The 57671-nt window shown below is 33.3% G+C and carries 53 protein-coding genes and 1 pseudogene (2 of these 54 cut by a window edge); 21 read left to right on the top strand and 33 right to left on the bottom strand.

What is annotated here, in order from left to right; genetic code table 11:
* The 3 genes from spoIIP to ACWATA_RS26740 form a co-directional block, all read right to left on the bottom strand.
* Nucleotides 1-1035, bottom strand: the 5' portion of a protein-coding gene (gene spoIIP, locus ACWATA_RS26750) for a stage II sporulation protein P (RefSeq protein ID WP_473050396.1). The gene continues 144 nt to the left of window position 1, outside the view; only the first 1035 of its 1179 coding nucleotides appear in the window; it begins with the start codon at nucleotides 1033-1035; its stop codon lies off the left edge, out of view.
* 219 nt (nucleotides 1036-1254) lie between these two features.
* Nucleotides 1255-1935 (bottom strand): response regulator transcription factor, encoded by a 681-nt coding sequence (locus tag ACWATA_RS26745; RefSeq protein WP_473050394.1) that lies wholly within the window; start codon nucleotides 1933-1935, stop codon nucleotides 1255-1257.
* Between the two features lies 1 nt (nucleotide 1936).
* A complete protein-coding gene (locus ACWATA_RS26740) occupies nucleotides 1937-3313 on the bottom strand; it encodes a sensor histidine kinase (protein WP_473050393.1) in 1377 nt (458 codons plus the stop codon).
* A gap of 194 nt (nucleotides 3314-3507) precedes the next feature.
* On the opposite strand from ACWATA_RS26740, the gene ACWATA_RS26735 reads away from it, so the two are divergent.
* The gene (locus ACWATA_RS26735) at nucleotides 3508-5127 is read left to right on the top strand and encodes a multicopper oxidase family protein (RefSeq protein WP_062687350.1); all 1620 of its coding nucleotides are present in this window, start codon (nucleotides 3508-3510) and stop codon (nucleotides 5125-5127) included.
* Nucleotides 5128-5253: 126 nt separating this feature from the next.
* Here ACWATA_RS26735 and ACWATA_RS26730 read toward each other — a convergent pair whose 3' ends face one another.
* The 4 genes from ACWATA_RS26730 to ACWATA_RS26715 all read right to left on the bottom strand — a co-directional run bounded on the left by ACWATA_RS26730 (nucleotide 5254) and on the right by ACWATA_RS26715 (nucleotide 10277).
* Nucleotides 5254-7110 carry a copper-translocating P-type ATPase gene (locus tag ACWATA_RS26730; RefSeq protein WP_373688714.1) on the bottom strand — a complete coding sequence of 619 codons (1857 nt, stop codon included), beginning with the start codon at nucleotides 7108-7110 and terminating at the stop codon, nucleotides 5254-5256.
* A gap of 426 nt (nucleotides 7111-7536) precedes the next feature.
* Entirely contained in the window at nucleotides 7537-8370 is an 834-nt protein-coding gene (gene lgt, locus ACWATA_RS26725) for a prolipoprotein diacylglyceryl transferase (RefSeq protein WP_094913000.1), read from the bottom strand.
* Nucleotides 8371-9031: 661 nt separating this feature from the next.
* Entirely contained in the window at nucleotides 9032-9760 is a 729-nt protein-coding gene (locus ACWATA_RS26720; protein WP_221815827.1) for a YwmB family TATA-box binding protein, read from the bottom strand.
* 277 nt (nucleotides 9761-10037) lie between these two features.
* Nucleotides 10038-10277, bottom strand: a complete 240-nt coding sequence (locus ACWATA_RS26715) for a hypothetical protein (protein WP_473050392.1) — start codon at nucleotides 10275-10277, stop codon at nucleotides 10038-10040.
* A gap of 552 nt (nucleotides 10278-10829) precedes the next feature.
* Between ACWATA_RS26715 and ACWATA_RS26710 the strand changes: the two genes are divergently transcribed.
* Genes ACWATA_RS26710 through sbnA form a run of 3 tightly spaced genes read left to right on the top strand, consistent with a single transcriptional unit; the run spans nucleotide 10830 to nucleotide 13832 of the window.
* Nucleotides 10830-12020 (top strand): MFS transporter, encoded by a 1191-nt coding sequence (locus tag ACWATA_RS26710; RefSeq protein ID WP_221815825.1) that lies wholly within the window; start codon nucleotides 10830-10832, stop codon nucleotides 12018-12020.
* 21 nt (nucleotides 12021-12041) lie between these two features.
* On the top strand, nucleotides 12042-12812 hold the full coding sequence (locus ACWATA_RS26705; RefSeq protein ID WP_221815824.1) for a ParB N-terminal domain-containing protein: 771 nt from the start codon (nucleotides 12042-12044) through the stop codon (nucleotides 12810-12812).
* A 27-nt stretch (nucleotides 12813-12839) separates the two neighbouring features.
* A complete protein-coding gene (sbnA, locus tag ACWATA_RS26700; RefSeq protein ID WP_473050391.1) occupies nucleotides 12840-13832 on the top strand; it encodes a 2,3-diaminopropionate biosynthesis protein SbnA in 993 nt (330 codons plus the stop codon).
* Nucleotides 13833-13990: 158 nt separating this feature from the next.
* Here the strand turns inward: sbnA and ACWATA_RS26695 are convergent.
* Nucleotides 13991-14652 (bottom strand): annotated as a pseudogene (locus tag ACWATA_RS26695) (Tn3 family transposase).
* A gap of 226 nt (nucleotides 14653-14878) precedes the next feature.
* Entirely contained in the window at nucleotides 14879-15847 is a 969-nt protein-coding gene (locus tag ACWATA_RS26690; protein ID WP_473050389.1) for an arsenic resistance protein, read from the bottom strand.
* A gap of 267 nt (nucleotides 15848-16114) precedes the next feature.
* Here ACWATA_RS26690 and merR1 point away from each other — a divergent pair, with 267 nt between their 5' ends.
* From merR1 to merA, 5 genes are read left to right on the top strand one after another with little or no spacing between them, the layout of a single operon-like run.
* Nucleotides 16115-16513, top strand: coding sequence for a mercury resistance transcriptional regulator MerR1 (gene merR1, locus ACWATA_RS26685; protein WP_473050388.1), 399 nt, complete (start codon nucleotides 16115-16117; stop codon nucleotides 16511-16513).
* A gap of 13 nt (nucleotides 16514-16526) precedes the next feature.
* Entirely contained in the window at nucleotides 16527-16796 is a 270-nt protein-coding gene (locus ACWATA_RS26680; protein ID WP_473050387.1) for a hypothetical protein, read from the top strand.
* Nucleotides 16793-17095 carry a mercuric transport protein MerT gene (gene merT, locus ACWATA_RS26675; RefSeq protein ID WP_473050386.1) on the top strand — a complete coding sequence of 101 codons (303 nt, stop codon included), beginning with the start codon at nucleotides 16793-16795 and terminating at the stop codon, nucleotides 17093-17095. Before ACWATA_RS26680 ends, merT begins: the two co-directional genes overlap by 4 nt.
* Before the next feature lie 17 nt (nucleotides 17096-17112).
* Nucleotides 17113-17451, top strand: a complete 339-nt coding sequence (gene merP, locus ACWATA_RS26670) for a mercury resistance system substrate-binding protein MerP (protein ID WP_473050385.1) — start codon at nucleotides 17113-17115, stop codon at nucleotides 17449-17451.
* Nucleotides 17452-17466: 15 nt separating this feature from the next.
* Nucleotides 17467-19107 (top strand): mercury(II) reductase, encoded by a 1641-nt coding sequence (gene merA / locus ACWATA_RS26665; protein ID WP_473050384.1) that lies wholly within the window; start codon nucleotides 17467-17469, stop codon nucleotides 19105-19107.
* 187 nt (nucleotides 19108-19294) lie between these two features.
* Here the strand turns inward: merA and ACWATA_RS26660 are convergent, their stop codons facing one another.
* From ACWATA_RS26660 to prsW, 3 genes are all read right to left on the bottom strand, one after another.
* On the bottom strand, nucleotides 19295-19597 hold the full coding sequence (locus tag ACWATA_RS26660) for a PCYCGC motif-containing (lipo)protein (RefSeq protein ID WP_473050457.1): 303 nt from the start codon (nucleotides 19595-19597) through the stop codon (nucleotides 19295-19297).
* Nucleotides 19598-19665: 68 nt separating this feature from the next.
* On the bottom strand, nucleotides 19666-19851 hold the full coding sequence (locus ACWATA_RS26655) for a hypothetical protein (RefSeq protein ID WP_473050383.1): 186 nt from the start codon (nucleotides 19849-19851) through the stop codon (nucleotides 19666-19668).
* 79 nt (nucleotides 19852-19930) lie between these two features.
* Nucleotides 19931-20608, bottom strand: coding sequence for a glutamic-type intramembrane protease PrsW (prsW, locus tag ACWATA_RS26650; protein ID WP_473050382.1), 678 nt, complete (start codon nucleotides 20606-20608; stop codon nucleotides 19931-19933).
* A gap of 576 nt (nucleotides 20609-21184) precedes the next feature.
* On the opposite strand from prsW, the gene resA reads away from it, so the two are divergent.
* Nucleotides 21185-21709: a thiol-disulfide oxidoreductase ResA gene (gene resA, locus ACWATA_RS26645; RefSeq protein WP_221815819.1), complete on the top strand. Its 525-nt coding sequence runs from the start codon at nucleotides 21185-21187 to the stop codon at nucleotides 21707-21709.
* 356 nt (nucleotides 21710-22065) lie between these two features.
* On the opposite strand, the gene ACWATA_RS26640 is transcribed toward resA, so the two are convergent.
* Complete coding sequence (locus ACWATA_RS26640; protein ID WP_473050381.1) at nucleotides 22066-22314, bottom strand: hypothetical protein; 249 nt, start codon at nucleotides 22312-22314, stop codon at nucleotides 22066-22068.
* A gap of 827 nt (nucleotides 22315-23141) precedes the next feature.
* Here ACWATA_RS26640 and ACWATA_RS26635 point away from each other — a divergent pair.
* From ACWATA_RS26635 to ACWATA_RS26620, 4 genes are all read left to right on the top strand, one after another.
* Nucleotides 23142-23351, top strand: a complete 210-nt coding sequence (locus tag ACWATA_RS26635; protein WP_473050380.1) for a hypothetical protein — start codon at nucleotides 23142-23144, stop codon at nucleotides 23349-23351.
* Between the two features lie 128 nt (nucleotides 23352-23479).
* Entirely contained in the window at nucleotides 23480-25027 is a 1548-nt protein-coding gene (gene istA, locus ACWATA_RS26630) for an IS21 family transposase (protein WP_205663309.1), read from the top strand.
* Nucleotides 25024-25782: an IS21-like element helper ATPase IstB gene (gene istB, locus ACWATA_RS26625; RefSeq protein WP_205663157.1), complete on the top strand. Its 759-nt coding sequence runs from the start codon at nucleotides 25024-25026 to the stop codon at nucleotides 25780-25782. Before istA ends, istB begins: the two co-directional genes overlap by 4 nt.
* 45 nt (nucleotides 25783-25827) lie before the next feature.
* Nucleotides 25828-26751, top strand: coding sequence for a M42 family metallopeptidase (locus ACWATA_RS26620; protein ID WP_473050379.1), 924 nt, complete (start codon nucleotides 25828-25830; stop codon nucleotides 26749-26751).
* Between the two features lie 107 nt (nucleotides 26752-26858).
* On the opposite strand, the gene ACWATA_RS26615 is transcribed toward ACWATA_RS26620, so the two are convergent.
* The 7 genes from ACWATA_RS26615 to qoxA all read right to left on the bottom strand — a co-directional run bounded on the left by ACWATA_RS26615 (nucleotide 26859) and on the right by qoxA (nucleotide 33489).
* Nucleotides 26859-27770 carry a COX15/CtaA family protein gene (locus ACWATA_RS26615; RefSeq protein ID WP_473050378.1) on the bottom strand — a complete coding sequence of 304 codons (912 nt, stop codon included), beginning with the start codon at nucleotides 27768-27770 and terminating at the stop codon, nucleotides 26859-26861.
* Between the two features lie 202 nt (nucleotides 27771-27972).
* The gene (locus ACWATA_RS26610; protein ID WP_473050377.1) at nucleotides 27973-28152 is read right to left on the bottom strand and encodes a hypothetical protein; all 180 of its coding nucleotides are present in this window, start codon (nucleotides 28150-28152) and stop codon (nucleotides 27973-27975) included.
* A gap of 391 nt (nucleotides 28153-28543) precedes the next feature.
* Complete coding sequence (locus ACWATA_RS26605; protein ID WP_473050376.1) at nucleotides 28544-28771, bottom strand: hypothetical protein; 228 nt, start codon at nucleotides 28769-28771, stop codon at nucleotides 28544-28546.
* Between the two features lie 826 nt (nucleotides 28772-29597).
* A complete protein-coding gene (gene qoxD, locus ACWATA_RS26600) occupies nucleotides 29598-29897 on the bottom strand; it encodes a cytochrome aa3 quinol oxidase subunit IV (RefSeq protein WP_221815868.1) in 300 nt (99 codons plus the stop codon).
* Complete coding sequence (qoxC, locus tag ACWATA_RS26595) at nucleotides 29890-30519, bottom strand: cytochrome aa3 quinol oxidase subunit III (protein WP_221815869.1); 630 nt, start codon at nucleotides 30517-30519, stop codon at nucleotides 29890-29892. Before qoxC ends, qoxD begins: the two co-directional genes overlap by 8 nt.
* 13 nt (nucleotides 30520-30532) lie before the next feature.
* Complete coding sequence (qoxB, locus tag ACWATA_RS26590) at nucleotides 30533-32488, bottom strand: cytochrome aa3 quinol oxidase subunit I (RefSeq protein WP_473050374.1); 1956 nt, start codon at nucleotides 32486-32488, stop codon at nucleotides 30533-30535.
* Nucleotides 32489-32505: 17 nt separating this feature from the next.
* Entirely contained in the window at nucleotides 32506-33489 is a 984-nt protein-coding gene (gene qoxA / locus ACWATA_RS26585; RefSeq protein ID WP_473050373.1) for a cytochrome aa3 quinol oxidase subunit II, read from the bottom strand.
* 374 nt (nucleotides 33490-33863) lie between these two features.
* Here qoxA and ACWATA_RS26580 point away from each other — a divergent pair, with 374 nt between their 5' ends.
* The gene (locus tag ACWATA_RS26580; RefSeq protein WP_473050372.1) at nucleotides 33864-34721 is read left to right on the top strand and encodes a polysaccharide deacetylase family protein; all 858 of its coding nucleotides are present in this window, start codon (nucleotides 33864-33866) and stop codon (nucleotides 34719-34721) included.
* A 69-nt stretch (nucleotides 34722-34790) separates the two neighbouring features.
* Here the strand turns inward: ACWATA_RS26580 and ACWATA_RS26575 are convergent, their stop codons facing one another.
* Complete coding sequence (locus ACWATA_RS26575) at nucleotides 34791-36047, bottom strand: alkaline phosphatase (protein ID WP_473050371.1); 1257 nt, start codon at nucleotides 36045-36047, stop codon at nucleotides 34791-34793.
* A 551-nt stretch (nucleotides 36048-36598) separates the two neighbouring features.
* Here ACWATA_RS26575 and ACWATA_RS26570 point away from each other — a divergent pair.
* Nucleotides 36599-37528 (top strand): cation diffusion facilitator family transporter, encoded by a 930-nt coding sequence (locus tag ACWATA_RS26570; protein WP_473050370.1) that lies wholly within the window; start codon nucleotides 36599-36601, stop codon nucleotides 37526-37528.
* 215 nt (nucleotides 37529-37743) lie between these two features.
* On the opposite strand, the gene ACWATA_RS26565 is transcribed toward ACWATA_RS26570, so the two are convergent.
* The gene (locus ACWATA_RS26565; protein ID WP_473050368.1) at nucleotides 37744-39066 is read right to left on the bottom strand and encodes a sensor histidine kinase; all 1323 of its coding nucleotides are present in this window, start codon (nucleotides 39064-39066) and stop codon (nucleotides 37744-37746) included.
* A gap of 633 nt (nucleotides 39067-39699) precedes the next feature.
* On the opposite strand from ACWATA_RS26565, the gene ACWATA_RS26560 reads away from it, so the two are divergent.
* Nucleotides 39700-39861, top strand: coding sequence for a hypothetical protein (locus tag ACWATA_RS26560; protein WP_221815878.1), 162 nt, complete (start codon nucleotides 39700-39702; stop codon nucleotides 39859-39861).
* A 109-nt stretch (nucleotides 39862-39970) separates the two neighbouring features.
* On the opposite strand, the gene ACWATA_RS26555 is transcribed toward ACWATA_RS26560, so the two are convergent.
* From ACWATA_RS26555 to ACWATA_RS26545, 3 genes are all read right to left on the bottom strand, one after another.
* Entirely contained in the window at nucleotides 39971-40339 is a 369-nt protein-coding gene (locus tag ACWATA_RS26555) for a DUF423 domain-containing protein (RefSeq protein WP_221815879.1), read from the bottom strand.
* A gap of 375 nt (nucleotides 40340-40714) precedes the next feature.
* Nucleotides 40715-42130 carry a sensor histidine kinase gene (locus ACWATA_RS26550; RefSeq protein ID WP_473050367.1) on the bottom strand — a complete coding sequence of 472 codons (1416 nt, stop codon included), beginning with the start codon at nucleotides 42128-42130 and terminating at the stop codon, nucleotides 40715-40717.
* The gene (locus ACWATA_RS26545; protein WP_473050366.1) at nucleotides 42130-42828 is read right to left on the bottom strand and encodes a response regulator transcription factor; all 699 of its coding nucleotides are present in this window, start codon (nucleotides 42826-42828) and stop codon (nucleotides 42130-42132) included. Before ACWATA_RS26545 ends, ACWATA_RS26550 begins: the two co-directional genes overlap by 1 nt.
* A gap of 570 nt (nucleotides 42829-43398) precedes the next feature.
* Here ACWATA_RS26545 and ACWATA_RS26540 point away from each other — a divergent pair.
* Nucleotides 43399-44661: a SulP family inorganic anion transporter gene (locus tag ACWATA_RS26540; protein ID WP_473050365.1), complete on the top strand. Its 1263-nt coding sequence runs from the start codon at nucleotides 43399-43401 to the stop codon at nucleotides 44659-44661.
* Nucleotides 44662-45248: 587 nt separating this feature from the next.
* Here the strand turns inward: ACWATA_RS26540 and ACWATA_RS26535 are convergent.
* Both ACWATA_RS26535 and ACWATA_RS26530 read right to left on the bottom strand, forming a co-directional pair.
* The gene (locus tag ACWATA_RS26535) at nucleotides 45249-47630 is read right to left on the bottom strand and encodes a heavy metal translocating P-type ATPase (protein ID WP_473050453.1); all 2382 of its coding nucleotides are present in this window, start codon (nucleotides 47628-47630) and stop codon (nucleotides 45249-45251) included.
* Nucleotides 47631-47643: 13 nt separating this feature from the next.
* Entirely contained in the window at nucleotides 47644-48045 is a 402-nt protein-coding gene (locus ACWATA_RS26530) for an ArsR/SmtB family transcription factor (protein WP_221815884.1), read from the bottom strand.
* 425 nt (nucleotides 48046-48470) lie between these two features.
* On the opposite strand from ACWATA_RS26530, the gene ACWATA_RS26525 reads away from it, so the two are divergent.
* On the top strand, nucleotides 48471-49451 hold the full coding sequence (locus tag ACWATA_RS26525; protein ID WP_221815885.1) for a cation diffusion facilitator family transporter: 981 nt from the start codon (nucleotides 48471-48473) through the stop codon (nucleotides 49449-49451).
* A gap of 279 nt (nucleotides 49452-49730) precedes the next feature.
* Here ACWATA_RS26525 and ACWATA_RS26520 read toward each other — a convergent pair whose 3' ends face one another.
* The 6 genes from ACWATA_RS26520 to ACWATA_RS26495 all read right to left on the bottom strand — a co-directional run bounded on the left by ACWATA_RS26520 (nucleotide 49731) and on the right by ACWATA_RS26495 (nucleotide 54255).
* A complete protein-coding gene (locus ACWATA_RS26520) occupies nucleotides 49731-49892 on the bottom strand; it encodes a double zinc ribbon domain-containing protein (protein ID WP_473050456.1) in 162 nt (53 codons plus the stop codon).
* Nucleotides 49856-50029 carry a hypothetical protein gene (locus ACWATA_RS26515; RefSeq protein WP_473050458.1) on the bottom strand — a complete coding sequence of 58 codons (174 nt, stop codon included), beginning with the start codon at nucleotides 50027-50029 and terminating at the stop codon, nucleotides 49856-49858. The genes ACWATA_RS26520 and ACWATA_RS26515 overlap by 37 nt, the downstream gene beginning before the upstream one ends.
* Nucleotides 50030-50804: 775 nt before the next feature.
* Nucleotides 50805-51293 (bottom strand): PCYCGC motif-containing (lipo)protein, encoded by a 489-nt coding sequence (locus ACWATA_RS26510; protein ID WP_260620990.1) that lies wholly within the window; start codon nucleotides 51291-51293, stop codon nucleotides 50805-50807.
* A gap of 410 nt (nucleotides 51294-51703) precedes the next feature.
* The gene (locus ACWATA_RS26505; protein ID WP_221815888.1) at nucleotides 51704-52231 is read right to left on the bottom strand and encodes a PCYCGC motif-containing (lipo)protein; all 528 of its coding nucleotides are present in this window, start codon (nucleotides 52229-52231) and stop codon (nucleotides 51704-51706) included.
* 113 nt (nucleotides 52232-52344) lie between these two features.
* A complete protein-coding gene (locus tag ACWATA_RS26500) occupies nucleotides 52345-53070 on the bottom strand; it encodes a ZIP family metal transporter (RefSeq protein WP_221815889.1) in 726 nt (241 codons plus the stop codon).
* A 933-nt stretch (nucleotides 53071-54003) separates the two neighbouring features.
* On the bottom strand, nucleotides 54004-54255 hold the full coding sequence (locus ACWATA_RS26495; protein WP_473050451.1) for a hypothetical protein: 252 nt from the start codon (nucleotides 54253-54255) through the stop codon (nucleotides 54004-54006).
* A 187-nt stretch (nucleotides 54256-54442) separates the two neighbouring features.
* Between ACWATA_RS26495 and ACWATA_RS26490 the strand changes: the two genes are divergently transcribed.
* A complete protein-coding gene (locus tag ACWATA_RS26490; RefSeq protein ID WP_473050450.1) occupies nucleotides 54443-54802 on the top strand; it encodes an ArsR/SmtB family transcription factor in 360 nt (119 codons plus the stop codon).
* 31 nt (nucleotides 54803-54833) lie between these two features.
* Nucleotides 54834-57671, top strand: partial view of a heavy metal translocating P-type ATPase gene (locus tag ACWATA_RS26485; protein ID WP_473050449.1) — the 5' portion only. Its footprint extends 30 nt past the window's final position; the window shows 2838 of its 2868 coding nt (coding positions 1-2838); its start codon is at nucleotides 54834-54836; its stop codon lies off the right edge, out of view.

Raw genomic sequence — 57671 nt, 5'->3', positions numbered from 1 at the left:
GTATACGCCATTTCCTTGACTTTTATTTTTTTTAAATATACCTCTTGATATACCAGGATATTTCTGCTCTAAGAGTGTATTTAATCCCTTAGCAAACTGTAAGTTCTTTTTATAATTATTGTACTCTGTTCCAATAATAAAAAATAATCGTGCATAATCTTTACCTTGAATTTTTTTTGTGGTTACTGCTCTTCTTTGAGAATCTCGATGTAAGTCAAAAAAGAAAGTTAAATCTCTATTTTGATTAGTAGATGTTTGTAAAATTTCTCTGGTCATCTTATATGAGCTACGATAATCTAACCCTTTTGATTCTAACTCTTTTACTATATCGGTAGTATTTACTTCAGTTCCAATCCCTTTTTGTTCTAAGTGTTCCCCTAATTTTTTCCCCACTAACATAATATTCATTTTAGAGTCATGAGCATTATCCGGATTATCTTCTCCTTTTAGATAAGGTAAAAAGGATTCTCTGCTATGTGTGTGATAAATGAAGGCTACTTTCTTACCTTCTGTACTCTTTGAAGGCTCTTCGTGTTTATGTTCGGTACTTTGGTTAGTTTTTTCTATTTCTTTTAAATTTCCCTCTGATAATTCTCTTTCTTTTAACAACACATCCATAGGTGGAGAAGATTCAATAGGGAGGTTGCTGTAATTCGTTCCTTCTCCTGCAACAATGATTTTTGTGTCAAAAGTTTTAAATCCAGGTATTTCATCTAGAAGGAGGCTAGCAGTTCGTTGTGATTGTATATCTGTAAGCAGTTCAATAATAACTGATAAGGTATTAGGTGGCTTACTATCACTTGGAAGCACTTGTCTAAAATATTTATTTTCAGTTCCTATGATATACATCATGGATTCTCCAGGAGAATTTCGCATCCATTGATTTAGTGTATGACTATATACATAATTTTTTGAAACTGGATTCAAAATTAATACAGCTATAAGAGATGAACAAATAATAATAAAAGTAAATATTGATCGCTTTGTATATCGCTCAGGCTTCTCTGTAGGCCTTCTTCCTTTAATATGTTTCATGAACATCCTCCAGTACAGTAGGGGTGTTCTGTTAATCTAAGAGGAAAAAACACATACTTATAAAAGTGAAATTTTCACTTTATAACATGCAGCAGTGAAAGCCATAATAATTTTAAAAAGTACCTTTCATGAATTTTTATGTAATTTTTCTAATGAAACATTGTATTTTATTTCGTTTTCCATTGATACATCTATCTTGTTAATGACTGTATAAATTTTTTAATTCTTATCCACCCACTTATATCCTAATCCCCATACAGTCTGCAAGTGGTTATCTATTGGGAATCCTGCTTTGCGCAGTTTATCTCTTACATTACGTACATGTGAATCAATTGTACGCCCCTCAATTTCAGCATCATATCCCCATACTAAAGTTAGTAAGTCTTCACGATTAAATACTCTATTTGGATGCTGTAATAGTAGGCCTACTAATTTAAACTCTTTTGGAGTAACCTGTATTTCTTCATTTTTATATTTTAATAAGTGGTATTCTCGACTCCATAATAATCCTTTATAATTAATTTCTTCTTTTTCGGTTGAAGACCTACGTAAAACAGCTCTAATACGAGCGATTAATTCTCCTTCACTAAAAGGTTTGACAATATAATCATCAGCTCCGGTATTAAGCCCCTTTATAATATCTCCGGTTTGATTACGTGCTGTTAACATTACAACTGGAATATTAGAAGTATTTCTAACTTCTTGACATATTTCCCATCCATCTTTCTCTGGCATCATAATATCCAAAAGTATTAAATCTAACTTGTTTCCTTTCTCCAGAAAGTTTAATGCTTCTACTCCAGAATCAAATTTAATGCATGTAAATCCATTAGGAGTAAGGTAAAGTTCAAGTAAATCTAACATTCTTACTTCATCATCAACTAATAAAATAGTTGGCATCCTAAACATCCTCTCGAAGTGAAATTTTAACGGTTGTTCCCTGTCTTAATTTACTTTCTATTGTTACTTCTCCACCATGTGCTTCTACAATTTCTTTTACAATAGATAATCCTAATCCATGGCCCCCGCTTTTTCTTGATCTAGATTTCTCTACTCTATACAATTTATCAAAAACATAAGGCAAGTCAGTTGATGGAATTCCTATTCCTTGATCTTTAAAAGTAATATTAACTCTTTTTGGTAACTTTTCTACACTCAATGAAATCTCTGTTTCATCGTCAGAATACTTTAATGCATTGTCTAATAAATTGACAACGACTTGTTGGAACCTTTCAGGATCAATATTAAATTCAATTCCTTTTGGACAATTGAATTCTAACCTAATATCTTTTTCTTTTAAGGCTAAATCAAAGTGCTCAACTATATTTTTCAAGTAAGTGTAGAGCTCAATCTTTTGTTTTTGAATTAAAAACGTATGTTGATCAAGTTGAGCAAGTTGAAATAGATCTTTCAGCAATTGAGACAGCCTTTGGGCTTCCTCTTGGATTATGTTAAGATACTTATTTCTTTCATCTTCACTATTCGATTGACGTTTAGCTACATCAGCATAACCTTTTAAGTACGTGAGAGGCGTTTGTAGCTCATGGGATATACTACTTAAAAACTCATTACGCTCTTGCTTTAAGCGTTGCAATTCGTTAGCTAAGGTTTGAATTGATGTGCCTAATTGACCCAATTCATCTCTTGAATGGGCGCCCAATCTTACAGAAAAGTCCCCTTGGCTAAGTTTTTGAGTTGCTTGTTTCATCCTTATAAGAGGAATGGTTATAAATTTAGAGAGCGCAAAAATAGTGATAATTGAAAACACTACTGAAATAGCTCCAACTACATAAAAATGATGTTGAAGCCTCGCAATCATTTCTTGAATATCTTTTGTATCCTTAAACATATAGACAGTTCCATAGCTTTGTTTATTTACTTTGATTGGAGAAGCTGTAGCGATATAGGGCTGACTTTTCCAGTCACCTTGCATGATTTCTCCTTGATATGCCAAAGAAGACCCCTTCCATTGCTCTACAGCTTCTTTAGCCCCTTTGAGTAGGGGAGCAGAGGTACGTATAATTTCTCCTTTTTCATTCGCAATAATTACATCTGTCTCTGCTTCTGATTCCATTAGAGCAACATGACTTAGAGTAGCTGGGTCGTGGTGCTTTTCCAGGACGTCACGATGACTGTTTCCTCTTAAACGTAAACCCTCTAATTCTTCTGAAATTCTAGTATTAGCCAGTCCATTATATAGATAAAAAAATAGGCCTGCTTCAATGACTAAAATGAAAGCTAAAAACAGTAAGCCAAGTTTTATTGAAATTTTATTCATGTTTTCACGTCCTTTAACTTAGCCTTAAGCAAATTTTAGAAAAAATATGTGAAGAAAGTGTGCAGATAGGATAATAAATCCAAATTAATTTTAGACAAATTTCTTAAAAAATTAATTATTTACAGTATCTGCAAACATTCTGCACAATTATAAATTAAATTATAGATACATCAAATTATTATGGAGGTGCCGTAGTGAAAAAATTATGGCTTACTTTAATTTTAGTATTACTCGCTATTGTTGGGGTTGCTTGCTCCAACAGTGAAGGAAGTATGAAAGGGCATGACATGTCTAAAATGAATGAAGAGGATATGTCAGATCAAGATATGTCCAATATGAATGCAAGTAAGGGAAAGGAAAACAGTACAGAAAACCTTCCCTCTACTCAAACTACAAAAGTGAAAACAGGAAAAGAATTTACTCTTACAGCTAAAGAAGCTACACATGATTTTGGAAATGGAACAAAATTACCTGTTTGGACATACGATGGTTCTGTACCTGGATCCCAAATTCGAGTTAAACAGGGGGATAAAGTTAAAGTCAATTTAAAAAATGAATTATCTGAACCTGTTACAATTCACTGGCATGGGCTTCCTGTACCAAACAGTCAAGATGGTATTCCAGGGGTCACTATGAATGCTGTACAGCCTGGCAAAACATTCACTTATGAATTTACAGCTTCTGTTCCGGGAACATATTGGTACCACTCTCATCAAGATAGTGTAAACCAGATAGATAAAGGCTTATACGGAACGTTGATTGTAGAAGGAAAAGATGAAGAAAAAGTGGATAAAGATTACACACTTGTATTAGATGAATGGATTTCATCTGGTGAGAGCAGTATGGAAGGTATGGATCATGGTTCCATGACAAGTGATAAAGATACCAAAGATACAGATGACTCAACTGAAAGCATGGATGGGATGAACATGGACATGGAAGAAGACATGAGCATGTATGATCTTTATACCATTAATGGAAAAAGTGCAAAAAATATGGAAACCCTGAAAGTTACAGAGGGAGACACTGTGAAACTTCGTTTAGTAAATGCAGGATATATCTCTCATAAAATACATGTACATGGATATGACTTTAAAATTGTCTCAACAGATGGGCAACCAATTAATGACCCGGCTATTATAAAAGATCAAACGGTGACAGTCGCTCCAGGTGAACGATATGATTTAGTATTTAAAGCTAACAACTCAGGAACATCGTATATTGAATCTCATGATGATACGGATGCTGCTAAAAATATGGTTGCTAAAATTGTTTATGATAACTCAAAGAAAGCAAATGATAAATTAAATCCAAAAGAGTCTTTACCAAATGTAGATATCACTAAATATGGTAAAACTACAAAAAGTGAATTCTCTCTTGATACTAAATTTGACGTTGATTATAAAATGAATCTTGGTACAGCTATGAAAGACAATAGCATGGTTTATACAATCAACAATAGAACCTATCCTAATACTGAACCATTAGATGTAAAAGAGGGCGATTTAGTTAAAGTAACGTTGAAAAACACATCTAAATCAGCTGATCATCCAATGCATTTACATGGACATTTCTTTCAAGTACTAAGTAAAAACGGAAAGCCTATAGAAGGTTCACCACTGATGAAAGATACGCTTAATGTTAAACCAGGTGAAGAATATGTTGTAGCATTTAAAGCTGACAATCCTGGAAACTGGATGTTCCATTGTCATGATTTACATCATGCTTCTGCTGGAATGGTCACTGAAGTAAAATATAAAGGCTATAAAGCATCTTTTACACCAGATTCAAAGGCAAATAATAAGCCTGAATAAAATAATCCCTAGGCAATAGTTGTTGCCTAGGGGTTATTTTAATTTAATTCATAATTAAGTTTTTATTCTATTTAGATTTAATATTTCCCCTATGAATATGCATTGTTATAACAAGCTTGCTTTTAGCTATGCTTTTAGCAACTTTGCATTAATTGCCACAATAATGGTACTCAGGGACATTAACACAGCACCCACTGCTGGACTTAGTACAATTCCTATTTTATAAAAAACACCTGCTGCTAAGGGAATAGCAATTATGTTGTATCCAGCAGCCCACCACAAATTTTGGATCATTTTCCGGTAGGTTTTTTTAGATAAATCAATAATAGAAACAACATCTTTAGGATCGCTGTCCACTAAAATAACATCTGCTGTCTCAATAGCTACATCTGTTCCAGCACCGATTGCAATTCCTAAATCTGAATTAGCTAAAGCCGGCGCATCATTCACTCCATCTCCTGTCATAGCTACTTTCTTTCCTTGTTGTTTAACTTCCTTGATCCTATCAGCTTTTTCATGAGGAAGCACTTCTGCATATACTTTATCTAATCCAACCTGTTTGCCCACATATTGAGCTACTTGATTATTATCTCCTGTTAGCATTATCGACTCTATATCCATTTCTTTAAGCTTTTCTACTGCTTGTTTTGCACTTTCTCGGACTTGGTCTGCTAATGCGACCATTCCAATGTATCTCTGGTTTTCCAATACAAAAATAACTGTTTTTCCATCTTTTGATAATTCGGTATATTTTTCATGAGGATAAGAAATTTTTAATTCATTAATATAGCCTGGACTAACAGAAAGAATGTCCTTTCCATTTACTTTTCCTTTAATCCCCTTACCTGTCATATACTCAAACTCTTCAGGCTGTTTAATTGTAACGCCTTTTTCTTTAGCACTTCTTACTATTCCTTTTGCAATCGGATGCTCAGATTGCCCCTCCAGCGATGCAATAAGGCTTAATAAATCTGTTTCTGTATATCCTTTTTCTAATACAATATCAGTGATACCAAATTCTCCTTTTGTCAGAGTGCCAGTTTTATCAAAAACCACTGCATTAATATTTCGTGCTTCTTCAAAGTGCATTCTATTACGAATCAAAAGGCCTTTTTTAGCCGAGATAGCAGTTGAAATAGAAATTACTAATGGTACAGCTAGGCCTAATGCGTGAGGGCAAGCAATAATCATTACGGTAACCATTCTTTCTAAAGCAAAGTTAAATCCATAACCTAACACTAACCAAGCAAACAAAGTTAAAAACCCTGCTGCTAATGCAATATAAAATAACCACTTTGCAGCTCTATTTGATAAATCTTGTGTTTTAGACCGTGATTCTTGAGCTTCTTTCACCATTTTTACGACTTGGGAAAGATAACTTTCTTCCCCTGTCTTTTCTACAGATACCGTTAAAGAGCCTTCTCCATTAACTGATCCACCTGTAACCGGTTCTCCTATCTTTTTTTCAACTGGCACAGATTCACCTGTTAACATTGATTCGTCAATGGTTGATTGCCCTTTTTTGATGACTCCATCAACAGGTACTCTCTCTCCTGGTTTAATTAATATTTCATTTCCATGTTTTAATTCAGAAACTGTTATATCTGTTATTTGCCCATCTTTATCTATAAGATGAGCTTCAGAAGGTAATAATTTTACCAGTTCTTCTAATGCACTAGATGCTCCCATAATAGATCTCATTTCAAGCCAATGGCCTAATAGCATAATATCAATTAGCGTCACAAGCTCCCAAAAGAAATCCATTCCTTCTAAAATAAAAACCGTTAAGGCACTATAAACATAAGCGACAATGATCGCTAATGCAATTAATGTCATCATACCAAGGTTTCGTTGTTTTATTTCATCTGCGGCGCCTTTTAAAAAAGGGTAACCTCCATAAAAGAAGACAAAAGTTGATAAAGCAAACAACAAATATGAATCAAATGTAAATCCCCAATCAACTCCTAACAATGAATGAATCATGGGAGACAAAAAGAAAACTGGGATACTAACGATTAATGAAATGTAGAAACGCTTCTTGAAATCTTCTACCATATGTCCATGGTGATGCGAATGACCGTTATGTTCTTTTCCCTCATGTGAATGTTCATGGGTATGGTGGCTATGAGTATCATGACTACAGATTTCATGATTATGAGTCTTTTGCACAGTTGAGACCTCCAAGGGTTAGAATGTAGGAATAAATTATATATTCGTTAATCTACCCTTATTTTCAAAAAAAAAGCAATTTCTCATAAAAACAATGTGAATGAGTTATACGGGAGATAATTAAGTGAGGATCTAAATGTTATTTACAACTCTCGTCTATATACAGAGAATTATTGCAATAAAAAAATGTGGGACATCGAATAAATTTACTTCGATGACACCACATTATGCTTAATTTATTTATGAGGAAGGCGAGTTTTTATTATAAGAAACATCATAATAAGGATGAATCGCTGTACCTTTTAATCTGCGAATCACGATTAGGCTTATACCTAACATAATAAGTACTAAAGAAACTACCTGTGCTATCCTTAAACTATCTGTCAACATGAGACTATCAGTTCTTAAACCCTCTATAAAGAATCGTCCTACAGAGTACCATGTAAGATAAGATAAAAACACTTCTCCTCTTTTAACATTAACTTTCCTTAAGAAAATTAAGATGACAAACCCTATTAGGTTCCATATAGATTCGTATAAGAAGGTTGGATGATAATAGGCTCCATTTATATACATTTGATTAATAATAAAGTTAGGTAAATTAAGATTTTCAAGAAACGATCTGGTCACTTCTCCGCCATGTGCTTCCTGGTTCATAAAATTTCCCCATCGTCCTATTGATTGACCAATAATCAGGCTTGGTGCTGCAATATCAGCTATGGTCCAGAAAGAAAGGTTTACTTTCTTAGCATATATAATAGTAAAAAGTGTCGCTCCTAATAGTCCCCCATGTATAGCAATTCCACCTTGCCATACTTTTATAATATCTTGTGGGTTCTTGGAGTAGTAATCCCATTCGAATGCTACATAGTATAAACGTGCAGTAATAATAGCTATAGGAACAGCCCATAAAATCAAATCTATAAAAAGTTCCTTTTTCAACCCCAAACGTTGTGATTCTCTTGTTGCTAGCCATAACCCTAACATCACACCTGTGGCAATAATAATCCCATACCAATAGACTGTAATCGGTCCTAAATCAATTGCTACTCGGCTCAATGGTTGAATCTCCATATGCTACCTCCTCTTGTTTTACAAAAGTGCTAATGCTATTTTATCAAGTGAAAGTGAAGAAACTGTGCAGACACAAAGAAAAGTTGCCGTTTTAACAGCAACCTTTTAATTAAGTATTCATTATCTGCTAATGCTAATAAGTTTAATCACTTTCTTTTCAGCATAAAGTATGTATTATCATTAAAAAGTGAATATGCTTTGTTGATTTAATGGCTAACCCAATACCTATTCATAATTTATTTTCTCATTGATTGAATGTTACCTTTTATAAAATTTACTTAAAAGAATATAATTTAATAGGATTTTACATTAGTTCAGACTTGTGAATTAAATTCCAATTTTATGAAATAAATTTTGTAAAGCGTAAATATCAGTACTTAAAGTAGTAGCATAGGAATTTGAGTTATCCATAATATTCTTTTCATTATAGGTAGTATATACAACCGTTATAATAGCCAGAAATAAAGATAATATAACTCTTTTTCTCATTAGTACTTTCTCCATTCATGTATAATTATTTCAATTTATAAAATAGGAAACTGAATTAAATTCCCATTATTATCAATCAATGATCCACTTTATAACACAAATGTGGAGAAAGCATGAAGTTCTTAAAAATATTCTTTTTTAAAATCTTTTTTTCCATAAAATTATTGTAACCCTAATACTCTTTAATGATAATAGGAGTGCCTATTGTAACCGTTAGCTTGTTATCATCTTCAGTGAATCGATTAGCAACCTGAAGGTTCATTTTATTGTTATTTTTAAGTTTTAACGAATAATTCCATTTTTTTGATAAAGCAGAATAAGAAACAAAGTTTCCTTCTGTTAATCCTTCTACTTCTTTAGCTGAAAGATCTGAAACTAATTTCTGAGATTTACTCTTTAATTTATCTTGATTAGGTTTATTCATTGGCATGTCAGCTCTTACATTGTAAAAAGTCTGTGGTTGATTAGAATTATCAAATGCTTCCGATAGTACTTTATCAGAAACTTCCTCATTCCAAACTTGACCTGTTATTTCATGAGTACGTTCTAAATCATAACCATCTTTTCCTTTTATAGCCGTGATGACTAGACGCTGTGACAAACGATACTTTGAGTCTGTTTTTAAGCCGACTAATTTAAAATGATGGTCAATTTCTTTTGTTGATTCCCACTTGTATCCTTTAAGATCTTTCTTTATTTGATTTATAAATAAATTATACTCTTTCTCATTTTTCACTTTCCCTATAGAAGATTTTTGGTAAACGTTCCATTCTCTAATTGTATATCCATTTTGTTTTGCTGCCTTTGTCATTGAATTCAATTCCTCGTTGTCTGAGCCTTGTGCAAAGTGATATGGCATATATATTGATAGAATAATAATTAATATTAAAACAGATTTCATAATAACTTCCCTCCCATATCAAAATCTTTGACATAAAAGGAGAGTTTTAATCAATTAAAAGTAAAAGTGTATCTAAAATTCCTGAGTTATATAAAACAGAGAAACTAGTCTCAGTAGAATATAAGCTTCTCCAAGAACCTTGAATATATTGAGACTATCAATATAAAAAAGTTGTGAATGGGAATCCAAATAAACTACCAATAACAATATAAAAGGGGATAGCTCTGATTCTTGAAGTCAAAATTGATAAATTATCCGGTTTTAAAAATCTATATTTCTAGTAATAGATCAAAATGGCCCATATAATCGCTATAACCCCAATACTTATATAAAAGAACGATATTTTGCTTTTTAACCTCAAGTAAGTAGCATAACTATTAAGAATGAGTGAAACGCCTAATAAAGCAAGGGCTAAAGCCTCCAATAAATGTGAATGTGTAATAAAGGAACCTATAGATGCAACAATTCCTCCTATAGCTAAAATTACATACAGGATTTTTATAATTTTATCCTGCATTATTGTCCTCCTTTTTTGCACCACGTATATTAACTATCCCCTCTTAGAAAGCTTATGTTTTCCCTTACGTTTTTTATATCTGTTCTACGATAATAAGTAGGATTGTGGAAACAGTGTTTATTTTTAGCTATTAATTGTAATAATTTCAAAAAAATATTTCTCAGAAAACAAACAGTTTAAACATCTTGTAAAAAAATGTATTTAGGTAGCTAATTCCTCCTGTTAATAATTAATATAAGAAGTCAGCTCTCTTCATCAGTTTATGGTAATTATATAGGGCTCTAATGCTTCGAATCCCACATAATGACTTGTTACTCCATTTTCTCTTTTCCCATATAATCAACTAATTCAAGATAGGTAAAATTATATCTGTAAATAAAATCAATAGGTTTATATTACTTTTTTTCTTTAAAATTCTGAAATATTTTTTACAACAATGGAAACAAATGTCACGAAACATTAACTAAATCTGCACAGAAACCACAAAAATAATCCGTAGTATCAGTACCGAAGACAGCTTAGTTACATCTCAATAATAAAGGAGGACAAGGGTTGTTGAAAAAAATCTCTTTTTCTAATTTAGGAATAGGAACATGGCTGATTATCATCATTCAGTTTATTGCTTTTTTTACCTTTTTTATGTTCGTTCCTTTTATCTCTACGTATTTTGTTAACCAACTAGGGTTTTCACTCGCTTTTGTAGGTACTGTACTGTCACTAAGAATCATAAGCCAACAGGGTTTAATGATATTCGGAGGATTTTTAGCTGATCGCTTTGGTTATAAGCAACTAGCTGTAACTGGGTTTGTTTGTCGTGGAATAGGATTTGCAGGTTTAGGTTTGACAAATCAACCTATTCTTATCATTATCGCTGCTATCTTAAGTGGCCTTGGAGGAGCTATGTTTAGTCCAGCTTTAAAAGCTGCCTTGACTATGTTTACACCACCTGAGAGGAGTAAAGAAGCTTTTTCTATGATGAACATGGTAGAAAACGGTGGGACAGTTATGGGCCCTTTAGTTGGTTTATTTTTCAAACAAGAAGATTTCTTCATAATGTGTCTTATTTCTGGTTTTCTATTCTGGTTGATTGGATTCATTGTTTTATTTCTTCCAAACCCACCAGTATTAAAAAGGCACTCTTCTTGGATTCAGGAGACCTTTGATATTATGCGCCATAAAATTTTTATCCTGTTGGTTATCAGCTTAATGCCATTTCATTTTATTTACCAACAGTTATATCTAACCTTTCCTATCATTTCTGAGAAGGTTACTGGCTCTTCAAGTTGGATTTTCTCTTTTATTACAATCAATATCATTTTGCTTCAAGTTCCTATTTTACATTGGTTTAAAAACCATAGTATGAAAACTATATTTATTTTACCTTACATATTTATTGGCTTGTCTTTATTCATTTTAGGGTATTCAGAGCAACTGTTGCCTTTAATTATAGTGCTCGTTAGTATTTCATTTGGCTCTATGTTGCTCCTCCCCTTCTTTCAGGATTATGTAGCTGAAATTGCACCTAAAGAGTCTTTAGCTGCCTATTTTGGATTTTCTAATATGGCTATGGGAATAGGTGGATCATTAGGTAACCTGTTAGGAGGTGTTTTATATGATTTACTAAAGCCTGAGTGGTTTTGGATAATTTTAAGCATGATTTGCATTCTTCCCATAATAGGAGTCACGCGACTAAAACATACAAATTCTAAAAGAATTATCAACAAGAACGTGTCCATTAAATAGACGGATGTAAGGAGTGTATAAATGAATAACGTAATAACTGATTTAAAATTAATAAACACTGATTCTTTATTTCTGCATGAGCCTACTGAACAATTACGTTTAGACAAGATCTCTATATTAATAGAGAAGGAAGGCATTATACGAAATCCATTGATGGCGACTCCCCTGGAGGACGAAAAATATTTAATTCTAGATGGAGCTCATCGGACTGCTGCTCTAAAGAAACTTGGTTGCAGACGTGTCCCCGTACAAGTTGTACAACCAGCTCAATTCCAGCTTTTTTCCTGGGATCATATTGTTCCTTTAGGAGACTGGTTGCAGCAGCTCTATAACATTCCAAATTTAAAATGGTCTTCAGAGGAGCCTGAAGGTGATTCATTGATTGCGACCAGCGTTAATGCCAATGGAACTGTTCACTATGCTTTTGCAGATTTTATTCATACTGAAGAAGAAAAATTAGATATTTGGTGCCAGCTAGTTGAATCCTACAGTCAGCAGCATTCAGTAAAACGACTCCCCCATCGGGAATGTTTATATCCAGAAGAAGACTTTATATTACTTCAATATTCAGCCTATACATTAGATGCTCTTAAGCGAAGAGTACTAAATAAAAAGACGTTTCCTTCTGGTGTTACACGTTTTTTAATAAATGGTCGCTTATTGAATCTTTCAATTCCTTTAGACATTCTTATCTCAGAAACTGCAAATAAAAAAGAATGGAATCAACTTCTAGAAAGGTTTGAAAGTAAAATTCGTCTTTATTCTGAAAGCGTCTATTTTTGTGAAGCATAATTTAATTGGACAAGGAGAGAATTGACAATGACAAATACAATTCAAACACTTAACCCTAACATAATAAGTTCTATTCAAGAATGTATTGGAAATACACCTTTATTTCAACTAAACAACTTATTTCCAGAAAAGAACGTTAACGTATATGCCAAGTTAGAAATGATGAATCTTGGTGGGAGCATGAAAGATAGACCAGCTCAATTTTTGATAAAAAGAGGGATGGAAGAAGGAAAGATAAACAGCAAAACCCACCTTATAGAGAGTTCTTCAGGAAACTTGGGAATAGCATTAGCCTTACTATCGAAATTCTATAATTTGTCTTTTACTTGTGTGGTCGATCCTAAGATCTCTAAAACGAATCTAAAGATAATTGAAGCCTTGGGAGCAAATGTAAGCATGGTAGATGAGCCTGACGAGAATGGAGGCTACCTAAAAACCCGAATAAAAAGAGTAAACGAACTTTTAGCTAATACTCCTAATGCATACTGGATTAATCAATATGCGAATGGGGATAACTGGAAATCGCATTATCATGGAGCAGGCAGTGAGATTGTGAAGCAGTTAGATGGACAGCCTTTAGATATCTTGATTGCACCTGTTAGTACTTCAGGAAGTATTATGGGGATAAGCAGGAGATTGCGTGAAGCCTATCCTAACTTGATGGTAGTGGCTGTAGATGCTGTAGGATCAATTATCTTTAATTCTCCTTCTGCACCAAGAGAATTACCTGGAATTGGATCTAGCCGCGTTCCCGAACTACTCAATATAGATGAAATTGATCAAGTTATACATGTAAATGATTATGACTCAGCCATAGCTTGCAGGGAAATTCTACAAAAAGAAGGTATTTTTTCTGGAGGGTCTTCAGGGTCCGTTGTTAGTGCCATTAAAAAGTTAATTCCTACACTTCCAGTTTCAAAAGAAACTAATGTCGTGACCATTTTTCCAGACCGTGGAGAACGCTATTTGGACTTAGTTTATGATGATCAGTGGCTAAACAAGGTAAAAGGAATGCAATAAACTTATAAAAACAGTGGATTTTATCTATCAACATGTAGAGAAAAGGTATTTTTTCTCTACGGGGTCCTACCAACAAAACGCGGAAAACATACGCTAAGCAAATTTCGACATAAAGAAAGCCGATTTTTCCTACGCTAAGGAAGCATCGGCTTTTAGTATTATTGAATAAGAGGGCGTAGTGAATGTAGACTTGCTACTTTACTTGCATCAAAGTTGTATTCACCAAGAAAATTAATGTGTTCCCATCCTAACGGAGAAACATGTTTAAGTAAATCTTCTCTCAAATTCCCCTTTTCCTTCAATAATTTTGTTGCTTCTGTAAGATAAACGGTATTCCATACGCTAATAGCATTTATTAGAATATTTAAAGCACTTGCACGTTGAGTTGGTCTTGTATTCCTCGTTCTCGTAACTCATCTCGTTTTCCAAAGAATAAGGCTCTTGCTAACCCATTCATGGCTTCCCCTTTATTTAGTCCTCGCTGAATTCGACGGCGTAGTGTTTCGTTAGATATGTAATCCAAAATAAAAATGGTCTTTTCGATTCTCCCCATTTCTCGCAAAGTAGTTGCAAGTTTATTTTGTCTCGCATATGACCCTAATTTCCCCATAATAAGTGAACCAGACACTTTTCCTTCTCGAATAGAATGAGCTACACGTAATACGTCATCAAAATTCTCTTGAATAATTTTAGTATTAATACGACCACGGAGTATATTTTCTAGTTTTGGGAATTCATTCGGCGTTTGGATGGTAAATAGCTTAGAGTCAGCTAAATCACGTAGCCTTGGTGCAAAACGAAATCCTAGTAAATGACTCAATCCAAATACTGAGTCGGCGTAGCCAGCTGTATCTGCAAATTGGTGCTATGATTGATGTTTTAAACAATGCCCTAAATTATAAATGTTTGACCTAGTCAGACTGTTTCACAAAGGTGAAACCCAATGGTATATGTAATTAGCAAAAAAGGTGATATAGGGGTAAGAGAATAAAAGTGTAAAAACCGACTTCTTTATTTTGAGTATTGGTCGACTTTTACACTTTTTTTTATTTTTTTTGGCGTAATAGCAAATTAGGTACTAACCGAATGTAAATCAGTTCACCTGCAAGTTCAACGATTGTCTGTGTTACGATAATGGCTGCTACTAAGGTACTCAAATTATCTGGTAAGGCTAAAGCAAGTGGAAGAACTACAAGAGAGTTACGTGTTGCTCCACTAAAAATAAGTGCACGACCTGAACCAATATCAAGTTTAAACCACTTTGCAATAAACCTAGAAATGATAGGCATAATAATTATAAAAGCAATATATATAGGAATGACTTTGATAATTAGGTCAATATATGTTGATAATTTGCCTATTTGAGACGATACAACAACAAAAAGAGTAAGAGCCATGAATGGAACGGGAAGCCATGCTGATATATCTATTATTTTCTCCCCAACAAGTGATTTTTTTGCGAAAATCTGTAAAGCAATAGCAAGTCCTAATGGGATAACGATGAGACCGAAAAATGCTTCAAGAAATGGAATTGGGTTGACTATTTCTGCAGCATCTCCTCCCATAAACAACCATAAATACAGAGGTAAAAGGAGCATTTGTGTAATGAAAAGAATTGGTGTAGACATAAGAATAATCTTTTCATTTCCACGGCCTAGAGCTGTAAAAACAATGACATAATCAATACAAGGAGTAAGTAAAACTAAATAGATCCCAAGCAATAACGGTGGATATTCGGGTAATAACTTTGATAGAAGCCATACCACAATAGGTACTGCTAAATAGTTAACCGTTAATAGAGCCCAGATAAAACGTCGATTAGCAAACGACTTTTTTAAAGATGTAAAAGGAATCTGTGAAAACATACTATACATTAAAATAGCGATGACAACAGAAATTGTTACATCTAATTGTCCAGAAAAATCTGGAACTATTAATCCAAATCCGGCTGCTATCACTAGTACAATGACATATAGCCAAACTTGATTATTTTCAAGCTGTTCTCTAGTAATCATTAGTAGTTATTCCCCTTTTATTTTGTATATCAATTCTATCTAACTATAAACTTTATAAAATTAGAAATCAAAGATTCCAACAAGGACCAAAAAGACGATTTTACCTTTAATTTAGTAAATTTCCTTTTCTATCCATTAAGTGTATTATCTTTGGTTTTATGTCAATATGTTGTGTTACCCCTTTAGGAATGTAGTTGATGAAAAACAACTATACCCTTGACCATGTACTATGGTACAGGGTTTATATTATATGTGAGGTGAAGTAAATTGCATTTTCGAGTCGGGGAAATCGCAGAGAATTGTAACGTTAACAAAGAGACCATTAGATATTATGAACGTTTAGGCTTAATTCCAGAGCCTAATCGTACCGAAAAAGGATACCGAATGTATTCACAACAAACGGTCGATCGATTAAATTTCATAAAGAGGATGCAGGAACTAGGCTTTACGCTAAATGAAATTGATAAGTTGCTAGGAGTCGTTGATCGCGATGAAGCAAAGTGTCGTGACATATATGATTTCACCGTTCTTAAGATAGAGGACATCCAGCGTAAAATTGAAGATCTCAAAAGAATTGAACAAATGCTGATGGATCTTAAAGAAAGATGTCCCGAAAACAAAGATATTTACGAATGTCCCATTATTGAAACACTGATGAAGAAATAAGAGGTGAAACAGGATGAAAAACACAATAAAAAGTTCAGGTTGGTTTCTTGTCTCACTAATCACATGTCCGTGCCATTTGTTTTTACTGCTTCCGTTGTTTGCGGGAACGGCACTGGGCTCATACTTCACGGAATTTAAAGATGTTATTTTCATCGTGATGGGTCTGTTATTTGTTTTCACCCTTTTCAAAGGATGGAGAAAACTTAATCCAGAAACAAAAAATGAAACAAAGAAAGATACAACAACGCATGATTGTTGCAGTATGGAGAGGTTTAAATCATGAAAGAAAAAGTGTCGCAGGTAGCCACTGTATTTTCGGCTTTTGTTATGGCTGCATGTTGCCTAGTCCCACTGATTTTTATTCCTCTTGGACTAACTGGGTTTGCAGGAGCATTAGCCTTTTACTCACTGAAATATCGGTTAATGTTCAGCATTGCTACCATCATCCTTCTTGCTTACTCCTTTTATATGGTTTATGGGAGAAAGGGAAAAAGAAAAAGTTCTGTCATTGGCTTATGGATTACGACGTTTTTTGTTTTCGGCATGTTTCTTTTTTTATTTCTAGTTGAAGGTGGACTATAAAAAATAAGGTGCTTTATATGAGAGTACAAATAATCAGAATTATGATGGTATTATCTCTTTTGCTGGTGGTTAGTGCGTGTAGCAACGAAAAAAAAGCACAAAATAATATGGATGCTAAGAAGGAAGCGAAAACTACCGTTGAAACAACTAAAACAGGGACATTCACGGTTTTGGGGATGGATTGTTGTACGCCGTCTGTTGTAGAAAGGGTTCTGAAACAGGTAGCTGGTGTTGGCAAAACAGCTATTAAAGTCAGTGGAAGTACGGGGAAAGTAACGGTTTCCTTTGATGATAAGAAAACGGATTTACAGGCAATTAAGACGGCAGTTTCGGATTTCGGGCTTGGAGTCGAGTAAAAGGAGGGATTTAACATGAAAAAATATCGAGTAAACGTTCAAGGAATGACTTGTACGGGTTGTGAAGAGCATGTAGCTGTTGCCCTTGAAAACATGGGTGCAAAAGAGATTGAAGTGGATTTTCGTCGCGGGGAAGCAGTATTTGAGCTTCTAAATGACGTAGAGATTGAAAAAGCGAAAAATGCGATTGCTGAAGCCAAATACCAGCCAGGAGAGGTAGAAGAATTACAACCGCAAGAAACGGTGCAGTTAGGCGATGGAGGCGATTATGATTACATTATCATCGGTTCTGGCGGTGCTGCTTTTTCGTCTGCCATTGAAGCTGTGAAATACGGAGCGAAAGTGGCGATCATCGAACGTGGAACGGTTGGTGGAACATGTGTGAATATTGGCTGCGTTCCTTCAAAGACATTGCTGCGGGCCGGCGAAATCAATCATCTAGCAAAAAACAATCCGTTTGTGGGATTGCACACGTCAGCTGGCGATGTAGATTTGGCACCATTGATCAAGCAGAAAAATGAACTGGTGGCAGACCTTCGAAGTTCAAAATATGTGGATTTAGTTGATGACTACGGCTTTGAATTAATAAAAGGCGAAGCGAAATTCGTGAATGAAAAAACCGTTGAAGTGAACGGCATGCAGTTATCGGCGAAACGATTCTTAATCGCGACAGGTGCTTCATCAGCTGTGCCAAACATTCCTGGATTGGATGAGGTTGATTATTTAACAAGCACAACGCTGCTTGAATTAAAGAAGGTACCAAAGCGTCTTACGGTCATTGGTTCCGGCTATATCGGGATGGAATTGGGACAACTATTCCACCATTTGGGCTCAGAAGTCACATTGATGCAAAGAAGCTCGCGTCTGTTAAAGATATACGATCCTGAAATTTCAGAAGCAATTACGCAAGCCTTAACAGAACAAGGGGTCAATTTAGTGACAGGAGCATCCTTTAAAAGAGTCGAACAAGATGGAGATATTAACAAGGTTCATGTCGAGGTTAATGGCAAGAAGCGAATCATTGAAGCAGATCAATTGCTAGTTGCCACAGGAAGAACCCCGAATACTGCAACCTTGAACTTACAGGCAGCAGGCGTTGAAGTAGGCTCTCGTGGTGAAATCGTGATCAATGACTATTCGAAAACAACGAATTCACGCATCTATGCAGCAGGAGATGTCACGCTTGGTCCTCAATTTGTGTATGTGGCAGCTTATCAAGGTGGAATTGCGGCAGGAAATGCTGTCGGGGGACTGAACAAAAAGCTGAATTTAGAAGTGGTTCCAGGGGTTACCTTTACAGCTCCAGCGATTGCAACTGTTGGTTTAACGGAGCAACAGGCAAAAGAAAAAGGCTATGAAGTTAAAACATCCGTCTTGCCGTTAGATGCCGTACCAAGAGCCCTCGTTAATCGGGAAACGACAGGTGTTTTTAAATTAGTTGCGGACGCGAACACAATGAAAGTATTAGGGGTTCATATTGTCTCAGAAAACGCAGGAGATGTGATTTATGCGGCGACATTAGCTGTTAAATTCGGTTTAACAGTAGAAGATCTTCGCGAAACCCTTGCTCCCTATTTGACAATGGCAGAAGGACTGAAGTTGGCTGCCCTTACGTTTGATAAAGATGTATCCAAATTATCTTGTTGTGCAGGATAACCATCTTTTATAATATCAAGCCGATATTCCTTAAAGGAAATCGGCTTTTTTTATCCAGAAATTGGCTTAGCGTATGTTTTCCGCGTTTTGTTGGTAGGACTCCTCTACATGCTATTTTAAATTTTAACTTTAATAATTTCTGGATATTCTTAATTGTAAGCCATAAGCCTATTTATTAAAATTGATCTTAAACTTCAGAAGCTGGAGTCGTTTTTGCATAACTATTTTTATATTTTTCATCAATTGATTGACGAATTTGTTTAATTAATTTACTAGACCTTAAATCAGACGTCGATTGAGTTGCGATTTCGAGGCCGCCCCCGCATTTTGTTCTATGGTCATCCCGTACTGCCTTTCCATCTTCTTTATTCTCATGGATAAAGCAATCATAGTTACTCTTATGAACTTCCGACTCTCCACAGCCACAATAACATGGAATGTTCTCTAATAACTCTTTATTTGGGGCAACGCTTGAATAATTGTAGTAAATTAAGTTTTATTTATTTGTAAATTGTGAGCCTTTAGAATTCCTTGAAAATCTTTTAAAGGTATAAAATTTCAAAAAAAGAATCCATCATTTTTTAAGGTAGCAATCAATACAATTACACCAAGTATCATAATCGGTGTTAAAGCCTTTAAAAGTCCTGACTTGGATAAATCCACCGATTTACAATTTTTAAACGAGTTATCCTCATTCAAATTCATTTTCATTCCTACCTCTCTTTTCCCTTTTTTGTTATCCATTTATATCTGTCTCCTTTCACTACCTATATCATTTCGATATATTTATATATGTTTCTATCGAAATCTCTTAATTAAATTCCTACTTATTATCAGTATAACTATCATTGATATTTAATTGCTGTTTTTTCACCATTTTAACTTTTCGTAAGCCAAACCACCACAAATACACCATAAATGGAACCATTATAATCATCCAGTTGCTAATATTTTTTAAAATATAATCATACGTACCATGTAAAAAAAAAGGTATTAACAATGAATATAAAATCCACTTTCTTTTGTCTTTGCCCCTTGAAAACTTTCCTTTACCTAAATAATAGCCCATAATAACTCCAAATAATGCATTGCTTGATACGGGAAGTATAGCTCTGCCGAAGGCTGTGTGAAGCCCGTTTGCTAACAAATAAAAAATGTTCTCTAGGGTTGCAAAGCCTAGTGAAATTGCTACCCCGTATACAATTCCATCATAATGTTCATCAAATTCTATATGTTTATAAACTGTAAAAAATAAAATGAACCATTTGAAAAATTCTTCTAATAAACCTGCTAACAAAAAGGTTTGTTTAAATGGAGATGTCCATATATTCTCTTCTGTCAAAGTGTGTTGAATAAACATAATTGGAAGTACTAACAAGGCACCAAAAATAAAAATTTTTAACACCAATAAAATTGGTTCCGTATCGTACTCATCTTTTAAATAAAAGTAGCTCATGAGCGCGAGACCGGGAGCAATACCGGCGGAGATAATTTCCAACATATCTGAGCCTCGTTTCTTGTGTTTATCTGATCGTACCATGTTATTGTTTGAAAACAATTAATTATTTTTGAACATATTTTGAACTTACTGAATAAATTTGTAATGTCTTGCTAAAAACACAAAATCTATCAGTGGCAATTGGTTATAGCTGATTGCATATAACATAGGGAATTATAAGGTAGCAGAGTGAAAAATACTTCATGGCCGGCAGATTAATATACAATTAATAGAATTTATTTTATTAAACTATTCCATTTTATTTTTTAAAAGTTTAATCATTATTTTCCTTTATTTATCGATTTCCATAAAATGTTTATTTCCAAGAGAGATAGTGTTATTCCTTTCTTTTATAATTTAAAAAGGGGATTTTTAGGAATGTAATTGGTGATAAAATAACTGTAGGTAATTCATCTTTTAGTAATAACATTCTTCATCTTGATAAACCTGCCTTGTAAATGATTTTGAATTTTTAAAAGGTATTATTGTGTTGTCCTACAGTAAACTTTGATTCTATCATAGTGGTTTAATCTTGATAAAAGAAGTTCGAAAGAATTATTCAAGAGGAGAGGATAAAATATGGATAAGAAAAGGCGTTTAGTTATAAGAATTGCTATTTTACTTGTACTATTTGGGGCTCTAGGATATACGTTGTATCTAAACTTTTTTATTAGTAAAGAAAAAGTAAAAGTAGGTTCAGTTGCACCTGATTTTGCTTTGATAGATTTACAGGGAAAAAGGCATCAACTTTCAGATTATAGAGGTAAGGGGGTTTTTGTGAATTTCTGGGGAACCTGGTGCAAACCTTGTGAAAAAGAAATGCCCTTTATGAATACATTGTATCCAGAGTATAAGAAAAAAGGAGTCGAGATTCTTGCTGTAGATGTTGGTGAGACAAATGTAGCAGTCAAAACTTTCGTCGAAAGATATGATTTAAAATTCCCCGTTATAATTGATAAACAAAGTGAAGTGGTAGATGCCTATGGAGTAGATCCTCTCCCTGCTACATATCTAATAGATAAAAACGGTAAAGTAAAAAAGATTTTCATAGGCGGTATGACTAAAAAAGATATTAAACAGAGTTTAGAAATTATTGTTCCATGAGTGCAATATATAATTAAAATGATTGAAGAGGAACATAGAATCTAAGCTAATTTTTTATAAAAATAAGCATAATACGAAATATTATCAACAAATGAAGTATAAGATATATACTTCATTTGTTTTTGATTTTTATGGAACAGAAGTTCATTAGAAGGGAGTTATTAAAGGGAAGATGAATTTACTAGTAATTTCTCTATTATTACTATTATGGACTGTAATTCTTTATATAGAAAAACAATTTATTTTCTTAATAATGTTATGGATAGGGTATACAATAATATTTTTTTATAAATTATAGCTAGAAAAGCAATACATATTATTAAAATTCAAATTAATTTTAATGAAAATAGATTACTTTAAAATCTATCCACGATTAATGCTACCATTTGAAATATGAACCCCCAAATCATGAGCCCTAAGCCTATTATCGTTTTCTTTTTAGTTTTTAACGGATTAGTAGAATTTTCTTTTAAATTCTTTAACTTCTCAGTATCTGTAAAAGGAAAAGCAATGTCCCATGTAATAAAACAAATACCCACAATATCAATTCCTAGACCAATTACTTGTAAACCTGTAATACTAAATAATAAATTAATCAAAGTCATACCATTTAGTTCCTCCTATAATAAAGTGTGAGAACATTTTATAAATGTTAATCGCCTACTCTAGTTGCATTCCTCTTATAGAAAAAAACTTCAGCCTATATTTATATTTTAGTTCATGTATAAAAGCCAAATAGGTTTTTAAAAGCTGATTTTGTAATAAATAACTTCTCCCACTTCCTACAATGTTTAAAAATAAATGGCTTAAATACACTGTTTTATAAGTAAAATTAATAACAAAAACAACCGTAGACAGAGATATTTCAATTTAAAAATAAATCCAGTTAAAATAACTTTTTGAAAATTATTTAAGTTTAAAAAATCACCTGAAATAAAACTCTTATAGGAAATGATAAAATAATTTCCTTAATAAATTTATGAATGCCTGTATATAGAAAATCCCTATCCTATGTATTAATAGTGAAATTATAAATTGTATCTATTCTATGCTTGGTTAAATTTTCGTCTGAAATCACTGAATGTAGGTTAGTAAGTAGTAAGATAAATAAGTATAAGATTGAAATCGGTATCATTAATGCTTTTTCTAATTCATATTATTTTTTAGTGCTTTATTAAATATCCAAATTATAAAAACATTAAAAAATTAACAATCATATATGTATGGGAACATTTATACACCTACTTAAAGTAATCATTTTTTCTCATCAATAATATCATGTTCATGGAGATATAGAGAAGTAATTACATTTAGTATATATAATTTCATATCCATCAAAGAATTTTAGCATTATCGACCAAATATAATTTTTAAAAAGTAGAATAATATCTCTCTAATCCACCATTCTAAGTAGTAGAGGATGGTGAGTTAAATGGATTTATTGAAAGAATTAACCGAAGCAAATGGTGCACCTGGTTTTGAAAAACCAATTAGGGAGATAATGAAACGCGAAATCGAAAAAACAGGTGCAAAAACTGTATCCGATCGTCTTGGAAGTATATTTGGAGAAAAATGTGGATCTGAAAACGGTCCTAAAATTCTGCTTGCAGGTCATATGGATGAAGTAGCCTTCATGGTGTAAACGCTAGAATATAATTGACAGTTTTTGCTCAACGTAATTTTACACTTTTGCTTCAATAAGCTAGAACTCTAGTAAAATAATAGAAGGTGTTATTTTACTGGGGGGACAGCGTTTTGGAGGAGAAGCTAATGCTTTATTTAAATATTCAACAATTACATCAACGGAAGTTTAAAGTATCTCAAATTGCACAGGAGCTCAAAGTATCAAGACCAACCGTTTATAAATATTTAAAAATGACGTTTGAAGAGACAAAAGCATACATGGAACAGCTTCAAGGCAAAGGTAAGAAGTTGGATCCCTACAGGGATTGGATTATCGCTTGGCTTGAAGAATACCCTCATCTCAGTGCAGCACAAATCCACGATTGGCTCTTAGAGCGTTATTCCGATTTAGTTGTTGGCGAGAGTACAGTAAGAGCCTATGTGAAAGAGATGCGGGAGATTTATCAGATTGAGAAAAAAGTAATAATTCGGCAATATGAAGCAATCCCTGAACAACCTATGGGTAAGCAAATCCAGGTGGATTGGGGAGAAACGAAACAGAAGACAACTGAAAAGAATGAAATTAAACTATATTTTATCGCTTTTGTCTTAGCTCACTCTCGATACAAATACATGGAGTGGCAGGACCGGCCTTTTACAACAAATGATGCCATTCGATGTCATGAAAATGCATTTCAATTTTACGGAGGACGTACAGAAGAAATTGTGTATGATCAGGATCGTTTAATTACAGTAAGTGAAAATTCAGGTCAGCTACTTTTAACTTCTGAGTTTCAAAGCTATGTAAATGAGCGTAAGTTTAAAGTTCATTTATGTCGTAAGGCAGACCCAGAATCAAAAGGAATGATTGAGAACGTTGTAAAGTACATAAAGGGAAATTTCGCAGATAGCCGAGTATTTAGCAATATTGAAGATTGGAATAACCGTGCATTACAGTGGCTACATCGCACTGGAAATCAACATGTTCATCACACAACTAAAAAAAGACCAGCTGAAGTGTTCCCCGTCGAAAAGCAACACTTACAGCCCGTCTCTTCACCACTCTCATATGAAAGCGTCATTACCCAAAGTATAACAAGGAATATTAGTAAGGACAATACAATACGGTTTAAATCAAACCGTTATTCCGTTCCTCTCGGAACGTATAGTGCAGCCTCTGATAATGAGGTTTTTATTGAAGTCACTTCGAGCCAACCGCCAACGCTGATTATCCGTAAACAGTTAGATGGAGAAGTAATTGCTGAACATAGCATTAGTAATGAAAAGGGAAAGCTTATTCAACATCTACATCATATCCGGGATCGCTCAAAAGGTATTGAAGAATTTAAGCAACAACTGGTTTCACATTTTGAAGATCAGGAACGTGCAACTTCTTATTTAAATGAAATTTGTTTAAGATACCCAAGGTATCGGCGTGATCAGCTCATAATCATTCAAAACACCCTTGAGAAATATCCAATGTGGATTGAAGCCACCTTGACTAAATGCATCATAGATAAACTTTACAGCGCCAATGACTTTCGAGATATCGCAAACCACCAAAATGCATTACAAACTGAATGTACCCAAAAGGTTAAGCCTCCCTTTATAAAACATTCAGGTAAAGACAACATCATAGTGACAACTCGCTCCCTTACTGCTTACACAAGTATTTTAGGGGGTGACCCACAGTGAATAAGACTGTAAATGACTTGCAGGAACACTTTCGCCAATTAAGGTTATCCGAAACAGCTGAGGAGCTACCAAAGCTCCTACGTGAGGCTGAAAAATCTTCTTGGACGTATTTAGAATTTCTTGAATCTATTACGCGTTACGAACTTAGAAAACGCGAAGTAAAGAGTTTAGAAAGAAGAATGAAGTGGGCGCACTTCCCTTACGTGAAGTCATTAAGTGAATTTAATTTAGAAGAGCAAACAGCTTTAACGGGACGTCAATTGACCCAGCTCGCAGAGCTAAACTGGCTTGAGCAGCAGTATAATTTAATTTTATTGGGACCGCCAGGCGTTGGTAAAACATTTTTAGCGATTGGTTTGGGGGTTGAGTCTATTCACAGAGGTTTCAACGTCTATTTCGTAACTATGGGTGAGCTTATTCATCTTTTAAAAACGGAAGAGTTTCTAAACAAATCAAAAGTGCAGCTAAAGCGATTAAGAGGCGCCGATCTGATTATCATTGATGATTTAATGTACATGGCAATGGATCAGCGAGAAGCAAATTTGTTTTTCCATTTAATTAATCATTTGTATGAACGAAGTTCTATCATTCTTACATCCAATAAAAGCCCTGAACAGTGGGGTGAACTAATGGGAGATCAAGGAATTACTACTGCAATTTTAGATCGTTTACTCCATCGTGTAGAAGTCATTCATATGGATGGAGATAGTTATCGAATGAAACATCGAAAAAGTGTATTTTCAGCAGAAGTGTAAAAAGCAAATAAGCAAAAAGTGTAAAATTCGACTTGACGTCTACACATGGTAAGTGAGATTACCAAAGACGGTTATCTTCGGTTTGTTTCCCTTGGTGGTTGGTGGGACCAAGTCTTGCTAGCACAGAGAGTAAAGGTAATGACAAAAGATAAGGAGTTCACTGGAGTAATTGGATCTAAGCCTCCACATATCTTACAGGCTGAGGAACTTAAAAAAGTCTATCCTATGAGAGAAATGTTTATTGATATTGGAGCAAATGACAAAGATCAGGTAAAACAATGGGGCATTAAAGTGGGTGATCCTATTATCCCAATTTGTCCATTTGAATTGCTTCCTGATAATGATACTATTCTTGCTAAAGCACTTGATAATCGGGCTGGTTGCTATCTGGCTCTTGAAGTGCTTAAACAGATTAGAGAAGTAAATCATTTAAATACAGTTTATTGCGGTGCTACAGTTCAAGAAGAAGTTGGTCTAAGAGGAGCTGCTACTGCACCTTATATAATGGAGCCAGATCTTTCTATTGCAGTAGATGTGGGGATAGCACAGGATGGACCAAGTGATAACTCAAATAAAGCAAAGTTAGGAAGTGGCCCCTTAATTACATTTCTTGATTCCTCACTGATTCCACATATATCTTTGAGAGATTTAGTTATAGAAATTGCAGAAAAAAATAGTATACCATATCAGGTAGATATAATGCTCGGTGGGGGAACAGATGCAGGGAGATTTCATTTATTTAAAAAAGGTGTACCTACAATAGTGATAGGAGTTGCAGCTCGTTATATTCACAGTCATGTATCAATGATAAGTAAAAAAGATTTAGAAAATAGTGCAAAATTACTAACAGAACTAATTAAGGAACTTGACGCTAATAGATTTAACCAGCTTTTTAATTATCCATTTTTGATGGAATTACCCAAAAGTTATATTGGGTTTCACCTCAGCTATATAAATAATAAAGTGTAATTCACTTCTACAAATAACTAAAATTGTAACAAAACATCAATAAACTCTTTTACCATTTTATCGATATTTTATAAATTTTCTCTAATATATCTAAAAGGAAATCTAATTTAATAATCGTCAATATTTATTTTGGGGTTATTAATAAATATCAAATAGGCGACTATAATACTTAATAAACTTAATGAAACAGTTGAAAATATTGTATGGACAGATTCCAAAAATGAATTTAATTCGTTTATGTACGAAATAAAACTTAACAATGAATCAAACACAATAAAAACTAACAATAACATTGACATAATTCGAAGAGTAGTGTGTCTAAGGAAAACAAAAAGGTAGATGCCTCCCAGTAAAATTACAATGGAAATTATACTATGAATAAAGTGTAATAAGTCCGGAACCAGAGGTTTTTCAAATATACGCTCTAATTCATATCCTCTAAAATTTTCTTTATTGAGATGTACCTGTTTAAAAAACACGCCTAAGATGATGTTAAGGTATAAACATATAAATAATTCAATCGCAGGAAGATTTATTTGACCCGAGATGGGATTATCATCATGATTTTCATTTACTGCATTTTTGTATAGTTTTATCGTTAAAAAAATTAAACAGACTAGCAAAGATAAACTAAATGCTATCTCAAGTGTTGTAAACATGAGACGATTTCCTAATTGAACATTTAATATTCCTATTACTAATTGAAGCAAAAACAAAAACAAGCTCAATAATACTAATATTATAAGAGTAGTTTTTTTTCTATGATTACTTCTAAAAATAACAATAAAATTGACTAGGATTGTAGCCCCTAACAAAATAGTAAATAGTCGGTAAGAATATTCAAGCATTGTATGATAATTAAAGACATCAGGAAACCAATAGCCATTACACTTTAACCAAGTGTTCTCACAAGCTATCGTTGAATTTGTAGATAATTTAATGTTCTCTAAAAGTAACGTAAAGAAAGTTAAAATCGTAGTTCCTAAGGAAAATAAAAAAGAAAATTTATTTGTTAACATGAAAATATCACCTCTTTAAATATGTTAGGTGCCTCACTCTATATTATGAACACATGAGCATTCTTTCATTTATAAAAAATACCACTACAAAGAAGAATTAACAATCCTGTTCCCGATTTTTAAAAATATATATCTTTCATTCCAACAAATCCTATTATTAAAAATAGGATTTGTTGGAGTAACTATATTTTTTGTAAAGAGCTTATGGTTTTGAAGTTTCAGAAAAATGCTTGTTACTTACAGATGTAGGAATTTCACCCTTGGCTTGAGAAACATTCTCCTTGTAAGGGTCATTCACATTTACTTCATCCGAAGTATATCCAGCAGTATTAAATCTGTCATCTCCTAATGTAGGTTGAGAATCTTTGAACTGGTTCTTCATCACGCACCTCCTAACGGGAATAAGTGTAGTATTCCCGTATTCAAGGAATTTAATGATTAGTGTAGTTTAGAGGAATGTGTGAATGTTTTTATGCGGTCTTAAGTTTTATAAAAAGGAAATTTATCGAAAAAACCTCAACTATTTTAGTTTGAAAATTATCATTACTTCAAATTGTTAAATGTTTGATATTTAATATTTAACAATAAGTTTCACCTTTATTAAAAGTAAGTATATATCTTCTTATTTAAGGTGCAGGGGTGTTTTTTTTGACGAGTTTATTCCATATATTACGATAATTCCTTTTTAAGTAAACGGAGTTTTCTTTATACATCGACCCTCTTTTATAAAAAGAGAATCAATACATTGTTAAAACTAAAAATTAAATTTAGTATTAAAAAGGCACATTTTTTATGTTCTTTTGTACCAGTTCTATTTGTTTTTCCAACTGTTTAATTTTCTTCTCTAATTGTAATTTTTGATTTTCATCTTGTATTTCACTTAATTCTTTCTGTAACATTAAAGCTTTGTTTATAAACATATCTCCAATCTTCTCTAAACATTTTCCAGTGAATTGTAGAATGTTTTTAAAATCATCTTCATTATTTATCTTTAAATTCATAATGACTCTACTCCTTTTTTCTTCAACTATTTTAAATTATGCAAACGAAGCTTGGAACGAATAGTAATTTTTGTGAATAATTATGAATTTTACAAAAGCTAAACAAAAAAATTTGATACAGACCTCTTTTTTAGATAACGGTTCTCTTTCGAATTTGAATAAGTATTTCACATAATTAAATACTCAGCTTTATTTTTTTAATAAGTTATTATATAATCTAATTATCAGTTATTTGAAAAAATCATCTAAATAAAAAACAAAGCTCTATTTTTAGAGGTTTGTTTTTTATTTTCTTGTTGTCTTTTATCTATATGGTTAACGTAGTAAGCCTTATAGGAAGCAAGCCATTGGAACGAATAATTCTGATAGCTTTAAATATGTTGTATATCTTAAAAGGTAATAAAATTAAAACAGGACATGAAAGCTTAGCCATTAACTTTCTTCCATAGTTAATAAAGGAACTACCTATACTAATGTTCCCTTATTATTAAGTAAAACTCTTTCATGTGTTGGATAAATGTCATATAAATAAAAAAGAGCAAACTTGGAGGTTTGCTCTTTTTTTATTTATTAAATCTTATGCTGTTTGTGTCAGTTTCTTCTTCAGTACCTTTCTTTTCGTGATATAACGAACAGTAAAATAAAAACCTAATATATAGATAACAGATAAAGCATGGAAAGAAAACGTCTCTACTATTGGAAGGATATAGAGCCACACGCCTACCCAATCAGGAAAATGAACATTAATGGTAGCTATGCTCATCCATGCTACTAATTAGATAATTATTTTTCATTTTTAATTTTTTCATACTTCATTATTGTGTTACTAATGCATAGAACCCATTACCCATACAGTACCTGCAACGATGACAATTGCTATAAAAGCTGCAAATAGCATATTTCCAGATTGCCAAATACCATTTTTACTTTCGGTCATGTGCATAAACATATACAGCTGGATTGCAGCTTGAATGAATGCAAGAATAAATACAATAATAACAACTGTATTAAACGGCAAATTCATATATAATCCTACCCATAAGGCTATAAGTGTTAAAGCAATTGAAAGCATAAAACCAATTACATGAGACCATGGAAAATGATTATTAGCTGATTTACTAGCCATTATATGCCACCATCCCTAATAAATAAACACCTGTGAAGATAAAAATCCATACAAAGTCTAAAAAGTGCCAGTATAAACTTGATATAAATACCTTTTTAGCAGTATTAGGTGTTAAACCTGATTTAATTGACTCAATAAGAATTAAGATTATCCAACCGATACCAATCGTGACGTGAAGACCGTGTGTTGCGGTTATTAAAAAGAACGCAGACCAAAATGCATTTGTCCCAATTGAAGCTCCTTCTTCTACATATAAAATGAACTCACTGATCTCCATATATATAAAACCCAAACCGAACAGTAATGTAATAATCATCCATACTATCATAGATGTTAGATTGTTTCTTCTCATTGCATGGATTGCTAAGCCACAAGTAAAACTACTTGTTAGCAATAAGAACGTCATAATCAATACGCCTTTTAGTTCAAACAACTCTCCAGGCAATGGTCCACCTGCTGTGCTACCACTAAGGGTAAAATAAGTTGCAAATAAGGTGGCAAATAAAGCAACTTCCGCCCCCAAGAAAATCCAGAATCCAAATATATTTAATCTACCTGTTTCAGACTGATATTCTAAGGGCGTGTCAGCACTCATATAATGATTATCGTGTCTATGTGCCATATTTCACGCCTCCTCATAATGAAACCTTCTGTTCCGTATTTTTGATTTCTTCTACACTGACATAATAGCCTTTGTCCTCTTTATTTGAACGGATTGAACGAATTATCATACATGCGAATACACCAATAACTCCTAATATTGCCATCCACCATAGTTCAAAGACTAGTCCAAACCCAGAAACAAAGAAAAATGCTGACATAATAAATGGTCGCCCCGAATTACTAGGCATATGAATTTTCTTATACTCAACCTTTTCCGTCTTCCCTTTCTGTTGCTCTTCTTTCATGAGCCAAAAAGCATCTAACCCTTTAACTTCAGGGATATGTGCAAAGTTATAATGCGGTGCAACAGCAGTGGTTGTTGCCCATTCAAGAGTACGCCCATTCCAAGCATCTCCACTAGTTTCTCTTTTAGCATAACGGAAACTGTAGTAAATATTATAAACAAGAATTGCAAAACCAATTGCCATACCTACAGCGCCAATCGTGGAAAGAACATTTAATCCAGTCCATCCCTCTTCTGCACCATACGTATAAACACGCCTTGGCATACCTGCAAACCCTAAGAAGAACTGAGGTAAGAAACAGATATTAAAGCCAATTGCAAAGAACCAAAAACTCCATTTACCAATTCGTTCATTTAATTTATGTCCAAACATTTTTGGATACCAGAAAATCAGACCTGAGAAGCAGGCAAACACAGTTCCGGCTATTAATGTGTAGTGGAAGTGAGCAACAAGGAAGTACGTATTATGGTATTGATAGTCGGCTGCTGCCATTCCCAGCATAACACCCGTTACTCCACCTATCACAAAAATTGGAATGAACGCAAGTGACCAAAGCATGGCCGTAGTAAATTCAATCTTTCCCTTATAAAGGGTGACCAACCAGTTAAATATTTTTATTCCAGTTGGAATGGCGATAGCCATCGTTGAGATTGAAAAAATAGAGTTAACTCCTGCGCTAGCGCCCATTGTAAAGAAATGGTGAACCCAAACAAGGAAACTTAGGGCAGAAATGGAAACGATGGAAATAATCATTGCTTTATAACCAAACAATGTTTTTTTGGAAAAGGTCGAGATAACTTCCGAGAAGATACCAAATGCCGGAAGAATTACAATATATACCTCAGGATGTCCCCAAATCCAGAAGAGGTTGGCCCAAAGCATTGGCATCCCACCGTCCATTAAAGTAAAGAAATGGGTTCCGAATAACCGGTCAAATGTCATTAATGCTAATGTGACAGTTAATACAGGAAATGCGAATACGATAATAAACGCTGTAATTAACGATGTCCATGTGAACATAGGCATACGGAATAATGTCATGCCAGGTGCCCGCATTTTTAAAATAGTAACAATAAAGTTAATTCCTGTTAATAAAGTGCCGATTCCAGAAAGTTGAAGACCAATTAAATAATAATTTGTCCCTGGTCCAGGACTTCCCTCATTTGCTAAAGGTGCATAGTTTGTCCATCCAGCGTCTGGTGATCCACCAAATACAAAAGAAATGTTAAATAACATTGCTCCAAAGAAAAACGTCCAGAAACTTAATGCGTTGAGATATGGATAAGCTACATCTCTAGCCCCAATTTGTAATGGAACTACTACGTTCATTATGCCAATTAAAAATGGCATCGCCATAAAAATAATCATAATGGTACCATGTGTGGTGAAAATTTCATTATAATGCTCAGAAGTTAGAACCTTAGAATTAGGTAATGTTAGTTGGGCTCTCATTAATAATGCATCTACACCGCCGCGAAATAGCATCAGAATAGCTGAAATAATATACAGAATCCCTAATCTTTTATGATCAACTGTTGTGAGCCATTCCGTCCAAAGCCATTTCCATTTTTTAAAGTACGTTAAAACAAATAGAATTCCGATAAGAGTGAGTAAAATTGATATATTAGCTCCAATAATCATCGGATTATTCAGAATTAAATTATTCTTGATAAAATCAATCATCTTTGGTTCCTCCTTTCTTATTTAGAGTGCGATCCATGCTGGGAACTAGAGCTTGATTCGCCTTCTACTTGGCTATCATCATTTGTACTTTGATTTTTTTCAGGATTAACTGAAACACCATATTTTTCACGAACCTTTAATGCATATTCCGAAGATGTCGCATGGTCTACGATATTTAAGTGAGTAGATGAAAAAGTCATCTTCTTAGCTACTTCAGGCATCATTAATTTCTCATACTGTTTTTCAGTTAATTTCGGTGCATTTTGTTGAGTGTCTTTTACCCAATTCTTATAATCTTTTTCATTTTGGGCTAAAACAGTAAAGGTTTGATTTGCAAAACCTTCCCCTGTAAAGTTTGAGTTTCTACCCTTATAGAGTCCAGGTTCATCAGCTTGAAGATACAACTTATTTTCCATCCCTGCCATTCCATACTTTTGACCACCAAGTTGTGGAATCCACAAAGAAGACATAGAATCTGCGGAAGTAATTTTGAAAAGGATTGGATGATCTTCTGGGATATTTAAATAGTTTACAGTTTCAATATTTTCTTCTGGATAACTAAATATCCATTTCCAGTCAACTGAAGTAGCGTAAATAACGATTGGTTCTTTATCACGCGTTGACTTTGGTGGTTTTTCCAGTTCATACAATGCTTGTACTGTCGGAATCGATAAAGCGCTAACAATTATGATTGGAATTATGGTCCAAATAATTTCCAACTTTGTGTTACCATGCATATTAGGTTGATAGTCTTTATCCTTAAATCCAGGACGATTACGATATTTAATAACAACCCAGGTAAATAAGACGTAAACAACCACAATAATTAATAACATCCAGAAAATTGATAGCATAATAAGATCACTTTGAATCTTAGCCACTGGTCCCTTAGGGTCTAAGATGACCAGGTTACTACAACCACTTAAAACGAATAATCCTACTCCTAAAATAAGGGTTAACAATGGTTTGAATAGATTATGTAATTTTAATCTTTTAAACATATTTGTTCACCTTCCTTTCTAAACTACCAATCATAAAACAAATTACTATTGGCAGAACAGATTTAATATTTACGTACATATACTATCAAAAGTCGTAAAAGTCAGGGGATTGTAATACAAAATTTTTCTCCTCATTTAATCAATATTCGAAAAATAGACTTAATAATTTCATAAACCAGTAACAAATATCACGTAATTTCTTCACAATTACATGATCAAATGTCTTTTTAAAGATTTTTTTACAATAATGGAAAATATGATTCTACAAATTTTCATTATCATATAATGACTAATTTAATGATTTTTACACTATAATTTTTCCATATTTTATAATATATTTATATATAGTAAATTCATAGAAAGGGTTTTTATATGTGAAGAAGGAAATTAAACTAAAAAGAAAATTTTATGTACTGATGACCCTTATGTTAGTAATTGTTGCTTCTTTTTTTGTTATCGTGGAAGTAAGAGGGAGTAAGCTAACAACCAGTCAGCAAACATTATTAAATGCTAGTCCTTTACCATTAAAATCAATAAGTGAGTTTAATCATTCTAAAAAACAAATCAAAATATTAGATCGGAACATGTATTTGTCAAACACAGTTAATAATCAAAATCAGAATCTTATCCAACCTATTTATCTTACATTTGATGATGGACCCACTCCTGATACACTAAAAATTTTAGATGTACTACGTAAGTATGATGTAAAAGTTACTTTCTTTATGTTGAAAAATCAAATGGAATCTTATCCTGATATTGCTAAAAAAGTAGCAGAAGAAGGTCATGCTATTGGATGCCACGGTGTCTCACATGATATCAATATCATTTACAGTAAAGATGGAACTGCTTTACAAGAAATGCAGCAGTGTCTAGCAACTGTCAAAAAAGTAACAGGTATAGATAGTAAGTTAATCCGGGTACCGTATGGTAGTGCTCCTTATCTAAAGGAACCGCATCGCACAGAATTACTTAGCAAATTTCAACTATGGGACTGGAATATTGATAGTGAAGACTGGGCTTTACGTTCTGCACCTAAGATAATTAACTCGATAAAGCCACATATTCAAACTGTTTATCAAAACAATCGTACACCAGTTATTTTATTTCATGATAAATCATTTACTGCTCAGTCATTACCAGCAATTTTAAACTATATTAAAGAAGCTGGATATCAGTCGATAGAAATTGATGACTCGATGGAGCCTATACAGTTTCCAAGTCGCAGCTAATAAAAAAAACACCCTTCAAAATGAAGGGTGTTTTTTACAGAAGATTATAATTTCAGTCTAAATTTTTCATTATTTAAGATTCATTGCTTTAATAAGGGCAGCGTGAATATAAGTGTTTTCATAAACACCCGTGAAAAGTTCAGAATGTGCTCCCATAGCATTAAGTGGTATATCTGAAGAAGTATGTCCTCCAGTAGTCCAATCTACCATAAATTGTTCTTTAGAATTAGCAATGTTGAAAGGGCCATCCTCTTTGGATACACCTTCACCAGATTCATCGCTCTTATCTGTCGTTTCGAGTGAAAGGCCACCAGTTGCATGATCAGCTGCCACAAGAACTAATGTATCTGGGTGAGTCTTTGCATATTTTTTGGCCATTTTTACGGTATTATCTAATTGTTGTCCAGCTTTGATCATAAGCGAAGCATTGTTATTATGAGCCATTTCATCAATGCCCTCTTCTTCTACTACAAGAAAGAACCCTTTTTTATTTTGAGACAACGTATCTATTGCTTTTTTTGTCATGTCTGGTAAAGAAACAGAAGGGTTGTATACAGCTCCTTCCCCTTCAGGAGCTGCTTGGAACATTTCTTCATTCGCAAATAAGCCTAGAACTTTTTGGCCTTTTGCATATTTTAATTGATTACCATTATTAACATACGTATAACCTAACTTCTGAGCTTTGTTGACTAAATTACCTTTTGTTCCTTTGCTGCCCTCTTCTTTATCCTCAGGAGGAGCATCTGGGTAAGAACCTGGATTTCCTTCTGGATACCAATAATCCTCCCCGCCGCCCAGAATAACATCTATCTTGCTATTTTCAAGGTATTGTTTAGCTATATCACTTTGAGCATTTCGATTTGAAACATGGGCGCTAAAAGCAGCAGGCGTCGCATCCGTCACCTGACTTGTAGTAACTAATCCTGTTGCTTTTCCAGACAATTTTGCCTTCTCAAGAACCGTTTGAACTGGCTTTCCTTTCATGTTGACACCAATAGCCCCATTATAACTCTTTACACCTGAAGCCATTGCTGTAGCTGCTGCAGCTGAGTCTGTTACAAAAGAACTTCCTGAAGACGTATGAATCCTACCTGCAGCTGGCATATCATCCATAGCAAGCTTACCGTTTGCTCCTACAGTTGCTAGACGAATAGCATTACGATGATCCGTTCCCATGCCATCTCCAACAAAAAGAATGACATTTTTCGCTTTCCCATTGTTCATTGGAGTAGCAGCCTTTACATTTGAGTGAGTAGTCGTACTGAATGTTAACGCAGCAATCGTTGCAACAGATAAAACAGCAGTTCCTATTAAGCGTTTTTTCATTTTTTTACCCTCATTCTTTAAATTTATTGTAAAACTATTAATCTAACCTAAGCTTAAATTTTATGTATTAAGTTTAATTAAAGAAAAGGTTAAGTATATGTAAAGATGGTGTTGATATAAGTCGCGTAAAAGGAGATATAGTCAAATCCATAAGATGGTTAGTGCATGAAGGACACTACTCTACCTTCTATGCACAGGATTAATAAGTTCTAAACGAAATTTACAACCTCGAATACATAGAACAAACTAAAAGTTGTCATGTATGAAAAAACAAAAATTCTAAGCACATTTTCAAAAGTACTTATTATTACCTAAGCACGAGTAAGAGAAAGGAATCTAATTATAAATAATCGATGGAGTCAATTTTTTGATTACTCTTATCTACTTCCCAATTAAAGATGATATAGTATTTATTTTCTGGAATGCGAAAAAAATGCAACTTAATAATTCAACAAAAGGTTTATGGTTTATTTATGGTTTATTTATAGGGTAATTGTAGAATATAAATACTAATTTAGTAATTAGAAACAAAACAATAGGAGATGAAGTACATGAATTCAAGAGAGGATTCACATAACCATAAACATTCACATGGCCATTCGCATAATCACGGTAAAAATGCTAATAAACAGGCATTAAAACTTTCTTTTTTTATCATCGCCATATATATGATTATTGAAGCTATTGGGGGGGTTATGACAAATAGTCTTGCTCTGATCTCTGACGCAGGTCACATGTTAAGCGATGCTGGAGCTTTGGGGTTAAGTTATTTAGCAATGACTTTTGGAGAACGAAAAGCAACTGAATTTAAGACTTTTGGTTACAAAAGGTTTGAAGTTCTAGCAGCATTTATTAATGGCCTTACCTTAATTATAATTTCTTTGTATATATTCTGGGAATCATATAAACGCTTTTCACAACCACCTGAAGTTCAGAGTTCAGGAATGATTATTATTGCCTCCATTGGATTAGTTGTTAATATTATTGCTGCCTATATCTTAATGAAAGGTGATAAATCAGAAAATCTTAATGTAAGGAGTGCTTTTCTTCATGTAATTGGAGATTTACTTGGTTCTGTCGGTGCTATAATTGCAGCTTTATTAATTATGTTTTTCGGATGGAGCTTAGCTGACCCAATTGCGAGTGTACTAGTGGCTATTCTTATTATTATTAGTGCTTTTAGGGTAACTCGAGATTCTATTAATATTTTACTGGAGGGAGCTCCCTCTCACATTGATGTCACTCAAGTACGGGAGGCTCTTATTGCTATAAATAATACATTAGAAGTACATGATCTTCATATTTGGGCCATTTCATCCGATATCCCTTCTCTCAGCTGCCATATCGTAGTTAATGACTTGAAAAGTAGTTCTATGGTTATGAACAGTGCTAAAGAAATATTGGAGAAACAATTTAAAATAAAACATACTACTATACAGATAGATACTCCGGAAACTAAGTGTGATATTGAAGAACATTAAAATGACGAAAAGAAAATATGTCATGCTGTCAGAGAAAAATCTATAAAATAAAAAATCCGTCCTATTACTAACAGGACGGATTTTTCTAAAATTGTGAGTATAAGGAATTAATCCCTATCTTCCACCTTAAGAAATTATATTGTAACATAAAGAAATTAGAAATTGAAAAATCTTTTATACCTTATTCACAAGGCATGAAGATGCTTTTCTCATCCTTATGCCTTTTTAGATAAAGGGATTCGAATTGTAAATGTACTTCCTTGATTTAACTGACTTGAAACCTCAATTGTTCCACTATGAGCTTCTACAATCAATTTAGCAATAGCCAACCCTAATCCATTTCCACCAGTTTGTCGGTTACGTGATTTATCTGATCTATAAAACCGATTAAAGATTAGATGAAAATCTTCTTGTTTAATTCCTATACCAGTATCGCCAACTTTAATAAATAAAGTTGGGCGTTGCTCATATAAATCAATTAATAATTGAAGGTAAATATCTCCACCAGGTGGAGTATATTTGATACCGTTATCTAACAAAATGTACAGCAGCTGTGTTAATTTTTCAAGGTCCCCTTGTACTATAATGGATTCAGAAGCCTCTAAATGAATATCAATATTTTTTTCCTTGGCAAAAATCCTAGTTGAATCAACTACTTGTTGAACTGAAGGTCGAAAATTAAACGTTTTAAATGTTTGTTCAAGTTTATTTGAATCTGAACGAGCTAATGTTAACAAATCACTTACTAATTTAGTCATACGCTTCACTTCATTCCTCATATTATGGAGAAGTTTCTGAGTGAAGTTATTTTTTTGTGTATCAATTGTCATTTCAATTGCATCTAGAGAAGATAACATAACGCTTAAGGGAGTGCGCAATTCATGAGAAGCATCAGCAACAAATTGACGTTGCTTTTCGAAAGAATTCGTAATAGGAAGCATAGATCTCTTAGACATCAAATGGCTTATAAATACTGTAATACCGAAAAATAAAACAACTAAAATTATTAAAACTACAAGAAGCCAATGAAATAATTGATAAGCAAACGATATATCTTTCCCTATATACAGCATCCCTATATATTGATTTTCATAAAAAATAGGATGACCAGCTATCATAAGACGCACTTCGCGAGACTTTTGAGATCTACCCAAAGTAACATTATCTCTATCCTGATTAATTTTTAATTCAGAATAAGTTATATTTAACTTTTCTTGATGTGTATCAACTTTTCTAGGGTTCCATTTTTGTAAAAGTTTTAATATTTGTGGTCGGAGTTGAATATTTACTTCATCTGCTATAATTAAATTCTTTTCCGAGTCTTCTATATAATAAAAAAATTGGTCAGCATCTTTTTGAGTTAATTCATGTGTCTGAATATCATTTAATTTTTTTTTTCCCTTTTGCTGTGTTAAATAATTCTCCATAATATTCTTTTTGTTCTCTGCTATATTTTCCAATTTATCCTCTTGAATTTTCATGGTTCCTATGTAAAGTATTGAATAAACAACCACTACAAAAAGAATAAGAAAAGTCATGATTAACCCACTATATAGAAAAGTCAAGCGATTTTGTGTACTTTTAAATATGTTTATCCTCTTATAATTAATTAAATTTTTAGGTAACCTCAGGAAATTAAGTTTCAATTTTAAACCAATCCTATTTAATGGAGTATAGTGACTTATTATTACTATGTATAATTTATTTTAACAAATATTAATTAAGAATATGTGAATGAAGTGTTACAGATTTATGAGTGGAATTTTTATTTTTATACATAAATTTATTGCATCAATAAGTTTCTTTATTAGTGAAATAATTAAATGTAAGTATTGTCATCTTTTCTATAGATTAATTAAGAACATTTATAAAAATATTTTAATTGTGGTGTGCTTAATAGTTATTAATTTCCCCCTAACATAAGAAAAAGGATTCCTCGCTAATTTATACGAATTTGTATAAGAATATAAAAAAAGGGGATTTTACATACAGAGAGGACCTTAAAGTGCCTGCTCAATGACTAATATTAAAAATACCATGAACCTACATTGATTATTAAATCTAGTGGATCCCAATAATGTTTGTTTATGGTTTATGCTCCCCTTAAAGTTCTATGAGTTAACCAGAGAATTAAGATGCAACATAGTAAAATTTAAAAAGGAGGGATATAGGTGGTAAGAAAAAAAGAAGATTCACCTAAAAGTTACAATATAGAATCAACCAACTTGCTTCAAAACATGACAAATGAGATTGGAATTCCAGAAGGGTTTTCAAATGAAATATCATATGAAGACATACTACCAGGAATAGATGAGGTAACAACACAAAGATGAAAAAATTAATGAAAAACAATTATTTATACAAAAATTAACAAAATAACCAATGGAAAACAACTCTCTTAAAAATAAGTTTTTCATTGGTTATTTTATTGTTTTGGGACACTTACAATTTAGATAACGGTATAACCAACAAAATCCAAGCAATTATGAATAAAATTCCCCCTAATGGAGTAATTGGGCCCAATACCTTAAGACCTGTTACACTAAGAAGATAGAGGCTTCCTGAAAAAAATAAAATTCCAATTACAGAAAGCCACCCAGACCATTTTAGAGCTCGCGAACTAGGAATTTTATATAGAAATAATCCAGCTAAGATTAAAGCTATAGTTTGAAACATTTGATAAGTTACACCTGTGTTCCATACGGTTAACATTTCGGGTGTAACTATGTTTTTAATTATATGAGAGCCAAAGGCCCCTAAAATTATACAAAAGATAGCATTTACTATGCCAATTACAAAAAAGCGTTTCATAAATTTATTCTCTCTCCTAAAATATAAATTATCTAGTCTGGTGCAATAAAATCATAAATATTTAAAGAATTAATTACATTATGCAGTAAATTTTTCTGACGAATGTTACACCACCTGTTTATTATAAAAGTTGGAATAAAGAACTGTGATTTTCCATTTTATTTTCTTTTTTTACTACATTAGAATCAACCTTGTTAAGTAGATTATTTTTTTTTTTGTATTTTACGATAAATAATTACCAAAAGAACAGGAAAGGACATTAGAACAACTATTCCCATTAATGCTTTAAGAAAATGCTTATCTACATATAAAGAGTTACTAACAGCTACGAGACATGAAATACCTAAAATAATAAATAAAATTGGAAGATAACGTTTAAAGCTTTTCATTTTGTACGTCTCCCTTTATTTTAGAGGGTAAGGTAATAAGAAAAGTAGTTCCTTTATGTAAGGTGCTCTTTACTTTTATTTCTCCTTCTAACAATAAAACAAGGTGTTTAACAATTGACAGTCCGAGACCTGTGCTCCCTACACGGTTTGACCTAGATTTATCTGTTTTATAAAACCTTTCAAAAATGTATGGAAGATCTTCTTCTGCTATACCTATGCCTGTATCTTTTACGGATAAATGAACTCTTTTTTTCTCTATCCATCCTTTTATCTCTACATGACCATTTAACTTGTTATAGCGTATTGCATTCTCTAGTATGTTCATTAACAACTGCTCTAAGCGTGCACCATCTGTATAGATATAAGGAATATTATCCTTTAGTTCTATGGAGAGTTGTATATTCTTCTGTTTTGCTTTTAATGTTATTTTATTGAGACATCCCTCAATTAACTCTTGAATATTAATCCAATTTAGATAAAGTTCTAATTGCCCTCCTTCAATTTTAGACAATTCAAATAGGTCGTCTATTAATACATTTAGTTGATTCACTTCATTTATAATAATGGATAAATATTGTTCTTTTTCTTTTTCATCTGTATAAAGTTTATCGTAAATTACTTGTGTATAACCTTTAATATAAGAGATAGGAGTTCTTAAATCATGAGAAATATTAGCAAAGAAATCTCTCTGCCTATTTCTGTACCTTTCTAATTCTTGGCCTAAATCATTTATAGCTAAAGCTAATGACCCTACTTCATCATTTGAAGAAACATCTACTTTATTATAGAATTTTCCTTTTGCTACTTCACGTGTTACTTTTTCCATTTCTAGAAGGGGGGAAGCAAGTTTCTTTGAGGCAATGTAAGTAAATCCCAATGCAATAAATAAGGCTCCCACTAAAGATACCACTAACAACAATTGCATATGACGAACTGAATTTTTTATATGTTCTGCATCTGAAAATACTAATAATCCCCCACTTACTTTATTTGATAAACGTAGAGGTTTTCCTGAAACAATGTAATTAGTGTTATTAGTCGGATGCTGATATTCTATTTGGATAGTTTGTTTTGAATTAAGCGTTTGTAATAACTTATTTGATACATGGTTACCTGAGCGAAATAGACCTTTATTAGAGCTATATAGAATCTTTCCCTCTTGATCAATAATACAGATTTTAGTTTCTGTTAAGCTAGCAACTGTTGAGAGAGATTCAAGATCTTCTGTACTCTTGAGAATATTGGAGTATTTATCAGCTAACCGGTCAATTTGATGGTGATTCTCACTTAAGTAGAAACCAGAAAATAACTGGTTGATAGCATAAATAAGTGGTAAGAGTACACTTACTAAAATAATAAAAATAATGAGTCCTAATTTAAAAACAATACTATTCCATCTCATTATTCTTCATCTACTGGATCAAATCTATATCCAAGTCCCCAGACCGTTTTTATAGGATTATAAGTAGGCATCTTCTGTTTTAACTTTATTCGAATATTTTTAATGTGTGTATCAACCGTTCTTACATCTTTTATATCCTTAAGCCCCCAAACTACATCTAATAATACATCCCTTGTAAATAAACGATGAGGTTGCTTAGCTAATAAGTAAAGAACATCATATTCTTTAGGAGTCAAATCCAATTTCTCCCCTTTCACGAAAACTATTCTACTATCTGTCTTTATAATCAATAACTGTTCTCCAAACACTAAAACATTTTCTAGATAATTTTCATTCATAAACGATCTTCTCAACAAGGATTTAACTCGAGCAACTAACTCATCGGGTTCAAAGGGCTTTCCTAGATAATCATCAGCTCCTATTCCCAGTCCATAAACCTTATCCTTTAATTCGTTACGAGCTGTTAACATGAGGATAGGAGTGTTTTTTTCTTTTCTTATCTCTTTACAAATTTTCCAACCATCTATATATGGTAGCATAATATCAAGTATGATAAGGTCAAAATGTTCTGCATAGATCAGAGATAAGGCTGTACCGCCATCATCAGCTTCTATAACATGAAATTCATCTTTTAGATAAATTTTCAATAAATTCCTCATATTCCATTCATCATCAACAATTAATACTTTTTTCTTCATAAAAGTTCCTCCCACATTCAATTAAAAGATAATAAAGATAAAATCTACTATAGTAGATTTAGAATCGTTTCTAAATAAGCTATTATAATTATGCTAAACTCTTAGGTTACATCAAATATACTAATCATTTTTAATTTTACATTATAACTTTGAAGAAATTATGAAGTTTTTATTTAGGTAGGAAGGCTCTTTTTTCAAAAAAATAGGTAAAAAGAATCTAAAATAGAAAACTTCACCATTTCTTCAATTTTCCCTTTTAAATTATTAAGTAGTTAATAATTAAATTTAGAGAGGTGATAGAGTTTTGTGATAGTAAAATTTTAATAAAGGAGAAGTAAAACACATAAAACGGCTAAATGTAATAATCAGATAATTATGATTTCAACACGTGTGATTACCAACAGAACATCCGTTCTATGATATTTTAATTAAGGTGAACATTGCGGAATTAGCAGAATGTCTGACCTAGATATGGAATTAACCTTTAAAAATAAAAAACAAGTTATTAATATAGCAAAAAAATAAAGTCTATAGCAGATTCTTTATTAATTAGGAGGGTAATATATATCTATGAAATTAGAGGTACTTAGAGAATACTCTGTACATCATTTAAAAAGGGACGTACTATCAGGAATTGTAGTTGGTATCATAGCTATTCCATTAGGTTTAGGATTTGCTATTGCTTCAGGTATAAACCCTGTTACAGGACTTTACACAACCATTGTAGCTGGTTTATTAATTTCTATATTCGGAGGATCTCGATTTCAAATCGGTGGGCCAACCGGTGCTTTTGTCCCGGTTTTATTAGGTATTATGTTGCAATTTGGATATGAAAACCTCTTAATTGCAGGATTTATGGCCGGTATTTTACTAATTATCTTCGCAATATGCAAAGTAGGAAGCTTAATTAAATATTTCCCTCAATCAACGATTATAGGCTTTCAGTCTGGTATTGCCGTTATTATTTTCACTGGACAAATCCCTAATTTTTTAGGGTTGCATAATATTGATAAATCTAAATACTTCTATCTAAATATGAAAGAAATATTTGAAAACCTTACTAGAGTGAATATCTATAGTGTAATTACTGCAACCCTTTGTTTGTTAATCATTCTAGTCGTTCTGCATTTTTCACCTAAATCCATAGGGATTTCTTATTTGTTAGGAATACTTTTTTCAAGTTTAATCTCATCTATGCTCTTTTCAAGTCAAATTGAAACCATCAGTTCAATTTATGGAAAAATTCCAAACCAGCTTCCTATACCTCATTTCCCCCAGGTTACTATTGACAAGATGATAGCTCTTTTACCCTCATCTTTTGTCATAGCAGTACTTGTAGGATTGCAATCTTTGTTGACAGCTCGGGTTGCGGACGAAATGACTCAATCAAAACATTGTAGCAAAAGGGAGCTAATTGGTCAGGGGATTGTAAATATGGTTACCCCCTTATTTCATGGAATCCCAGCTGCAGGAGAGATAGCACGGACTGTAACAAATATAAAAAATGGCGCCTCTTCACCTATTGCAGGAATAACGCATGCCCTATTTGTGTTATTTGTTTTATTATTACTTGCACCATATGCTTCATATGTCTCCCTTGCTAGCTTGGCTCCTGTTTTAATGCTGGTAGCATGGAACATAAGTAAAAGAGAACAATTTTCTATTATTCTAAAAGATAAATCCCAAAATTCATTGATTTTAACGATCACTTTTTTACTTACCGTCTTTACTAATTTAACAGTAGGAATCGGGGCTGGACTGTGTTTATCTCTCTTATTCTTTCTAAAAAGAGGAATGAAGAACAATCATAATGAATTAAAGGAAACAAAATAATAAATTATTTGATGTAGACTAAAAAAGTGAGGGACATTAATGTCCCTTACGTAACAACAGTTTATAACTTTTTATTTTCCATATTTTAAACTTTTGTTGCTGAAAGCTTTAGATGTGCTTTTAAGCTACCTAAATACGGTGATTATCGTATTTATTTCTTGTCTTTAAATCGCTTAAACAATAACACTACAGCTCCTATGATACCGCACACTAAAATAAATATATTTGTCAGGCTGAAAGGAATATGATTTAGTAAACGAAAAGCTGTTTTTAGGTTAAAGTATGAATCAGTAACAAACAAATGATAAGTAGAAAAAGCTGCAAGTGTAAATACTATAATGAATAGCAATATAATAATTCTTTGGATTAACATTGATTAAGGCCTCTCTTTGTGCTTTATCAAATGACTTTTTCTAATAGCCATAGGTAGTTAATTTTTAACATGGACTATATTCAATTATATAAAATAGTTATGAAGAAAAAGTGGTAAAAGTATGACAAAATTGTAGTGGGAAAATTCTTAATTGCAGGTGTTGTGCATAAAAAATAAAGCTGACCATTACAAGATTGGTCAGCTTTATTTTTATTTATTTTAAACGTAAGACACGCATGGCATTTAAAACAGCTAGCAACGTCACACCCACATCTGAAAAGACTGCTTCCCACATGGTTGCAATTCCAAATGCACCTAATAGCAAGAAGATAACTTTAACTCCCAAGGCAAATAAAATATTTTGCCATACGATGCGACGAGTACGTTTAGCAATACCGATAGCTGTTGGGATTTTAGAAGGCTCATCTGTCATAATGACAATGTCTGCTGCCTCAATGGCTGCATCTGAACCTAGGCCACCCATGGCCATTCCAACATCTGCTCGTGCTAAAACAGGTGTATCGTTAATACCATCGCCAACAAATATAATTTTTTCTTTTGGAGATTTTTGTGCATCTAGTTTTTCAATTTCCTCTACCTTATGTTGAGGTAACAACTCTGCATGGACTTCATCTACTCCTAACTGCTTACCCACTGATTCTCCTACTGCTTTTGCATCTCCAGTTAACATAACTGTCTTTTTTATGCCTAATTCTTTTAAAGATTGAATTGCTTGCGCAGAGTCTTCTTTTACTTCATCAGAAATGACGATATATCCTGCGTATTTTTTATCTACCGAAATATGGACAATGGTCCCAGTTTCATTTGGTTGTTGAAATTCAATTTTTTCTTTGTTCATAAGTTTGGCATTTCCAGCCAAAATTTCTTTTCCACCTACTGTGATTTGAATACCATGACCCGAAATCTCATTATATTCTTGTATTGAATCTTCATTTATTTTCTTTCCATATGCCTTTCTGATAGACTCAGCAATTGGATGATTAGAGTGCACTTCAGCTAAAGCTGCATATTCCAAAACCTGTTCTTTTGTAAAGTTAAACTTAGGACGAATACCTGTTACTTTAAATACACCTTTGGTCAAAGTACCCGTTTTATCAAATACAACATATTTAACATCGTTTAACGCTTCTAAATAGTTACTTCCTTTTACAAGGATGCCTGTTTTAGATGCAGCACCTATTCCTCCAAAGAAACCTAATGGAATTGAAACGACAAGTGCACAAGGACATGAAATCACTAGGAATACTAGTGCACGATAAATCCAATCTGAAAAAGTCGCTCCACTTATCAATAAAGGTGGTATAACAGCTAACGCAGTTGCAACAATTACTACAACTGGGGTGTAATAACGAGCAAATTTTGTAATGAAGTTTTCTGTTGGTGCTTTTCGACTACTTGCATTTTGAACTAATTCTAAAATTTTAGATACTGTTGATTCTTCAAATCCTTTTGTTACTTCTACCGTTAAAACACCATTCTTATTAATAAACCCACTAAGCACATCACTTCCAACTTCCACTTCTCGTGGTACAGATTCCCCTGTTAAAGCTGATGTATCCATCATTGAGCTACCAACTAATACTTTCCCATCTAATGGAACTTTTTCGCCAGGTTTAATCAAGATGATATCGCCTATATTTACATCTTCCGGAGAAACTTTTACGAATTCACTTCCACGTTTTACATTTGCGGAATCCGGTCGAATATCCATGAGTGCGCTAATAGACTTACGCGAACGATTTACAGCAATGCTTTGGAATAATTCTCCCACTTGGTAGAAGAGCATAACTGCAACCCCTTCAGGATATTGTTTAATAGAAAAAGCACCAATCGTCGCTAGAGCCATAAGAAAATGTTCATCAAAAACTTGCCCTCTTATAATATTTTTTACAGCTCTTAAAACGATATCTCCACCTATAATCAGATAAGCAATGAGAAATAATCCAAGCTCTGCCACTCCGGGAACAGGAGCAAACATTCCGATTCCGGCTAGCACAGCACCTATTCCCAATCGAGCGAACATTTTTTTGGTGTTTTCATTTCCGTGTTCATGGTCGTGACCATGAGCATGACCGTCATCGTGTTTACGAGACTCTGATATCACTTCTACTTCTGGTTCTAACTTTTTCACAATCTTTGTAGCTTCATTTTCTAATTGATCTAGTTGATCTGGATTAGAAGCTTCCATAATTAGTTTTTTAGAAACAAAATCAACAGTAGAAGATGTTACTCCTTCTAGCTTTCCTACTCCTTGTTCAATTTTGGCTGCGCAATTTGCACAATCCAATCCTTTTAAATACAAAGTTCTTACAGAAGCAGTTCTTTTAGATCCATCTTTTTCTTGTATATTGATATGAGGTTCTAACGTCTTCACTTTTTTCTTTGCCTCTGATATAACTGTTCCTTCTTGAGTATTATCAGTCTCTAAAATCAGAGTCTTTGTAACAAAGTTAACAGAACATGAGGATACTCCTTGTATACCCTTTACTCCATTTTCAATTTTAAGAGCACAGTTTGCACAATCTAACCCCTCTAGTAACAGCTCCCGTTTCACTTTTTGCTTTTGTTCTTCCATTGATTTCTCGCCTCTATTCTTCTTGTATGTTATCTTCAGTCACATGTTGGAATGCCTGATTGAAAATTTGAATCACATGGTGATCAGCAAGTGAGTAATATACTACTTTTCCTGCCTTACGGTTTTTAACCAGCTTAGCTTGCTTCAAGACACGTAACTGATGAGAAATGGATGATTGTGTCATTTCTAATAGATAAGCCAAATCACATACACACATTTCCGTTTCAAATAAAGCGTGGAGAATACGTGTTCTTGTTCGGTCTCCTAATACTTTAAATAACTCTGCGACATCTGTTAAGACTTCTTGACTTGGTGTTGTCTCTTTTACTTTTGCTACTACTTCTTCGTGAATAACTGTTTGACTGCACGTTTCCTGAGTTGTTGCTGCTGTTTTAGTTTCTTTATTTGTTATCATATTTTCACATCCTTGAATATATGAACAATAATTCATATGTTCATATGTTTGTTTTTATTATATGTAGCATGCCTCTAATGTGTCAATGGATATTTACTAAACAATTAATAATATTTCCTTTCTTAAGAGCTTAATATTCAGCTCTTAATCCATAAAGTATAAATATCACTGTTTTTATCATTTACTCAAAAACACTTCATAGCACAGCATAAAGTTTTCTGAACAAACAAATACTATTATTAATGGAGTTAACGAAGAAAAATTCCAACCATTATTTAAAATATGCTCTAGATATAAAGTGGGAATAAAAAATTAAGATAATGATAAAAATGTGCGCTTCTTTATTAAAAATTAATGGATTAACTGAAAGAAGTTATAAAATCACCTCGATTTCAAAAACAATAATATGCTATAAGGAGGATATGATGGAGAGAATTCTAGAAAATAACGAACATGTTCACCAACATAATGATAACCATGATGAACATGCTCATGGAATGGGACATGTTCATGTTGCACAAGACAAATTAAAAAAGGCAATTTTTTTAGGCGTATTGGTATTAATTGCAGAAGTGATAGGCGGTTTTTTAGCAAATAGCCTGGCTTTATTAAGCGATGCTGGGCACATGTTAACCGACGTGGCCTCACTAATTGTGGCATGGCTAGCCATTCGAATGTCGTTGAACCCCCCTTCACCTTCTATGACATACGGCTATCACCGTATTACGATACTTGCTGCACTTTTAAATGCACTAACATTAATTGGAATAGCCATCTTTATTGGTGGAGAAGCGTATAAACGTATTACAAATCCCGAACCCGTTCAAGGAACTGTTTTGTTTATTACCGCAGGGATTGGACTTGTTGTAAACCTTTACATAGGTCTAGGTATGAAAAATCAAGCTGACAACGTAAATATTCGAAGTGCAATGCTTCACGTAATGGGTGATGCTGCAGCTTCAGCAGGGGTCATTGTAGCAGGTATAATTATGTATTTTACACAGTGGTATATTCTAGATCCTATTTTAAGTATTTTAATTGCTCTACTTGTGGCAGTTGGGGCGTGGCGTATTATAAAAGAAACCTATGTTGTATTAATGGAAGGGACCCCTGCTGGAATCGAATTTAAAGAAGTAGAAACAGCAATTAAATCTATACCAGATGTTAAAGACATTCATGATCTTCATATTTGGAGTTTAACTTCGAATAAAAACGCCATGAGCAGTCATATTGAAGTAGATGGAAGTATCACAGTTCGAGAAACTATGAACATTATTCGTAACATTGAACAGGTTCTAGAGAAAAAGTTTCAAATTGGTCACGTGACAATTCAAGTAGAGGACCAACAACATGCCCATGGAGGAGAAATGTTTGACATTGATAAGAATTGGAATGGTAAAGAATAAAATTACAATTTCTCTACTTTATGCTAATGATAATTTAGCATCTGTTTCTGATTTGTCTCTATGAAACCATAACACAAGACTTCGGGTTTCTAAATCAAGCTGTAAAGTGCGTGAAAGGTTAATTTCACATCTTTAATTTAATATATGGAAAGCATAATGAGTAGTTGTTTTGATGTTTTAAGAACAAAATAAATATGTGCTTTTTATAGTATAGGTAAATAAAAATTAGCTTTTAATGACAAAACCTTCTCTTCACGTTGTAAGAAGAGAAGGTTTTGTTCATCTAATGGATGTTCCACACTGCTGACAAAATTTTGCGTGTCCCATTACAGTATTATTGCATTTTGGACAAACTACAGGATTTTTTTGAAGCCTATCTCCACATTCATAACAAAATTTATGACTTACATCATTAGAAGCATTACAGCGCCGACAAGTAATGATATTTGAAGGCCTTGGTGTAGTTCTTGGTTCCCCATAGCGATATGGACGAGGCTCTTCGTAATATTCATGATGGTCATCGTGATGGTCCCCGTGATGGTCACCGTGATGCCCATGTCGACGGTGATGATCGTCATGATGATCACCTAATAAACGTCTAAAAAAATCTGACATTTTTCTCCCTCCTATATGCATATTCAGGATTTTAAATAGTTAAACTTTTAATATACATAGTATAGTTGTTAGCTGTAATCTACCTGAACATGTTTTCATTAAAGTGAATATATGAACATTTGTTCATATATTGATTATATGCATTTCAAGATTAATGTGTCAACATTCCTTGTTAACACACTATAGTAGCTGCTTCTAGATAAGATGGTGAAAAGAATCCTAATATTGTTCTTGAAACGAAAGCTTTCCACTGAGAATATCTTCTATCAGGACATTTCTATATAGGCAAATTCATTGAACTAAACCTAATCATCTTATGAAAATTGGATACATAATGAGACAAATGCATATGATTAATGGTCTTCTTTATTATGATAACAAAGCATTTTATTTATGCGAAAGATTAAGACAGACGTCTAGTAACATTAGGAATGGAAGTGATTCCAAAATCACGATTCACCACTATTTCTAAATGAAATAGAAAAAAAGAGGATCTGGTGACAGTTTAAAGTCAGAGCTTTTTTCACTATTAAAATGGACTATTTTTAACCCATAGATGTAGAATCTCTTTGCGGAATTTTGGTCAAAAGAAGAAGTAAGTGCCACAGATTTGAAAACATATTCACCAACTGACCGGTTCTTAGTATCTAATTATCCTTAATTAAAAAAGCCAACCGATTAATAGTATCTGCTGGCTTTTTAATGTGTGTGATCTTACGATTGTTACTCAATTTAGAATCATACTTCAGGAGTGGGAGTAGGATTAGGGTACCCTTCTTTATACTTATCCTCAATATCCTGGCGAATTTCTTTGATTGATTTTCCATCATTATAGTCTACAATCGCTTGAGACGCAATATTTGGACAGACTCGAGAATTTGTTGCATGAGCATCCCATACTATTCTACCGTTATCTTTGTTCTCTTTAATAAAACAATCATAGTTACTCTTATGACCTTCTGCTGCCCCACTGTCACAATAACATGGAATGTTCTCCAATAACTTTTTATTCTTCGAAACTTCTGTATAGACTATTTTTATATTGTCAGGTTTCTCACTCAAGAATGTAGGTAAGGTTTGATTCGCTGTCTCTTCTCTGACATCCTCACTAGCATCTGCTGTGTTATTATTTTTTTGAGCATCTTTTTCCTCATTCATATTTGGTAAAATGGCCCATATAATAGTGATTATTAATATTGCTGATAAAAATAAAAGTTTTTTGAACAACCTAAGCATCCTTTCTTCCGTATATTATTATTACTAGCTCTATAATAATAAATAGTAGCATTCCAATCAGCAAGCTATGTCACTGTTTGTTCACAATTTTTCTGAAAAGTTGATGCCAATTTATAAAAAAAGAAGTCTTTACTTAAAAAACGTAAAGACTTCTTCAAAATATTTATTCTCTTTTATTTATAACAAAACACTTTATATTGTTTTAAAAACGTAATTTTAACAATCATCGTTCCTACATGAATAAGACTTTTAATCTCTTTACCTTTGTTTCCAATTATTTTTTATACTCCTCTTACCATCTTTAATTACAAACCATAAGCCTAAAAGGGTTAAAGTTAATCCAAAACAAGCCATTAAGATAAGGAATACTATCATCATTTTCTCCTTTTATAAAGGGGATTTTAAACCTCTGGAGTTGGTGTTGGTTTAGCATAACCACTTTTATATTTTTCATCAATTGATTGACGAATTTGTTTAATTGATTTACCCGATTTTAAATCAGAAACTGACTGAGCTGCAATCTCGAGACAAACACCACATTTTGTTCCATGGTCATCCCATACTACCTTACCATCTTCTTTATTCTCATGGATAAAGCAATCATAGTTATTTTTGTGCCCTGCCGATTCACCACAGCCACAGTAGCATGGAATCTTCTCTAACAACTCTTTATTTTGTGCAGCATTTGCATAAATGACCTGCATATCTTCCGATTTCTCTTTTAAAAATTCCGGCAAAACTTCATTACTTGCTGTTTCTTCCCTAATATCACCACTAGCGACTTCTGAGTGTTGTTCGTGGTCTTTCGTTGTTTGGCTTGTTTTTTCTTTACTTACCTTTTCTTCATTTGTATTTGAACAAGCTACAGAGAATATACTTATGACTAACATGATTAATACAAATAGAGACTTTTTATGCAACAGAAACATCCTTTCCTACTATTTATTTTAGTAACTAATTCTATAATAGTAGGGAAAAGCTCCACCCACAAGGTGTATTCATCATTATTGGCGTTTTTAAAACATCGAAAAACAAAATATCTTTAATGACTGTGAAACAGTGAAAGCGAATACTGATAAAAGTAAATAATTAATACCCCTAAGCCTATAAGCATCCATACATGTAGGCGTCTGAAATGAGTTATAGCCTTGCCTATTACTTCATGAAAGATAACGAAGGACAATGTTCCGATTGCTCCCCCAGTCGATAAAGCTTGTAATTTAAGTGAGGAAGCTTGTACGCTTTCTCCAATCAATAAACTCCCACCTAAGGATAGAGATAAGAAGGCTACAATTAGTATAAAGAATAATTGAGGGACTTTTGCTACAGAAAGAACAGTCATGATCGCCATGCCCTCGGGGACCTGGTGTAAAATTGTGGCTACAAATACAGAAGTTGATTCATGTATATCGGTTATACCGAATGTAATTCCAGTAATTACATTATGAAAGAATATAGCAACCGTTAATAAAATGAGTGCTTGTAAAGGTGAAATTTTACTATTTTGCTTATGCAAAAAGAGATCAATACATAGCATTACGACATATCCTGCAACAATTCCCAATAGTACCCCTTTTAGGTCGTATATATGCCAAGTAGAGGGAAGGATATCAAATAACAATAATCCTAATAAGATTCCTCCACATATGGCATACATAAACTGAATCTTTCCCTGAACTACATAGCTTACTATTTTAAGGAGGCCACCACCTACTAATAAACCAAGTAATGAACCTAAAGTGAATAACAAATTCATTTGTATGTGCATGCTTGTTACTTCCTTTCAGCTATATTGTCATTTACAATTAACCTATTCGAAGAAAAAGCAATCATACCTAAGTTTTACATATCTTTAGCAGAAAAATTAGCATTCGCTAATAAAAAAAAGAATGGTTACCCCATCCTTTTTTTCTAATTTTTTAATTACAATGCCCATGATTCTTTTATGAATATTTTATTTTTTGTTACTTAAACATTATATATTCAATTGTATTAACTGCACCCAAAGAATAAATTCCTTTGATTAAAAGCATCTGATTCTATATAATGCGCTTTTAATTTAGAAACGCTTAATATAAGACTCTTTTTCATTATAATCAAAGAGCATTGTGTTACCACATAGAAGATGTAAATGATACACTACTCTAAAAAGGCAACTAGGAGCGATCATCAATATGGCTAATTTTATCTGCCAAGTATGCAATTCTGAATTCAAAAGCTATAGCAAAAATGCAAAATATTGTTCTCAATCATGCAAGGGTGAAGGTTATATCAAATATCCGGTAAAAAAGTGTAAGATATGCCAAAAAGAATACAAACCAATAAGAGCTACAAGTAAATTTTGTTCACTCAAATGCTGTGCCATGGACAAGAAAATCAAATGTAAAGCTAATCCCTCTGCTACAAAATAGATATTTTCTTCTCTAGTGATACGTATTCATAAAAAAGAGCAAATCCAAAAGATTTGCTCTTTTTTTTATTGCTTAAATCTTATGATGGTGGTGTTCTTTTCTTTTTCACTGCTTTTCTTTTCGTTATATAACAAGAAGCTAAATAAGAACCTACTACATAGATAAGAGATAAAGCTTGGAAAGACAACTTTATTAGAAATGAGGATAGTTAGGTTGTTCTTAGATGTTAAAATCTAAAACATTCTATACATAGTTTAACTATATAGACTTTTCTTCATTAACCTTAATAGTTACCATGCCTCAGTGAATCCGCCTATAGCTATCACAATCACTATTAGACCTATGCCCATGTAAAGAAAGGGCCCTTTTCCTTTCCACTCTAAATGAGTAGCGTAACTATTAAAAACGAGCGATGCTCCTAACAAAACAAGGCCAAATGACTTCAAGTAAAGTGAATGCTGAAAATAAGAAACGATAGCTAGAATGGCTCCGACTACAGCTAAAAGTACATAAAATACTTTCAATGCTTTAAGACACTTCATGTCTTTCCTCCTTTTTGCATCAACCTTAAACTACCCTCTGCTATCCAGCATATGTCTTTTTACAATCAATTTAGTTCTTGTTTCAAAATATAATTAAAATAATCAAATAAATATTTGAACATTTTATGAAAATGGCATATATTATAAACAAATGAACATTTGAATGTTTGAATATAAGGAGGAAATTATGGCAAAAGATCGCTGCGATATTTATTGTTATAACGAAGAGAAAGTTAATCGTATTAAATCATCTATAGATATTGAGGAGGTTCAAGATATAACGAAGTCTTTAAAAGCTTTAGCCGATGAAACAAGATTGAAAATTGTTCTTGCTTTGTATAAGGGAGAAGAATTATGTGTTTGTGATGCGGCCAATATTGTTGGGTCTACAGTAGCAACAGCTTCTCATCATTTGAGACTTCTTCGTAATATGGGAATTGCAAGCTACCGTAAAGAAGGAAAACTAGCTTTTTATTCTTTGAATGATGAACATATTAAGCAGTTGATTCAAGTCATGTTTACTGAGAAGGAAGAAATTACGCTTTAAGCTTTTCTTACTATATGAGGAGTTGGAAGAAATGGCACATAAAAATGAACAAGATGAATCAAATAAAAGTTGTTGCAGTAGCAATCCTTCAAGCAAGCTAGAAAATGAAGTGAAAAGCGATAGTTGCTGTAGCTCAGCTAGTATTCCTTTAATAAAAGAGGAGAATCAACAGAAAAAATCGAGTTGTTGCAGTTCAAGTAGCTCTACTGTAGTTGAAGAAGCTCCTAAAGAGCAACAATCAAGTTGCTGTAGCAGCGATACGTCAAATGCTTCATCAAGTGAAGTAAAGGTAGATAGTTGCTGCAGTTCAGAGGGGACCACTTTAACCAAAGAAGAAAATCTACAAAAGAAATCGAGTTGTTGTAGTTCAAGTAACTCTACTGTAGTTGAAGAAGCTCCTAAAGAGCAACAATCAAGCTGTTGTAGCAACAATACGTCAAAGACTTCATCAAACGATGTAAACGTAGATGATAGTTGCTGCAGTTCAGATAGTGTTGCCTTAACTAAAGAAGAAAATCTACAACTTAAGTCAAGTTGTTGTAGCAGTAACAGTTCTGCTTCTGAAGAGAAAGAACTTGCTACAGATGGAACTGGAGAAAAAAGCGAATATCGAGTGTTTGGAATGGATTGCCCGGCTTGTGCCGTGACGATTGAAAAAAGTTTAAAAACTTTAAAAGATATCCAAGACGTAAAAGTAAATTATAGTACAGGAAAACTACAAGTAGTAGCTAATGAGAAATCTGCTTTCTCTCCTATCCAAAGCCAAGTTGAGAAACTAGGTTTTAGTATTGAACCTCTCAATCAAAATAAACGAATGAAAACATATCTGGTTGAAGGAATGGACTGTGGTGCTTGTGCTAAAACCATTGAAAATCATCTACGAAATGTGCCTGGTGTTAAAGAAGTCAGTGTCAACTTTTCAACAGGGAAGGCACAGATTGAGCATGAAAATGACGTAGAAGAGATTGTAAAAGAAGTATCCAAAGCTGGATATACCGCGACTTTACTAACCAAAAATAGAAAAGCCTTAGAAACAAACCATAATAAAGGAAAAAATGGTCCTCTTATTTTTTCAGGTATCTTAATTGCGTTGGGCTTCATTGGCTCCTACACAGGAATTTCTCCTTTTATTAATAATATCCTGTATGTAGTAGCTATGGTTATTAGTGGATATAAGCCTGCTAAGAGTGCTTTTTATGCTGTTAAAAGTCGTTCATTAGATATGAATGTATTAATGACCGTTGCAGCGCTTGGAGCTGCTATTATTGGTGAATGGCTCGAAGGTGCTACAGTCGTATGGCTATTTGCCCTTGGAGTAGCATTACAAACTAGGTCCATCGAACAAACAAGGAATTCAATACGAAACTTAATGGATTTAGCTCCTCCTGAAGCTTGGGTAAAACAAGGAGACCAATTGCTGAAAAAAGCCGTAGAAGAAGTATCTATAGGAAATATTATTGTGGTCAAACCAGGAGATCGAATTCCTTTAGACGGAGAAGTAGTACAGGGAGAATCTAGTATTAATCAGGCTCCTATTACTGGTGAATCGATTCCAGTTGATAAAGAAATTGGCGATGCTGTTTATGCTGGAACAATTAATGAGAGTGGCTCATTAGAAATCAAAGTGACAAAATTGGTAGAAGACACGACCATTTCTAAAATTATTCACTTGGTTGAAGAAGCTCAAGAAAAGAAAGCTCCAACTCAAGCATTTGTCGATAAATTTGCAACGATTTATACACCTATTGTCTTTATCCTAGCTTTATTAGTGATGGTGGTCCCTCCTTTATTCGGTGGATCATGGGGTGACTGGTTCTACAAAGGGCTTGAATTATTAGTAGTAGCATGTCCTTGTGCGTTGGTTATCTCTACGCCAGTAGCTATTGTATCAGCTATTGGTAATGCAGCTAAAAATGGTGTCCTTATAAAAGGAGGAACATTCTTAGAAAAAGCAGGAGCTATAAACGCAATTGCCTTTGATAAGACTGGTACGCTTACGAAAGGTAAACCAGCTGTTTCAAACGTGATTCCTTATAATACTACGGAAGAACAGCTTCTATCCGTCACTAAAACGTTAGAAGAGTATTCAAATCATCCAATTGCAAGAGCGATTGTTGCTTATGCTGATGATCAAGGTATTACTAATTTAGAAGGTTCAAATTTTAAAAGTATAACAGGTAAAGGTGTGCAAGCAACAATTGATGGAACTATCTATTATGCAGGGAATGCAAAGTTATTCTCAGATATAGGAACACCATTATCTAATTCTTTAACACATATTGAAAAGCTTCAAACTGAAGGGAAAACCATTATTATTGTGGGAACAAAAGAAGAAGTGTTAGGAATTGTAGGAGTAGCTGATATCATCAGAAAAACAACATTATCAGCTTTAGATAGCCTTAAACAAAATGGAATCAAACAAATTGTCATGTTAACAGGCGATAATGAAGGTACAGCAAAAATGATTGCCTCTCAATCAGGGGTAAATCGTTATTTTGCAGACCTTTTACCTGAAGATAAAGTAACAGCAATCAAGCAGTTGCAAAGCGAAGGTTATAAAACAGCTATGGTTGGAGACGGCATTAATGATGCCCCTGCATTGGCGACAGCAGACCTTGGAATTGCAATGGGTGGTGCAGGTACAGACACAGCCATGGAGACAGCAGATATTGTATTAATGGCGGATAACTTAGAAAAGCTACCTCATACCATGAAATTAAGTCGAAAAGCATTGAAGGTTATTAAACAAAACATCTGGTTTTCGATTATTATCAAAGTAATTGCTTTAGTATTTATTTTCCCTGGTTGGTTAACGCTTTGGATTGCTGTACTCAGTGATACAGGAGCTGCCTTACTTGTTATCTTAAAT

The sequence above is a fragment of the Priestia sp. USM5 genome (assembly GCF_058323215.1).
This window is presented reverse-complemented; position numbering and strand designations above follow the sequence as displayed.

Coding starts and splice junctions, on each gene's coding strand:
- sbnA (WP_473050391.1), top strand. CDS start 12,840: ATGACAAATACAATTCAAACACTTAACCCTAACATAATAAGTTCTATT.
- qoxB (WP_473050374.1), bottom strand. CDS start 32,488: ATGATTGATTTTATCAAGAATAATTTAATTCTGAATAATCCGATGATT.
- ACWATA_RS26740 (WP_473050393.1), bottom strand. CDS start 3,313: ATGAATAAAATTTCAATAAAACTTGGCTTACTGTTTTTAGCTTTCATT.
- ACWATA_RS26610 (WP_473050377.1), bottom strand. CDS start 28,152: ATGAAGAACCAGTTCAAAGATTCTCAACCTACATTAGGAGATGACAGA.
- merT (WP_473050386.1), top strand. CDS start 16,793: ATGAAAGAAAAAGTGTCGCAGGTAGCCACTGTATTTTCGGCTTTTGTT.
- ACWATA_RS26490 (WP_473050450.1), top strand. CDS start 54,443: ATGGCAAAAGATCGCTGCGATATTTATTGTTATAACGAAGAGAAAGTT.
- ACWATA_RS26515 (WP_473050458.1), bottom strand. CDS start 50,029: ATGACGATCATCACCGTCGACATGGGCATCACGGTGACCATCACGGGG.
- ACWATA_RS26555 (WP_221815879.1), bottom strand. CDS start 40,339: ATGAAACGCTTTTTTGTAATTGGCATAGTAAATGCTATCTTTTGTATA.
- ACWATA_RS26680 (WP_473050387.1), top strand. CDS start 16,527: ATGAAAAACACAATAAAAAGTTCAGGTTGGTTTCTTGTCTCACTAATC.
- resA (WP_221815819.1), top strand. CDS start 21,185: ATGGATAAGAAAAGGCGTTTAGTTATAAGAATTGCTATTTTACTTGTA.
- merP (WP_473050385.1), top strand. CDS start 17,113: ATGAGAGTACAAATAATCAGAATTATGATGGTATTATCTCTTTTGCTG.
- ACWATA_RS26620 (WP_473050379.1), top strand. CDS start 25,828: ATGGTAAGTGAGATTACCAAAGACGGTTATCTTCGGTTTGTTTCCCTT.
- prsW (WP_473050382.1), bottom strand. CDS start 20,608: ATGTTGGAAATTATCTCCGCCGGTATTGCTCCCGGTCTCGCGCTCATG.
- ACWATA_RS26500 (WP_221815889.1), bottom strand. CDS start 53,070: ATGCACATACAAATGAATTTGTTATTCACTTTAGGTTCATTACTTGGT.
- ACWATA_RS26655 (WP_473050383.1), bottom strand. CDS start 19,851: ATGGATAACAAAAAAGGGAAAAGAGAGGTAGGAATGAAAATGAATTTG.
- ACWATA_RS26605 (WP_473050376.1), bottom strand. CDS start 28,771: ATGAATTTAAAGATAAATAATGAAGATGATTTTAAAAACATTCTACAA.
- qoxD (WP_221815868.1), bottom strand. CDS start 29,897: ATGGCTAGTAAATCAGCTAATAATCATTTTCCATGGTCTCATGTAATT.
- ACWATA_RS26715 (WP_473050392.1), bottom strand. CDS start 10,277: ATGCAGGATAAAATTATAAAAATCCTGTATGTAATTTTAGCTATAGGA.
- ACWATA_RS26635 (WP_473050380.1), top strand. CDS start 23,142: ATGGATTTATTGAAAGAATTAACCGAAGCAAATGGTGCACCTGGTTTT.
- ACWATA_RS26705 (WP_221815824.1), top strand. CDS start 12,042: ATGAATAACGTAATAACTGATTTAAAATTAATAAACACTGATTCTTTA.
- ACWATA_RS26545 (WP_473050366.1), bottom strand. CDS start 42,828: ATGAAGAAAAAAGTATTAATTGTTGATGATGAATGGAATATGAGGAAT.
- ACWATA_RS26530 (WP_221815884.1), bottom strand. CDS start 48,045: ATGATAACAAATAAAGAAACTAAAACAGCAGCAACAACTCAGGAAACG.
- ACWATA_RS26615 (WP_473050378.1), bottom strand. CDS start 27,770: ATGTTAACAAATAAATTTTCTTTTTTATTTTCCTTAGGAACTACGATT.
- ACWATA_RS26730 (WP_373688714.1), bottom strand. CDS start 7,110: ATGATTCATTCATTGTTAGGAGTTGATTGGGGATTTACATTTGATTCA.
- merA (WP_473050384.1), top strand. CDS start 17,467: ATGAAAAAATATCGAGTAAACGTTCAAGGAATGACTTGTACGGGTTGT.
- ACWATA_RS26495 (WP_473050451.1), bottom strand. CDS start 54,255: ATGAAGTGTCTTAAAGCATTGAAAGTATTTTATGTACTTTTAGCTGTA.
- ACWATA_RS26550 (WP_473050367.1), bottom strand. CDS start 42,130: ATGAGATGGAATAGTATTGTTTTTAAATTAGGACTCATTATTTTTATT.
- ACWATA_RS26575 (WP_473050371.1), bottom strand. CDS start 36,047: ATGAAAAAACGCTTAATAGGAACTGCTGTTTTATCTGTTGCAACGATT.
- ACWATA_RS26535 (WP_473050453.1), bottom strand. CDS start 47,630: ATGGAAGAACAAAAGCAAAAAGTGAAACGGGAGCTGTTACTAGAGGGG.
- ACWATA_RS26540 (WP_473050365.1), top strand. CDS start 43,399: ATGAAATTAGAGGTACTTAGAGAATACTCTGTACATCATTTAAAAAGG.
- ACWATA_RS26745 (WP_473050394.1), bottom strand. CDS start 1,935: ATGCCAACTATTTTATTAGTTGATGATGAAGTAAGAATGTTAGATTTA.
- ACWATA_RS26570 (WP_473050370.1), top strand. CDS start 36,599: ATGAATTCAAGAGAGGATTCACATAACCATAAACATTCACATGGCCAT.
- lgt (WP_094913000.1), bottom strand. CDS start 8,370: ATGGAGATTCAACCATTGAGCCGAGTAGCAATTGATTTAGGACCGATT.
- istA (WP_205663309.1), top strand. CDS start 23,480: ATGCTTTATTTAAATATTCAACAATTACATCAACGGAAGTTTAAAGTA.
- ACWATA_RS26505 (WP_221815888.1), bottom strand. CDS start 52,231: ATGTTTCTGTTGCATAAAAAGTCTCTATTTGTATTAATCATGTTAGTC.
- ACWATA_RS26690 (WP_473050389.1), bottom strand. CDS start 15,847: ATGATTACTAGAGAACAGCTTGAAAATAATCAAGTTTGGCTATATGTC.
- ACWATA_RS26565 (WP_473050368.1), bottom strand. CDS start 39,066: ATGACTTTTCTTATTCTTTTTGTAGTGGTTGTTTATTCAATACTTTAC.
- qoxC (WP_221815869.1), bottom strand. CDS start 30,519: ATGGCACATAGACACGATAATCATTATATGAGTGCTGACACGCCCTTA.
- ACWATA_RS26525 (WP_221815885.1), top strand. CDS start 48,471: ATGGAGAGAATTCTAGAAAATAACGAACATGTTCACCAACATAATGAT.
- ACWATA_RS26640 (WP_473050381.1), bottom strand. CDS start 22,314: ATGACTTTGATTAATTTATTATTTAGTATTACAGGTTTACAAGTAATT.
- ACWATA_RS26720 (WP_221815827.1), bottom strand. CDS start 9,760: ATGAAATCTGTTTTAATATTAATTATTATTCTATCAATATATATGCCA.
- qoxA (WP_473050373.1), bottom strand. CDS start 33,489: ATGTTTAAAAGATTAAAATTACATAATCTATTCAAACCATTGTTAACC.